The 53457-nt window shown below is 63.9% G+C and carries 56 protein-coding genes and 3 pseudogenes (2 of these 59 running past the window's edge); 24 read left to right on the forward strand and 35 right to left on the reverse strand.

The window, feature by feature from the left end:
* Positions 1-595: the beginning of an MFS transporter gene (locus tag ACLEJU_RS13720; RefSeq protein WP_435424447.1), read on the reverse strand. Its footprint begins 755 nt before the window's first position; 595 of the gene's 1350 nt are visible here — the first part of the coding sequence; it begins with the start codon at positions 593-595; its stop codon lies beyond the left edge, outside the window.
* 331 nt (positions 596-926) lie between these two features.
* Between ACLEJU_RS13720 and ACLEJU_RS13725 the strand changes: the two genes are divergently transcribed.
* Entirely contained in the window at positions 927-1910 is a 984-nt protein-coding gene (locus ACLEJU_RS13725) for a DNA-binding protein (protein WP_435424446.1), read from the forward strand.
* Between the two features lie 56 nt (positions 1911-1966).
* Entirely contained in the window at positions 1967-2137 is a 171-nt protein-coding gene (locus ACLEJU_RS13730) for a DUF6021 family protein (RefSeq protein WP_181004496.1), read from the forward strand.
* 47 nt (positions 2138-2184) lie between these two features.
* On the opposite strand, the gene ACLEJU_RS13735 is transcribed toward ACLEJU_RS13730, so the two are convergent.
* Together ACLEJU_RS13735 and ACLEJU_RS13740 are read right to left on the reverse strand one after the other, a co-directional pair.
* A complete protein-coding gene (locus ACLEJU_RS13735) occupies positions 2185-2436 on the reverse strand; it encodes a hypothetical protein (RefSeq protein WP_103447434.1) in 252 nt (83 codons plus the stop codon).
* A gap of 24 nt (positions 2437-2460) precedes the next feature.
* Positions 2461-2961 carry a DUF4142 domain-containing protein gene (locus ACLEJU_RS13740; protein WP_435424445.1) on the reverse strand — a complete coding sequence of 167 codons (501 nt, stop codon included), beginning with the start codon at positions 2959-2961 and terminating at the stop codon, positions 2461-2463.
* Positions 2962-3123: 162 nt separating this feature from the next.
* Here ACLEJU_RS13740 and ACLEJU_RS13745 point away from each other — a divergent pair, with 162 nt between their 5' ends.
* Entirely contained in the window at positions 3124-4689 is a 1566-nt protein-coding gene (locus tag ACLEJU_RS13745; RefSeq protein WP_435424444.1) for a sensor domain-containing diguanylate cyclase, read from the forward strand.
* A 4-nt stretch (positions 4690-4693) separates the two neighbouring features.
* On the opposite strand, the gene ACLEJU_RS13750 is transcribed toward ACLEJU_RS13745, so the two are convergent.
* The gene (locus tag ACLEJU_RS13750) at positions 4694-5200 is read right to left on the reverse strand and encodes a GNAT family N-acetyltransferase (protein ID WP_435424443.1); all 507 of its coding nucleotides are present in this window, start codon (positions 5198-5200) and stop codon (positions 4694-4696) included.
* Positions 5201-5310: 110 nt separating this feature from the next.
* On the opposite strand from ACLEJU_RS13750, the gene dksA reads away from it, so the two are divergent.
* Positions 5311-5718: an RNA polymerase-binding protein DksA gene (gene dksA, locus ACLEJU_RS13755; RefSeq protein ID WP_435424442.1), complete on the forward strand. Its 408-nt coding sequence runs from the start codon at positions 5311-5313 to the stop codon at positions 5716-5718.
* Here dksA and ACLEJU_RS13760 read toward each other — a convergent pair.
* On the reverse strand, positions 5715-6428 hold the full coding sequence (locus tag ACLEJU_RS13760) for an MgtC/SapB family protein (protein WP_435424441.1): 714 nt from the start codon (positions 6426-6428) through the stop codon (positions 5715-5717). The two genes, dksA and ACLEJU_RS13760, sit on opposite strands and share 4 nt — an antisense overlap.
* Positions 6429-6811: 383 nt before the next feature.
* On the opposite strand from ACLEJU_RS13760, the gene ACLEJU_RS13765 reads away from it, so the two are divergent.
* Positions 6812-7285, forward strand: coding sequence for a sterol desaturase family protein (locus ACLEJU_RS13765; protein WP_435424440.1), 474 nt, complete (start codon positions 6812-6814; stop codon positions 7283-7285).
* Here ACLEJU_RS13765 and ACLEJU_RS13770 read toward each other — a convergent pair.
* Positions 7242-8129: a bile acid:sodium symporter family protein gene (locus ACLEJU_RS13770; protein ID WP_435424439.1), complete on the reverse strand. Its 888-nt coding sequence runs from the start codon at positions 8127-8129 to the stop codon at positions 7242-7244. The genes ACLEJU_RS13765 and ACLEJU_RS13770 overlap by 44 nt on opposite strands.
* 192 nt (positions 8130-8321) lie before the next feature.
* Here ACLEJU_RS13770 and ACLEJU_RS13775 point away from each other — a divergent pair, with 192 nt between their 5' ends.
* From ACLEJU_RS13775 to ku, 11 genes and pseudogenes are all read left to right on the forward strand, one after another.
* Positions 8322-9203, forward strand: a complete 882-nt coding sequence (locus ACLEJU_RS13775; protein WP_435424438.1) for a Dyp-type peroxidase — start codon at positions 8322-8324, stop codon at positions 9201-9203.
* 89 nt (positions 9204-9292) lie between these two features.
* Positions 9293-10201, forward strand: a complete 909-nt coding sequence (locus ACLEJU_RS13780; RefSeq protein ID WP_435424437.1) for an aldo/keto reductase — start codon at positions 9293-9295, stop codon at positions 10199-10201.
* A 4-nt stretch (positions 10202-10205) separates the two neighbouring features.
* A complete protein-coding gene (locus ACLEJU_RS13785; RefSeq protein ID WP_435424436.1) occupies positions 10206-11483 on the forward strand; it encodes an NTP/NDP exchange transporter in 1278 nt (425 codons plus the stop codon).
* A 99-nt stretch (positions 11484-11582) separates the two neighbouring features.
* Entirely contained in the window at positions 11583-11774 is a 192-nt protein-coding gene (locus ACLEJU_RS13790) for a hypothetical protein (RefSeq protein ID WP_435424435.1), read from the forward strand.
* 248 nt (positions 11775-12022) lie between these two features.
* Positions 12023-12145: pseudogene (locus tag ACLEJU_RS13795) on the forward strand (general stress protein); the annotation flags it as partial.
* Positions 12146-12205: 60 nt separating this feature from the next.
* Positions 12206-12403 (forward strand): hypothetical protein, encoded by a 198-nt coding sequence (locus ACLEJU_RS13800; RefSeq protein WP_435424434.1) that lies wholly within the window; start codon positions 12206-12208, stop codon positions 12401-12403.
* Between the two features lie 18 nt (positions 12404-12421).
* Positions 12422-13750, forward strand: coding sequence for an iron-containing redox enzyme family protein (locus ACLEJU_RS13805; protein WP_435424433.1), 1329 nt, complete (start codon positions 12422-12424; stop codon positions 13748-13750).
* Positions 13750-14703 (forward strand): methyltransferase, encoded by a 954-nt coding sequence (locus ACLEJU_RS13810; RefSeq protein WP_435424432.1) that lies wholly within the window; start codon positions 13750-13752, stop codon positions 14701-14703. Before ACLEJU_RS13805 ends, ACLEJU_RS13810 begins: the two co-directional genes overlap by 1 nt.
* A gap of 6 nt (positions 14704-14709) precedes the next feature.
* Positions 14710-15867, forward strand: a complete 1158-nt coding sequence (locus ACLEJU_RS13815) for a carboxylate-amine ligase (RefSeq protein WP_435424431.1) — start codon at positions 14710-14712, stop codon at positions 15865-15867.
* 51 nt (positions 15868-15918) lie between these two features.
* Positions 15919-16509 (forward strand): phosphorylase family protein, encoded by a 591-nt coding sequence (locus ACLEJU_RS13820; protein ID WP_435424430.1) that lies wholly within the window; start codon positions 15919-15921, stop codon positions 16507-16509.
* Between the two features lie 91 nt (positions 16510-16600).
* Entirely contained in the window at positions 16601-17440 is an 840-nt protein-coding gene (ku, locus tag ACLEJU_RS13825) for a non-homologous end joining protein Ku (RefSeq protein WP_435424429.1), read from the forward strand.
* Between the two features lie 53 nt (positions 17441-17493).
* On the opposite strand, the gene ACLEJU_RS13830 is transcribed toward ku, so the two are convergent.
* The 5 genes from ACLEJU_RS13830 to ligD are packed head-to-tail and all read right to left on the reverse strand — an operon-like array spanning position 17494 to position 23038.
* A complete protein-coding gene (locus ACLEJU_RS13830; RefSeq protein ID WP_435423803.1) occupies positions 17494-18141 on the reverse strand; it encodes a glycosyltransferase in 648 nt (215 codons plus the stop codon).
* A complete protein-coding gene (locus ACLEJU_RS13835; RefSeq protein ID WP_435423802.1) occupies positions 18138-18737 on the reverse strand; it encodes a class I SAM-dependent methyltransferase in 600 nt (199 codons plus the stop codon). The genes ACLEJU_RS13830 and ACLEJU_RS13835 overlap by 4 nt, the downstream gene beginning before the upstream one ends.
* 10 nt (positions 18738-18747) lie before the next feature.
* Positions 18748-19503, reverse strand: a complete 756-nt coding sequence (locus ACLEJU_RS13840; protein WP_435423801.1) for a PIG-L deacetylase family protein — start codon at positions 19501-19503, stop codon at positions 18748-18750.
* Entirely contained in the window at positions 19500-20543 is a 1044-nt protein-coding gene (locus ACLEJU_RS13845) for an acyl-CoA dehydrogenase (RefSeq protein ID WP_435423800.1), read from the reverse strand. The genes ACLEJU_RS13840 and ACLEJU_RS13845 overlap by 4 nt, the downstream gene beginning before the upstream one ends.
* The gene (ligD, locus tag ACLEJU_RS13850; RefSeq protein WP_435423799.1) at positions 20540-23038 is read right to left on the reverse strand and encodes a DNA ligase D; all 2499 of its coding nucleotides are present in this window, start codon (positions 23036-23038) and stop codon (positions 20540-20542) included. Before ligD ends, ACLEJU_RS13845 begins: the two co-directional genes overlap by 4 nt.
* A gap of 129 nt (positions 23039-23167) precedes the next feature.
* Here ligD and ACLEJU_RS13855 point away from each other — a divergent pair, with 129 nt between their 5' ends.
* Together ACLEJU_RS13855 and ACLEJU_RS13860 are read left to right on the forward strand one after the other, a co-directional pair.
* Entirely contained in the window at positions 23168-23635 is a 468-nt protein-coding gene (locus ACLEJU_RS13855) for a phosphotransferase system, HPr-related protein (protein ID WP_435423798.1), read from the forward strand.
* Positions 23632-23862, forward strand: coding sequence for a metallothionein (locus ACLEJU_RS13860; RefSeq protein WP_435423797.1), 231 nt, complete (start codon positions 23632-23634; stop codon positions 23860-23862). The genes ACLEJU_RS13855 and ACLEJU_RS13860 overlap by 4 nt, the downstream gene beginning before the upstream one ends.
* Before the next feature lie 15 nt (positions 23863-23877).
* Here ACLEJU_RS13860 and ACLEJU_RS13865 read toward each other — a convergent pair whose 3' ends face one another.
* The 5 genes from ACLEJU_RS13865 to ACLEJU_RS13885 are packed head-to-tail and all read right to left on the reverse strand — an operon-like array spanning position 23878 to position 28168.
* Positions 23878-24306 (reverse strand): hypothetical protein, encoded by a 429-nt coding sequence (locus ACLEJU_RS13865; protein WP_435423796.1) that lies wholly within the window; start codon positions 24304-24306, stop codon positions 23878-23880.
* A 16-nt stretch (positions 24307-24322) separates the two neighbouring features.
* Entirely contained in the window at positions 24323-25270 is a 948-nt protein-coding gene (locus ACLEJU_RS13870; RefSeq protein WP_435423795.1) for a lysylphosphatidylglycerol synthase domain-containing protein, read from the reverse strand.
* Positions 25270-26472 carry a cardiolipin synthase ClsB gene (gene clsB, locus ACLEJU_RS13875; protein WP_435423794.1) on the reverse strand — a complete coding sequence of 401 codons (1203 nt, stop codon included), beginning with the start codon at positions 26470-26472 and terminating at the stop codon, positions 25270-25272. Before clsB ends, ACLEJU_RS13870 begins: the two co-directional genes overlap by 1 nt.
* Positions 26469-27254, reverse strand: coding sequence for an endonuclease/exonuclease/phosphatase family protein (locus ACLEJU_RS13880; RefSeq protein WP_435423793.1), 786 nt, complete (start codon positions 27252-27254; stop codon positions 26469-26471). The genes clsB and ACLEJU_RS13880 overlap by 4 nt, the downstream gene beginning before the upstream one ends.
* Positions 27251-28168, reverse strand: a complete 918-nt coding sequence (locus ACLEJU_RS13885) for a DUF72 domain-containing protein (RefSeq protein ID WP_435423792.1) — start codon at positions 28166-28168, stop codon at positions 27251-27253. Before ACLEJU_RS13885 ends, ACLEJU_RS13880 begins: the two co-directional genes overlap by 4 nt.
* 172 nt (positions 28169-28340) lie before the next feature.
* On the opposite strand from ACLEJU_RS13885, the gene ACLEJU_RS13890 reads away from it, so the two are divergent.
* A complete protein-coding gene (locus tag ACLEJU_RS13890; protein WP_435423791.1) occupies positions 28341-28715 on the forward strand; it encodes a low affinity iron permease family protein in 375 nt (124 codons plus the stop codon).
* A gap of 23 nt (positions 28716-28738) precedes the next feature.
* Positions 28739-29290 carry an ATP-dependent Clp protease proteolytic subunit gene (locus ACLEJU_RS13895; protein ID WP_435423790.1) on the forward strand — a complete coding sequence of 184 codons (552 nt, stop codon included), beginning with the start codon at positions 28739-28741 and terminating at the stop codon, positions 29288-29290.
* Positions 29291-29320: 30 nt separating this feature from the next.
* Here the strand turns inward: ACLEJU_RS13895 and ACLEJU_RS13900 are convergent, their stop codons facing one another.
* Entirely contained in the window at positions 29321-33094 is a 3774-nt protein-coding gene (locus ACLEJU_RS13900) for a CheR family methyltransferase (RefSeq protein WP_435423789.1), read from the reverse strand.
* A gap of 312 nt (positions 33095-33406) precedes the next feature.
* Here ACLEJU_RS13900 and ACLEJU_RS13905 point away from each other — a divergent pair, with 312 nt between their 5' ends.
* From ACLEJU_RS13905 to ACLEJU_RS13915, 3 genes and pseudogenes are all read left to right on the forward strand, one after another.
* Positions 33407-33622: a general stress protein gene (locus tag ACLEJU_RS13905; RefSeq protein ID WP_103447403.1), complete on the forward strand. Its 216-nt coding sequence runs from the start codon at positions 33407-33409 to the stop codon at positions 33620-33622.
* Between the two features lie 113 nt (positions 33623-33735).
* Positions 33736-34435 (forward strand): annotated as a pseudogene (locus ACLEJU_RS13910) (alcohol dehydrogenase catalytic domain-containing protein).
* An 83-nt stretch (positions 34436-34518) separates the two neighbouring features.
* Positions 34519-34788 (forward strand): DUF6555 family protein, encoded by a 270-nt coding sequence (locus ACLEJU_RS13915; RefSeq protein ID WP_294331442.1) that lies wholly within the window; start codon positions 34519-34521, stop codon positions 34786-34788.
* A 4-nt stretch (positions 34789-34792) separates the two neighbouring features.
* Here ACLEJU_RS13915 and ACLEJU_RS13920 read toward each other — a convergent pair whose 3' ends face one another.
* The gene (locus ACLEJU_RS13920) at positions 34793-34963 is read right to left on the reverse strand and encodes a hypothetical protein (protein ID WP_435423788.1); all 171 of its coding nucleotides are present in this window, start codon (positions 34961-34963) and stop codon (positions 34793-34795) included.
* A gap of 148 nt (positions 34964-35111) precedes the next feature.
* The gene (locus ACLEJU_RS13925; RefSeq protein ID WP_435423787.1) at positions 35112-35726 is read right to left on the reverse strand and encodes a LuxR C-terminal-related transcriptional regulator; all 615 of its coding nucleotides are present in this window, start codon (positions 35724-35726) and stop codon (positions 35112-35114) included.
* A gap of 116 nt (positions 35727-35842) precedes the next feature.
* Between ACLEJU_RS13925 and ACLEJU_RS13930 the strand changes: the two genes are divergently transcribed.
* On the forward strand, positions 35843-37504 hold the full coding sequence (locus ACLEJU_RS13930; protein ID WP_435423786.1) for an ATP-binding response regulator: 1662 nt from the start codon (positions 35843-35845) through the stop codon (positions 37502-37504).
* Here the strand turns inward: ACLEJU_RS13930 and ACLEJU_RS13935 are convergent.
* The 16 genes and pseudogenes from ACLEJU_RS13935 to paaF form a co-directional block, all read right to left on the reverse strand.
* Positions 37491-37790, reverse strand: a complete 300-nt coding sequence (locus tag ACLEJU_RS13935; protein ID WP_103447399.1) for a hypothetical protein — start codon at positions 37788-37790, stop codon at positions 37491-37493. The two genes, ACLEJU_RS13930 and ACLEJU_RS13935, sit on opposite strands and share 14 nt — an antisense overlap.
* Positions 37791-38003: 213 nt before the next feature.
* On the reverse strand, positions 38004-40052 hold the full coding sequence (gene paaZ / locus ACLEJU_RS13940) for a phenylacetic acid degradation bifunctional protein PaaZ (protein WP_435423784.1): 2049 nt from the start codon (positions 40050-40052) through the stop codon (positions 38004-38006).
* A 24-nt stretch (positions 40053-40076) separates the two neighbouring features.
* On the reverse strand, positions 40077-41309 hold the full coding sequence (locus ACLEJU_RS13945; RefSeq protein ID WP_435423783.1) for an OprD family porin: 1233 nt from the start codon (positions 41307-41309) through the stop codon (positions 40077-40079).
* Between the two features lie 27 nt (positions 41310-41336).
* A pseudogene (locus tag ACLEJU_RS13950) lies at positions 41337-42899 on the reverse strand (cation acetate symporter); the annotation flags it as partial.
* Entirely contained in the window at positions 42896-43204 is a 309-nt protein-coding gene (locus tag ACLEJU_RS13955; RefSeq protein ID WP_110637637.1) for a DUF485 domain-containing protein, read from the reverse strand. The pseudogene ACLEJU_RS13950 and the gene ACLEJU_RS13955, both read right to left, overlap by 4 nt.
* Positions 43205-43404: 200 nt before the next feature.
* Positions 43405-44481, reverse strand: a complete 1077-nt coding sequence (gene paaE, locus ACLEJU_RS13960) for a 1,2-phenylacetyl-CoA epoxidase subunit PaaE (RefSeq protein ID WP_435423782.1) — start codon at positions 44479-44481, stop codon at positions 43405-43407.
* 15 nt (positions 44482-44496) lie between these two features.
* Positions 44497-45030, reverse strand: a complete 534-nt coding sequence (gene paaD, locus ACLEJU_RS13965; RefSeq protein ID WP_435423781.1) for a 1,2-phenylacetyl-CoA epoxidase subunit PaaD — start codon at positions 45028-45030, stop codon at positions 44497-44499.
* The gene (paaC, locus tag ACLEJU_RS13970; RefSeq protein WP_435423780.1) at positions 45017-45775 is read right to left on the reverse strand and encodes a 1,2-phenylacetyl-CoA epoxidase subunit PaaC; all 759 of its coding nucleotides are present in this window, start codon (positions 45773-45775) and stop codon (positions 45017-45019) included. The genes paaD and paaC overlap by 14 nt, the downstream gene beginning before the upstream one ends.
* 8 nt (positions 45776-45783) lie before the next feature.
* On the reverse strand, positions 45784-46065 hold the full coding sequence (paaB, locus tag ACLEJU_RS13975) for a 1,2-phenylacetyl-CoA epoxidase subunit PaaB (protein ID WP_004374528.1): 282 nt from the start codon (positions 46063-46065) through the stop codon (positions 45784-45786).
* A gap of 25 nt (positions 46066-46090) precedes the next feature.
* Positions 46091-47080: a 1,2-phenylacetyl-CoA epoxidase subunit PaaA gene (gene paaA / locus ACLEJU_RS13980; RefSeq protein WP_294331692.1), complete on the reverse strand. Its 990-nt coding sequence runs from the start codon at positions 47078-47080 to the stop codon at positions 46091-46093.
* A 272-nt stretch (positions 47081-47352) separates the two neighbouring features.
* Positions 47353-48672 (reverse strand): phenylacetate--CoA ligase PaaK, encoded by a 1320-nt coding sequence (gene paaK / locus ACLEJU_RS13985; RefSeq protein WP_435423779.1) that lies wholly within the window; start codon positions 48670-48672, stop codon positions 47353-47355.
* 113 nt (positions 48673-48785) lie between these two features.
* Complete coding sequence (pcaF, locus tag ACLEJU_RS13990) at positions 48786-50006, reverse strand: 3-oxoadipyl-CoA thiolase (RefSeq protein ID WP_435423778.1); 1221 nt, start codon at positions 50004-50006, stop codon at positions 48786-48788.
* A complete protein-coding gene (gene paaI / locus ACLEJU_RS13995) occupies positions 49999-50466 on the reverse strand; it encodes a hydroxyphenylacetyl-CoA thioesterase PaaI (RefSeq protein ID WP_435423777.1) in 468 nt (155 codons plus the stop codon). The genes pcaF and paaI overlap by 8 nt, the downstream gene beginning before the upstream one ends.
* Entirely contained in the window at positions 50459-51976 is a 1518-nt protein-coding gene (gene paaH, locus ACLEJU_RS14000) for a 3-hydroxyacyl-CoA dehydrogenase PaaH (RefSeq protein WP_435423776.1), read from the reverse strand. Before paaH ends, paaI begins: the two co-directional genes overlap by 8 nt.
* A 2-nt stretch (positions 51977-51978) precedes the next feature.
* Positions 51979-52770, reverse strand: a complete 792-nt coding sequence (paaG, locus tag ACLEJU_RS14005; protein ID WP_435423775.1) for a 2-(1,2-epoxy-1,2-dihydrophenyl)acetyl-CoA isomerase PaaG — start codon at positions 52768-52770, stop codon at positions 51979-51981.
* Positions 52771-52808: 38 nt separating this feature from the next.
* A protein-coding gene (paaF, locus tag ACLEJU_RS14010) for a 2,3-dehydroadipyl-CoA hydratase PaaF (protein WP_435423774.1) crosses the window boundary here: on the reverse strand, positions 52809-53457 show its 3' portion. Its footprint extends 125 nt past the window's final position; the window shows 649 of its 774 coding nt (coding positions 126-774); its start codon lies beyond the right edge, outside the window; its stop codon occupies positions 52809-52811.

Consider the following 53457-nt stretch of genomic DNA (forward strand, 5'->3'; position numbering starts at 1 on the left):
ACAACAGGGGCAGCAGCGCGAGCGGCAGCACGCCGCCGGCCAGCAGCACCGACTGCCAACCGTGCTGGGGAATCAGCCAGGCTGCGAGAAACCCGCCCAATCCCGAGCCCATGTTGAAGCCGGTAAACATGACGGTAATCAGCAGCGAGCGGCTGCGCTCAGGCAGGTATTCGGCCAGCAGGGTGGTGCTGTTGGGCATGGCCGCGCCCAGTGCGATGCCGGTCAGCAGGCGCAGCACCGCCAGCTCATAAGGGTTGCGGGCGAAGGCGCAGGCCAGGCTGAACAGGCTGAAACCGGTGACGGCAATCAGCAGCACCTTCTTGCGCCCCAGGCGGTCGGCGTAGGGGCCGGCCGTGAGGGCGCCGAGGGCCAGGCCGACCATGCCAGCGCTCATCACCGGGCCGAACGCTGCACGCGAGAGCCCCCAGTCCTGCATCAGCGATGGGGCGATGAAGCCCATGACGGCCACGTCGAAGCCATCGAACAGCACGATCAGAAAGCACAGCGACAGGATCATCCACTGATAGGGCGAGACAGGGTGACTGTCGATCCAGTCTTTGACGTCGACGCTGGCGTCGACAGAGGGCTTGAGCATGGGGGATCACCTTTTGTTCTTGTAGTGGTGAGTAGTTCGGATGGAGAACCACCGCGCCGGATGTCGGCGGCAGTTGACTGTAAGGCGCCCCCGGCAGCGGGCGCCTCTGGGAAATGCTTAATGGGATATCGAATCTGCTTATCGGCCGGTTTTCCCGCCTGGCGTACCGACCTGATCGATCGTCATCGTCGAAACGCTGTTTTTCATCCGTCACATGCGATAAGCCGTGATTATTAAGCCTTAGATTTCACTTGAAAATTTACCTGGCAAGGAAGAAAATACCCACGTAATTACATGGTACGTATCATGTTACGAAATCGTAGGAGCAAACATGGCCCGGGGCGGTATCAACAAGGCGGTAGTGCAGCAGGCGCGGCAGGTGCTGATCGCCCGGGGTGAGTACCCCAGCATCGATGCAGTCCGTATCGAGCTGGGCAATACCGGGTCGAAGACCACCATCCATCGCTACTTGAAGGAGCTTGAGGGGCAGAAACCCGTTGCCCTGCAGGGGCAGGCTGCCCTCAGCGACGCGCTGACCAAGCTGGTATCGCAATTGGCTGCGCAGGTGCAGGAGGAGGGCGACGCCCGCATCGAGCTGGCCGAAGCCGCGTTCAACGAGGAACGCGAAAAGCTTGAGGCGCAGTTGCAGCTGGCGCAGCAGGCACTGGCGGCCGCCCACCAGCAACAGCAGATCCAGGCTGCTGCACTGGCTGCCGAGTCGGAGCGCCTGGTGACTGCACAGAACTCGCTGCAGGCCGAGCAGTTGCGTAGCGCCAGCCTCAATCAGTCACTGGGCGAATTGCAGGTGCGGTTGACCGACAAGGACGAGCAGGTGCGCTCGCTGGAAGACAAGCACCGGCATGCCCGTGATGCGCTCGAGCATTACCGCAGCGCCAGCCGCGAGCAGCGCGAACAGGAGCAGCGCCGCCACGAAGCGCAGACCCAGCAGTTGCAAGTGGAGCTGCGTCAATTGCAGCAAGGCATGATCGTCAAGCAGGACGAACTAACCCGCCTGCACCGCGATAACGAGCGGATGCTCGGCGAGCATCGCCAGGCCAACAGTGAGTGCAAGGTCAAGGATGAACTGCTCGAGCAGCGCGACTCGCAGATCCAGGGCTTGCGGACAATCCTCGCGCAGGCTCAAGGTGCCAGCGATGAAATGCGCCGGCAATTGCAGGTGCAATCGCAAAGCTTGGAAGACAAACGCGCGCAGTGTGCCGAGCAGGGCAGGCAATTGCAGCACTTGCACGATGAACTGGCTGGCCGTGACGAGGCGCTCAAGGCCTGCCGCGCGCAGCTGAAGGCGATCAATTGAATCAAACTTCCTCAGCTGCCTGTGTTCTTCCGTAAACATCACCGGGAGATCGCAACATGAACAAGCCAGAGCAGCATCGACAGGGGCCGCATTCCTCAGAGCAGGCGAGTAAAAAGCATGACCTGGGCTTCGACCCCGATTCGCCCGACCTTGAAGATCCGCAAGTCGACCCACAAGGGCCGGCCAAACCGCCCAGGGACGACGAGAAAGCCAACACCAAGCCCTGATGCAACACGCCCCATCGCCAGCAATTGGACGATGGGGCGGCTGTCATTCAGCTCTCAACTTGCTTGGCCGCTTCGACCCCTGATGAAGACAGCTTGATCGGATAGCTCATGCTGATTTGGTGATCATCACCCACCGCCACGCTACCGTCCTGGATCAATCCATGCTCCTGGAGCGTTTTGAGCATGCCGGCCACGGCTTTCTCGCCGCGGTAGTTGTCCAGTAATTCCTTGCCCAGGCCGTGCGGGTGGGCGTGCAGCAGGCGAGTGAGGATTTCGCTACGCAATGCATCATTACTCATGTGTGGCCTCGTGTGCTGGGACGGTCACTTGCCGTGGGTAACCTGGAGTGCCTTGGCCTGTTCCAGGTGGTGCTCCAGGGTCGGCAGTGTTTCGCTGGCAAAGGCCTTCAGTTCAGGCTTGTCGGAGGACGCCGCTTCCTTCTTGAACAGTTCCACGGCCTTTTCGTGGGCGTCGACCTGGTTGTTGACGTACGACTTGTCGAACGACTCGTCACGCCATTCGAGGATCATCTTCTTCACCTTGTCGGTCAGCGTGGCTTCGTCGGGAACGCTGATATCCAGTTTGCGGGCAATGTCGCCAAGTTTCTGGTTGGCCTTGGTGTGGTCGGTGACCATCTGCTGGGCGAATGTCTTGATCTCGGCGTTCTGACTTTTTTCCATGGCCAGGTTGCCAGTGACCGTTTCGGCGATCCCGGCCTCGGTGGCGGCCTCGACAAAATCATCCGACGTCGCGGCCAGTGCCTGCAGCGACGCCATGCCCAGCACCAGCGACAACCCAGCGCGTTTGATGAACAAATTGCTCATGCCTGACTCCTTGATACCGGTGGCGCGACCTCAGTGTCGCGTACGGTTGAGCCGGGCTTGTTGGCAAAGGTTTAGTTTTTCTTGGCACCGGGCGACCACCGTGAGGCACCTGAGTGCTGAACTATAGTCAGAGGTGGCATACGCTTGAGGGCAAGGACTTCCATGAGTGCAGCCAGAAAACAGGATGACGACGGGCTGTTCGCGGCCAGTGGCGAAGGGCGTGCCTTGGTACTGTTCCGCCTGGTCCTGGCATTCATGGCCATGATGATGCTGGCATTCGTGCTTGTCGAAGGCTGGCGCACCTGGCGTGATTACCGGCTCGCTTTCAGCACTGCCGAGAACATGGTCAGCAACCTGGCCAGGGCCACCAGCCAGCATGCCGAAGACGCCATACGCCAAGTGGACGCGATCACCGCAGCGCTGGCCGAGCGCCTGGAGGGTGATGGCTTCGATCATCTTGACCGCCCACGCCTGCATGCATTGCTGGCCCAGCAGATGGCGATCATGCCGCAACTGCATGGCCTGTTCATCTACGCACCGGACGGCAGCTGGATCGTGACTTATCACGACGCGATACCGCCCAATGCCAACAATGCCGACCGCGACTACTTCATCTATCACCGTAGCCATACCGACCGCAGCGTGCACATCGGCTCGGTGGTGCGCAGTCGCACCACTGGCGACCTGATCATTCCCATCTCGCGCCGGCTCAATAATCGCGATGGCAGCTTTGCCGGGGTATTGCTCGGCACCATCAAGGTGGACTGGTTCGTGCGCTATTACGGTGATTTCAAAATCGATGAAAGGGGCGCGCTGGTGCTGGCCAAGCGCGATGGCACCATCCTGGTTCGCAGGCCGTTCGTAGAGCAAGTAGTGGGACGCAGCCTGGCCGACAGCGAGGTGTTTCGCAACCACCTGCCCTATGCCAACGAAGGGCTGGCCGAGGCGGTGGCGGTGATTGACGGGACCCCGCGGCTGTATGCGTACAGGGCATTGTCGAGTTATCCGCTGGTGGTGGAGGCGGGCCTGTCGCGGGAATCGATCATCGCGCCCTGGCGGCACGATGTGATCAAGTCGGTCTCGATACTGTCGCTGTTGTTGGCCGGCCTGGCCGCGTTCGGCTGGGTGGTGCTGCGCCAGCTGCGCGAGCGTATCGCCATCGAGCGGGCGCTGCACCAGGCGCACCAGACCCTCAAGTCACTGGCCCTGACCGATAGCTTGACCGGGCTCGGCAATCGCCGGCGGCTGGATGCAGTGTTCGAGGCCGAACTCAAGCGGGCTCGGCGCCAGGGGCGTCCGGTGGCGCTGGTCATGCTCGATCTGGATTACTTCAAGCTTTATAACGACCGCTATGGCCACCCAGCCGGCGATCAATGCCTGCGGCGCTTTGCCGAGCTCTTACAGCAAGCGTTGAAGCGGCCTGCGGACCTGGCAGTGCGCTATGGCGGTGAAGAATTCACCGTGTTGCTGCCTGATACCGATGTAGCAGGCGCCGAACTGGTTGTCGTAGAGATCATGCAGTTGCTGCGGCGCCACGCGATCACCCACGCCGGTAGCCCGTTGGGAGTGGTGTCGGCCAGTGCCGGGATCGCCGTTGGCTATCCGACACGGGATGCCAGCACGCCAGAAAGCCTGATGGCGGCGGCTGACGCTGCGTTGTACCAGGCCAAGCGGCAGGGGCGTGATGGTTATACGGTGGCAGCCGCGTTGGCAGAAAGTACCGAATGACTGCTCAAGCCAGAGCCAGGCGCATTGCAAACCGCCCACTCAAACCATGCGCACGCTCTGTTGCCAGAATGCCCTGCAGTCTTGCGTCAAGCTGCTGATCATCGAGCACTTCGAACCCGTATCGGGCATAGAAGGGGCCATTCCAGGCCACTTGCGCAAAGGTAGTCAAAGTCAGCGTCAGGGCACCCCGATCTCGCGCCACGGCACATGCCTGGTCGAGCAACTGCCTGCCGATACCTTGCCCCTGCGACTGCAACCGTACCGAAAGCTCGTGAACATGCAGCGCTTGGCGTTCCAGGCTCATGCACACAAAGCCCAGGACCTGCCCATTGTCATCCTCGGCCAACCAGCTGCCATGATCGTAAATGAAGGCCTTGTGCGCCATTTCGTCCAGCCCCTGGGCACTGGCCAGCCAGGCCAGTTCGGGCAGCCGCAAGAATGCGCGTGCGGCGGATTGCTCGACTGCAATCAACTGGGCGATGTCAGCGGGCAGGGCGGGGCGTATGTGCATTAAATGTTCCTCCGTGGGCGGGCAATAGTCTGCGGTGAGCTGGGCGGGGCTTGCAATGAATGGGTTATAACGTAACATTTACAGTTTCCCAGCCATGTGAGACTGCCTTGATGACTGAAGAGGAACTGCTGCGCCAGGCTCCTGCAGCCTACATGAACGAAGTCCAACAGCAATTTTTCCGCAAGTTACTGCTTGGCCAGCGCTTCGACCTGCAAGCGCGTATCGAGGTGGAGTTCCAGGCCCTGCGCGAGCAGGAAGTGCACAGCGACCCGGCTGACATCGGCAGTGCCGAAGAGGAACGGCAGTGGCGGCTGCGCTCGCTGGAGCGGGAAAAGAAACTGCTGGACAAGATCGACCAGGCGTTGGAGCGCCTGGCCCGGGGTGAATATGGCTGGTGCCAGGAAACCGGCGAGCCGATCGGCCTGCACCGCCTGTTGCTGCGCCCCACGGCAACGCTGTGCATCGAAGCCAAGGAGCGCCAGGAGCAGAAGGAGCGGCACCTGCGCGAAGAGCGTTAGTCCGCTGCCAGTGCCTGGGCCTGCAACTGCCAGCGCACCGAGCTGACGCCTTTCTCCAGGCTCACCCGACCCACCAGCCGCTCCAGTTGCGCCGGCGCCTGCGGGTTACCGAGCAGTTCTGCGCGCACTTCCAGGCGCGCCGGGTTGGCCAGGTCTTCACTGTGCAGCGATTGCAGGCGCAGCTGTGGGTCGCCCAGGCTGTGCAGCATCAGGCTGCGCACCTGGATCTCATCTTCGGCGCGGCAGACGATGCGCACCTCGAACCGTTGTTCGACCTCGCTGGCTGGCAGCACCTCCTGGCGGTCGAGACGCTGGGCGATATCGCGCAGCAGGATGTTGGCACACAGCACCATCAGGCTGCCCAGCGTTGCCTCGAGCAACAGCCCGAGGCTGCACAACACACCAACCGCCGCAGTGCACCAGAGCGTGGCGGCGGTGTTCAGGCCACGCACGTTGAAGCCGTCGCGCATGATGACGCCGCCACCGAGAAACCCGATACCCGACACCACGTAAGCGGCCACCCGCGAGGCATCGTTGGGTGCCATGCCAGGCACCGCTTGGGTCATCAGCACGAACAGGCAGGCACCGGTGCTGACCAGCGCGTTGGTACGCAGCCCGGTCAGGCGCTGGCGCAGTTGGCGCTCGGCACCGATCAGCGCACCGAGCAGCAGGGCAATGCTGACGCGCAGCAGAAAGACTTTCCAATCCATAGCAAACCTCTTCCACGGGCTCACGCCCGCACGGTTGAATAACCAGAAAATGCGCAGGACCACGAAAGGGAAGAGGGGGAAAGCCTTCAAAGGCTGGAGAATTCCACCGCCTGGCCAATGGCGAGACAGTGGCAGGAAGCTGCCGGACTAGCTCGCCGTGTGGGCCTGTCGCAAGCGACTGGGGCTACTGTCCAAAGCAGGACTCCTGTTCAGTGATGCGAAATTGCGTCGCGGACCTTACGCCGCCCTCCACACGGGGTCAAGGGCAAAAACATGACAAGGGATTCATCAGGAAATGCCCTACAACCGGTTACGCCTGCATGGAAATAAACCTGGGTAATCGGTACCCTTGCGCCATTCTCCGCCATACCCCGGACCGTTACATGCTGTTCAATCTCGCCGTGCTGCTCGGCACCCTGGTGGCCATGGAAGGTGTCGGCACGCTGGCCCACAAGTACATCATGCATGGCTGGGGCTGGTGGCTGCACCGTTCGCACCACGAGCCGCAGCTGGGCATGCTGGAAACCAACGACCTGTACCTGGTGGCGCTGGGCCTGATCGCCACGGCGTTGATCGCCCTGGGCAAGGCCGGCCATGCGCCCTTGCAGTGGGTAGGCGCAGGCGTGGCCGGGTATGGCGTGCTGTACGTGCTGGCCCACGACGGCTTCTTTCATCGGCACTGGCCGCGCCGGCCGCAACCGGTCAACCGCTACCTCAAGCGCCTGCACCGTGCCCATCAGTTGCACCACGCCGTGAAGGGGCGCACGGGCAGCGTATCGTTCGGCTTCTTCTATGCGCCGCCGCTGAAGGTGCTCAAGCGCCAGTTACAGGCGCGGGTGCCACGCGACCACGGCTGACCCACCAGCCAAACCCCGCGGCAGTGAAGAACATGATGAGGCTGTACAGCGCGGCTGGCACGGCCATGGTGGCGTTGTTCAGCAGCGATGGGCTCAGCGCCAGGGCGATGGCCAAGGTACCGTTATGGATGCCGATTTCCATGCCGATGGCGATGGCCTGGCGCTTGGGAATGCTCAGCAGGCGCGGCACCCAGTAGCCAAGCGCCAGGCTGATCAAGTTGAACAGCAAGGCTGCCAGGCCCACCACCGGGGCATATTCGACAACGGTCTGCCAGTCCTTGGCCAGCGCCAGCAGGATGGTGAATGCCAGGAACAGCGCTGCCACCAGCTTCATCGGCTTTTCCATGCGTGCGGCAAAACGCGGTGCCCAATGGCGGATCAGCATGCCCAGGGCCACCGGCAGCAGGACGATGGCGAATACCTGCATGACCTTGGCGAATTGCAGCGGAATTGCCTGGTCCGACGTCATGAACCAGGCCAGCGAAAGGTTCACCAGCAGTGGCATGGTCAGGATCGCGATCAACGAATTGACCGCCGTCAGGGTGATGTTTAGCGCCACGTCACCATGGGCCAGGTGACTGAACAAATTGGCCGTGGTGCCGCCCGGGGACGCGGCCAGCAGCATCAGGCCGACCGCCAGCGCCGATTCCAGGCCAAAGCCATTGGCGATGAGGAAGCACACCAGCGGCAACAGCAGGATCTGGCAGCACAGGCCGACGACCACCGGTTTCGGGTATTTCACCACGCGGGCGAAGTCGGCCAGCGTCAGGGACAAGCCGAGACCGAGCATGATGATGCCCAGCGCCAGGGGGAGGAACGCAGTCAACAAGGGTGAGGCGGTCATGGGCAGGCACTCGGGCAAGGAATGCAGGCAGTCTAGGCCGGCCTTGCGGGCTGGCTAATTGCAATGCGCCAGTACTTGGTAACCGTTTGTTACCGGATTCCCTGTAAACCTTGGCCTACAGCGTCTGCATGCCGCGTTGCGATAGGCGCCCCGGCGCAGTAGCATTCCGCTTTTGCCGAGGATTAGCCTGTCATGCCGTTCCAGCAAGGTCTGCTTGCCACCCCCGTGCCGGCCCACGCCCGTCACCTGTTCTTCGCCCTGCAGTCGCCCGAGGCGCTGCCTGCCGTACTGGATGCATTGCTGCCGCAGGTGGATGGCCAGAAGCTGATCCTCGGCATCGGCGCCCCCTTGGCGAAAGCCCTCGGCCGTGACATTCCTGGCCTGCGCGCCTTCCCGCAACTCGATGCAGCAGTAGAAAACCCGAGCACCCAGCACGCCCTGTGGCTGTGGCTGCGCGGCAACGAACGCGGCGACCTTTTGCTCCAGGCCCAGGCACTGGAACAGGTGCTGGCCCCGGCGTTGCGCCTGGCTGACAGCGTCGATGGCTTCCTGCACCGCGGTGGCCACGACCTGACCGGTTACGAAGACGGTACCGAGAACCCGGTGGACCAGGATGCGGTGGATGCCGCCATTCTTGCCGGCGAGGAGCCAGGCCTGGCCGGTTCCAGCTTCGCCGCCTTCCAGCTGTGGAAGCATGACCTTGAGTACTTCAAGTCGCTGCCCCAGGCTGACCAGGACAACATCATCGGCCGCCGCCTGAGCGATAACGAAGAACTCGACGACGCGCCGGAATCGGCCCACGTCAAGCGCACCGCCCAGGAAAGCTTCGAGCCGGAAGCTTTCATGGTGCGCCGTTCGGTCGCCTGGGCCGACAGCCGCGGCGCAGGCCTGGCGTTCGTCGCCCTGGGCCGCAGCTTCGAGGCCTTCGAAGTGCAGCTGCGGCGCATGAGCGGCCTGGAAGACGGCATAATCGACGGCCTGTACCGCTTCAGTCGGCCGCTGACAGGCGGCTACTACTGGTGCCCGCCGATGACCGAGGCAGGTCTGGACCTGCGCGCTTTGCTGCAGGCCTGATTACAAAACATCCAGATACAGAATCACCTGCCAGTGCAGGGTAGAGCGGCTAGCCTTGAAAGTTTCCGACTTATGACGGGAGCTTTGCCATGTACAAGCGTCGCGACGTCCTACGCGCTGGTGCGGCTTTGGGGCTTGTGGCCGCCAGCCCCTGGCTGCATGCCGCCAGCTCCGCTGGGTTGCTGACGCGCAAGGTCCCCTCCACGGGCGAGGCCTTGCCGGTGATTGGTGCTGGCACCTCCGGCAGTTTCGAGGTCGAGGCCGGCTCCGCCGAATTCCAGCAGCTCAAGGTGGTGCTCAAGGCGTTTTTCGACGGTGGCGGCAAGGTCATCGACACCTCGCCCAACTATGGCGGCGCCGACAGCATTCTCGGGCAATTGCTGGAGGAGGGCGGCTGGCACCGGCAGTGCTTCATCGCCACCAAGATCGCCGCCGACAGCCGGGCCGATGCCGAAGCGCAATGGGCCGGCACGCTCAGGAGCCTGCGCACCGACAAGGTCGACCTGCTGCAGATTCACAACCTGCGCGACTGGCAGACGCAACTGCCCTATGCCCGCGAACTCAAGCAGCAGGGCAAGGCCCGCTACGTTGGTATTACCCATTACCTGAACAGCGGCCACGACGATGTGGCGCGCATCGTACGCAGCGAGCCGCTGGACTTCATCCAGATCAACTATTCGGTGAATGCCCCGCAAGCGGCACGCGAACTGCTGCCGTTGTGCCAGGACAAGGGGGTCGCCGTGCTGATCAACCGCGCTTTCGACGACGGCCGGCTGTTCGCCAGAGTCGAGGACCAGGCCTTGCCGGCATGGGCCGCCGAGGCCGGGGTCAGCAGCTGGGCACAGCTGTTCCTCAAGTTTGCCATCAGCCACCCGGCAGTGACCACGGTGATACCGGCGACCGGGCGACCGGAGCGTCAGGTTGACCAGCTCAAGGCTGGGCATGAGCCGCTGCTCACCCAGGCGCAACAGCAAACGCTGATCAAGCAGTTCGCCTGAGCTCATGAACAGCTGGGGCAGGCGTCTCGTCCAGCCTGGAGAGGGGCCAGCGGTGGTCGCCGGGCTATTACTGTTCTACCTGCTGTTCACCGGCTACTTCATGCTGCGGCCGGTGCGCGAAACCATGGGCGTGGCGGGCGGTGTAGACAACCTGCAATGGCTGTTCACCGGCACCTTCATCGCCACCCTGGCCAGCTTGCCGCTGTTCGGCTGGCTGGCCTCGAAGGTACGTCGCCGGCACATCCTGCCCTGGACCTACGGCTTCTTCGCCAGCAACCTGGTGCTGTTCGCGGCGCTGTTTGCGGTTAATCCAGACGACCTGTGGAACGCCCGGGCTTTCTACATCTGGTTGTCTGTGTTCAACCTGCTGAGCATTTCGCTGGCCTGGAGTGTGCTCACCGACCTGTTCTCCACCGAGCAAGGCAAGCGCCTGTTCGGCCTGCTGGCCACCGGGGCCAGCCTGGGCGGCCTGAGCGGGCCGATCCTGGGCACGCTGCTGGTGGCGCCGTTGGGGCACGCAGGGCTGGTGCTGCTGGCCGGGTTGTTGCTGATGGGCAGCGTGCTTGCTTGCGTCTGGCTGCAGCATTGGCGCGATCGCAACCCATTGCCCGCTGCGAATGAACAGCCCACGTCGCGCCCCCTGGGCGGCAATCCCTTCGCCGGCGCGACGGCCGTTTTGCGCTCACCTTATCTGCTGGCGATTGCCTTGTTCGTGATGCTGCTCGCCAGTGTCAGTACCTTCCTGTATTTCGAGCAGGCCCGCATCGTCAGCGAAACTTTCACCGATCGTACGCGCCAGACCCAGGTTTTCGGCCTGATCGACACCGTGGTACAGGCGCTCGCCATCCTGACGCAAGTGTTCCTCACCGGCCGCCTGGCCAGGCGCATGGGCGTCGGCGTGTTGCTGGTGGCGGTGCCGCTGGTGATGGCGGCGGGTTTCCTCTGGCTGGCCCTTGCACCGGTGTTCGCCGTATTCGTGGTGGTCATGGTGGTGCGCCGGGCGGGTGAATATGCGCTGGTAAGGCCGGGTCGCGAGATGCTGTTCACCGTATTGCCGGCCGAAGACAAGTACAAAGCGAAGAATTTCATCGACACGGTGGTCTATCGCGGCGGTGACGCACTCAGCGGCTGGCTCAAGCGCGGCCTGGATGCCATGGCCGAGCACCCGCAGCTGGCAATGACGATCGGCATCATCCTCGCGCTCGGCTGGAGTGCGACGGGCCTATGGCTCGGCAGGCGACATCAGCTCAGGGCAATGGAGCCTGGTCCCGCCCGCACCTGATATTTTTGCCAGTTGTGGCTGCGGCCTTGATGGGTACTAATCAGCGAGCCGGTCGCACTTGGGATCGGCCATGTCATTCAGATCATGGAGAGTATGGATATGACCATTCAAAAGATGCTGTGCCTGCTCGGCTGCCTGCTGCTGAGCAGTTTCACCTTTGCCCACGTATCCCAGTCACACGCAGTGATCGGGGCAGGTAACGCCGTAGCTGCTCTGGAAAAAACGACTGCGCCGCAGGTACCTGGCTCGCCGCAGGCAGATGATGAAGAAGATAGCGATGACGAGGGTTGATCGCTCACTCGTGACCATGGCTGGCGAGGTTTACCTCGTCAGCTTTCACCTTTCCACTGGCGCACCAAATACATCCCTGCCGCTTATTTAACGCCGCCGGTCCGAACCCTTCGCAATAAAACGAATCCCCCGATATCGCCGAACTCCGACCTTATGTACGGCGCAGCGCCGTGCACTTCGAAAGCCACAAGAGGTTAGAGACCATGGCCAATAAAGAAAACAGCCGCACCGGTAGCCAAGGTGGTAGCAAGAACCCTGGCAACTTCGCCAATGATCGCGAGAAGGCCTCCGAGGCCGGTCGCAAAGGCGGCCAGCAATCCGGCAGCGGCCGTACCAGCAGCGAGTCGGGCCGCAAGGGCGGCCGTTCGTAAGTGAGGCAACGCAGTGCCGGGGCGACCTGGCGCTGCGCTCTACTGGAACGGGAGGTCTCTATGCGACTTTCACCCCTTGTCGCCTTGCTGGGCAGCCTGACGCTGCTTGGCGGTTGTTTTGACCGGGACAACAATCACCCGGGCAAGGACAGCGATCCGAGCAAGCCCTCGGTGCAAATGCAGCAACCCGATGAAAAGCCTGCGCCGCAGCCTGCGCCGGACCCTGAGCCCATGCCGCGGGAAAACCAACGCCAGTAAGCGCATCAGGAGCAAGGCATGACGGTCATGACCCGCAATACCACAGCACCGAGAGAGGCCCTGGCCACTGACAGCAGCCTTGCCAGCCGGTATCAGGCGCTATTGTCAGGCCAAGACCACGGCACTCGCCAATGGCTGGTGGCCAAGCTGGCCGAAGCCAGCCTCCTGAGCGACGATCTGCCGGACACCCCTGGACAGCTTGACGCCTGGAGCGCCCGCCATACCGCGCAGGTCGCCCATGAACATGCTCTCTATCTGGAGCAGCGTCGCCAGGGTGCTCCCCGGCGCTATTTTGCCAATCGCTCCCAGGCCCTTTGGTTTTTGCAGCAAGTGGCACCGACCAAGGCCGTCGACGGTGCCTGGTTGCACGCCACCCTGAGCCATTGGCACGATCCGCGATTCCACGGCCTGATTCGCACGTATCTCGAAGAATTGGGCGACGGGGACCCGCGCAGCAATCACGTACTGATCTACCAGCGCCTGTTGAGTCGACTGGGTTGCCTTGAGCCACTGGCGCTCGACGATGAACGCTACCTCCAGGGGACCTTGCAGCTGGCCCTGGGCAGGTATGGTGACAGCTTCCTGCCGGAGGTTATCGGCTACAACCTGGGCTATGAACAGCCGCCACTGCATTTGTTGATCACCACACATGAACTGGCCGAACTGGGCATCGACGGTCAGTATTTTCAGCTGCATGTGACCATCGACAATGCTGCCAGTGGCCATGCGCGCAACGCCATTCGAGCCGTCCAGCAACTGTGCCCGGAGCAGGACATCGAGAAGTTCTACCGCCGGGTTCGCCACGGCTACCGCCTCAACGACTTTGGCATCGCTGCACCGACCTTGATCAGCCGCTTCGACCTTGAGGCTGAATTACTGGCCGCCCTCGAGCGTAAACGCGCTTTTGGTCAGTTCATGCATGCCGACCGTTGCCGCTTGCAGCAACGTACGGTGAATCAATGGCTGGCTGAGCCGGGTTTGCTACCGGGATTCCTGCAGGCCTTGCAGAGCCATGGCTGGATCAAGCGCGGGCAGAACCCATCCGACAGCCGCTGGTGGTCGTTGATCGAAGGCCCGAGTGCGCCCATGTTCGGTGTGTTCAACGCCTATGAAAAGCAGCTGTGGCACGACTGGATTGCCGCTGACTGGCAGCCGTCCCTGCGCCGCGTGGCGCCCGGCAGCTGGTTGCCAGACATGCCCGTGCCAACCGAACGCATCGCCCAGGAACAGGACATCGACAGCCTCATTGCCGACATGGCCGGTAATCGTCACGCCCAGCCTCAAGGCCTGTCCGCCACCCGTGCCTACCTGCGCGTTACCGGCCTTGCCCAGGAGGGCCCACACTGATGATGCTCGACCCACAACAGGTGCTGGCCGACGAGGCGCTGCTCCACCTCGGCCGCAGGCTGCGCGCCGATGGTTACCGTTTCACCTGTGTGACACCGGCCACCCAGGCACGCAACAACGCCCGGCATGGTGCAGAGCATGCCAGCAACCTGCGCGATGTATTTGGCTGGAGCAGGCCGTTCTCGCCTGCCCTGATCTCCAGTGACGAACTCGAACAGCTGCGCGCTGCGCAGGTGGTGAGCGAGGAGGGCGAATGGCTGCGCAGCCGGGTACGCTGGTCCAGCCTGGACGACCTGTTGCTGGTGCATTCGGCCTATCCGACCGAAGCCAGTGACGCGGTGTTTTTCGGCCCCGACAGCTACCGTTTCGCCCAGGTCATCCATGACCACTTGCAGCGCAGCCCGATGCCTGTCCAGCACGCCGTCGACATCGGCTGCGGCAGCGGCGTGGGTGCGTTGGTGATCGCCCGTGCGGCCCACCATGCTCAGGTCAGCGCCGTTGATATCAACCCTTTGGCCCTGCGTTACACGGCCATCAATGCGGCGTTGGCCGGTGTCAGCAATGTGTCGGTCGAACTGAGCGATCTGCTCGACGGCATCAGTGGCAATTTCGACCTGATCGTGGCCAACCCGCCATACATGCTCGATGCAGGCCAACGTACCTATCGCCATGGCGGCGGAGCACTGGGCGCGGAACTGTCGCTGCGTATCGTCGAACAAGCGCAGGAGCGTCTGACCCCAGGTGGCTCGTTGCTGTTGTACACCGGGGTCGCCATCGTCGAAGGCCGCGACCCCTTGCTCGAAGCCATTCGACTGCGCCTGGGCGGACCGGAATGGACCTGGGTGTACCGCGAAATCGACCCGGACGTGTTTGGCGAACAACTGCTGGAGCCGGGCTATGAGCGGGTTGAACGCATCGCCGCCGTGGCGCTGACCGTCAACCGCTGCGCCTGATCCCGCATGTACCGGCCCTGCACGTTTGGCATCGAAGAAGAGTACCTGCTGGCGGATCTGGCCAGTGGCCGAGTGTTGAGCACACCTTCGCTGACGGTGGCTCGGCGTTGCCGTGAAGCGGTAGGCGGTTTCTACGCGGAAGAGATGTTTCGTAGCCAGATCGAGATCGCCTCGCCGATTTTCGGCAACCTGCATGAAGCCCGGCAGTTCTTTCTCGAATACCGGCATCGCCTCAATACGCGGCTGGCAGAGGAGGGCGTCGGGCTGTATTGCGCTGCCAGTCATCCCACTGCGCCGTGGCTGCGCCAAAAGGCCAGGCCTTCGCCGCACTACCGCCAGGTTTTCGACGACTACCAGCATGTGGCCCGCCGTAGCCTGCTCAATGGCCTGCACATCCATGTAGGCGTACCGCCAGGCTGTGACCGCATGCAGTTGATCAACCGCTTGTTGTACTGGCTGCCCCTGCTGTTGGTGCTCAGCACCTCGTCGCCCCTGTGGAGCGGGCAAGATACCGGCTACATGAGCTACCGGCGGGTGATCTGTGGTGAATGGCCGCATATGGGGCTGCCGGAGGCATTGCCAGACTGGGCTGCCTACGAGCGCTACCGGGCGTTGCTGCAACGTACCGGCGCGCTGGCGAGCGACGGCGATTTCTGGTGGGCGATCAGGCCGTCGCGGCGCTTCCCCACTGTGGAATTGCGCATCTGTGATGCTTGCCCTGATCTGGAAGACGCCCTGTGCGTGGCCGGTCTGTTCCGCCATCTGGTGGAACATAACCTGCAGCCCCAAAACGCCCCCATGCCAATTAGCCGGGAGCTGCGCTGGATTACCCAGGAGAATTACTGGCGGGCCATGCGCCATGGTCGCTTCGCCGAGTTTATCGGGCTGCATGACCAGCAGCCGGTCACTGCAGAGGGCTGGCTGAGCCAGTTGCAGGCGCGCCATGCCATCGACACGGTGGACGCTGAACGGGCCTGCCGGCACGCCCAGTACATCCTGCAGGCTGGCACCAGTGCCGATCTTCAGCGGGAGGTGAGAGCACGGGCGCTTGCCGATGGCGCCAGCGCTGCTCGAGCATTGCAAGCGGTTACCCTGCAGGTGCTGGCGCAAGGACGTGGCGAGCCGGTAACGCCGCTGTCGGCACAAGGGCTTGCAATCAGGTAGCGATCACCGACAATGGCGGCGCCCATCGCAAGCCATTCGGACCCCTGCGCCATGATGCTGATCAAGCAATTCCCCGACATTTCCCTCGCCGATACCTTGTTCGTCTTCGCCCTGGAGGCAGAGGCCGGCGATGTTTTCACCAAGGTGAAGACCGTGTTCACCGGTATCGGCAAGGTCAACGCCGCCATCGCCCTGACCCGGGCGATCCAGCAACAGCGCCCCAAGCTGATCGTCAACCTCGGCTCGGCCGGCAGCCAGCGTCACGGCAAGGGAGAGGTGGTGTGCTGCACGCGCTTCGTGCAACGCGACATGGACGTGACCCCACTGGGCTTCGCCCGCTATGAAACGCCGCTGTCGAGCATCCCGGTACTGCTGGAGCATGGCCAGGTAATCCCCGGCTTGCCGGTGGAAACCTGCGGCAGCGGTGACAGCTTCGAGGTCAACCATGGCGATGCACCTTACGATGTGGTCGACATGGAGGCCTACGTGTTCGCGCTGATTGCCCGCGAAGAGGGCATTCCGTTCGTGTGCCTGAAGTACATCTCCGATGATGCCGGCAGCGATGCGGCGGGTGACTGGGCAGTGCAGGTGCACCTGGCAGCCGAGGCGTTCAAGCGGGTGCTGTTCACCCAGGTGGGCTGAACCACCCGCAGGGCTAATCGAGTAAACCTTCCCGTCGCCACGCAGTCACTTCTGGTAGGAGGCCCATCGTCGGGCCTGGGAGGTGCAGGTCATGGCCAGGGCTATCTGGAAAGGCGCGATCAGTTTCGGTCTGGTCCATATCCCGGTGTCGCTCAATACCGCAGTGCGCACCGAGCGGGTCGATTTCGACTGGCTCGACAAGCGCAGCATGGAGCCGGTGGGCTACAAGCGGGTGAACAAGGTCACCGGCAAGGACATCGACAAGGACAACATCGTCAAGGGCGTGGAATACGAGAAGGGCCGCTACGTGGTGATCAGCGAGGAAGAGATCCGCAAGGCCCGCCCCGAAGCCACGCAGACCATCGATATCTTCTCGTTCGTCGAAGCGCAGGACATCCCCCTGCAGCAGTTCGATACCCCGTATTACCTGAGCCCCGACAAGCGCGGTGGCAAGGTCTATGCCTTGCTGCGCGAAACCCTGGAAGCGACCGGCAAGGTGGCGCTGGCCACCGTGGTACTGCATACCCGCCAACACCTGGCGCTGCTGCGTCCTCTCGACGAGGCGCTGGTGATGATCACCTTGCGCTGGCCAGACGAAGTACGGGGCCTGGAAACGCTGGAGCTGGACAAGAGCGTGACCGACAGCAAGCCCGACAAGCGCGAGCTGGAGATGGCCAAGCGGCTGGTCGAAGACATGAGCGGGCCATGGGCGCCCGATGAGTACCATGACGCGTTCCGCCAGACCATCATGGACCTGGTGGAGGAGAAGGCCAGCAAGGGCAAGATCGCGGTGGTGGAAAAAGGCGAGGCGGGCGGCAGCGAGAAGGGCGCCGATATCATCGACCTTACCGAGCTGCTCAAGCGCAGCCTCGGTGGCAAGAAGCCCGCCGCCGAGAAAAAACCGGCCAAGCGCAGCCGCAAGGCCTCCTGAGTCCTGTTCTGGCCTCTTCGCGGGCATGCCTGCGAAGAGGCCAGAACAGGTAACTACAGACTCGCCAGATAATCCCCGAACCCTTCGCGGGCCCGGCTGTCGATCCGGCTGCTGGTTGCCACGCTGTGCCTGGCCGTCCACACGATCTGCGCACCATCGGCCTCAAGGTCCCGCACCAGTTGCACATCTTCATGGGCCGCCAGCGGCTGAAACCCGCCCACCCGCTCATAGGCCCGGGCACACACGCCAAGGTTCGCCCCATGGATATGCCGATGGCCCTCCCGCGCTTCATAGCGGCTGAGGTAGAGCTTGCGTAGTGCCGCCCTTTGCCAAGGCTGCCAATGGGCGATATGGACCGTGCCGCACACCACCTCTGCGGTGCAGGCCAGCTGTGACAGCAGCCAGTGCGCTGGCACCTGGCTATCGGCATCGGTACAGGCCAGCCAGTTGGCGCCGCGCTCAAGCATCCATTCGGCCCCCAGGCGGCGTGCCATGCCGACACTGCCGGCGTCGACCGCAAGCACATCAACGGCATACCGGGCGGCTACCTGGGCACTGCCATCGACGCAGCGATCAAGTACCACCAGCACACGCACTAGGTGCCCTGCCTGTTGAGCGCCGACAACGGCGCCAGCCATAGCCTTCAGGCAGCGTCCCAGACGCCTTGCTTCGTTGTGCGCAGGAATCACCACGCCAATCATGGGCAGGTCTCGTCCAGGTCGACCACGCTGGGCTGGCACGACCAATACTCGAGCAGGAAGTCGGCCTCTTCGTGGCGGTAAACCGGATATAACGGCAGGTGTTTGGCCAGCAATTGGTGCACCTCACGGCCATCTTGCGGGCAGCCGGCGATGGGATGCTTCCAGTGGCACGCGAGCAAGCCTCCGTCGTAAGTCAAGCTGGCGACCGATTGCTCGATGACCTGCAGCCAATCGGTGGGGTCGAGGTAGTACCCGATTTCGCTGAGCACGATCAGGTCGAAGCGCCCTCCCGGCCAGTCACCGGGCAACCTGGCCTGCTCGATCGAAGCATTCGGCACATCGGTCAGGCGCTCTCGGGCCAGGCCCACCGCCGTGGGGTCGAGATCCTGGCACAGCAGCTCGGCGCAGCGCTCTGCCAGCAGCACGCTCAGTTCACCATTGGCACAGGCCGGCTCGAAAATGCGCTGGTAGCACTGGCGTGGCAGGCTGGCCGCGACGAGTTCACGTTTACGTTTCTCATACCAGCGGGTGCGGAAGGCCCACGGGTCTTCGTTGCGGGCATACAGCTCGGCGAAATACTGCGCATCAAGGCTCATGATCACTCCGTTACAGAAACACCAGTTCGAAAGGTTGCAGCAGGCAATCCAGCAACCGGGCCGGCAGCACCGGCGGGCGTGGGCCATCCGGCTCCAGCTGGCTGACATGCGCGGCCAAGGCTTGGCGCTTGCGCGCCAGGGCGGTGTCGTCAAGCTGAATGCGGTGAGCGCGTGGCCAGGGCAGACGCGGGTCGTCCGGCTGTGCCCAGTGCCACGCCCACACCGGCACCTCGATCAGTTGCGTCTTGCGCGCCTGGGCTGCCTGGGCAGCGGCTCTGCCGACCGCCTCGTGGTCGCCATGACCGTCGTTGCGCCAAGTCGCCATCAGCAGGTCATCGGGCCGCAGCGCCTGGGTCAGGTGGTTGACCAGAAATGCCTCTTCGCGGGGCAAGGCGCCATCCTTGAGGTTCAGCCGGCGCCAGTCCAGGCGGTTGAGGTCCAGATCGAGCTGCTGCAAGGCTTGCCGGCTCTCAAGCGGGCGCTGCCTGCGCAGGCGATGCTCGGTCCAGTGTTCGGAGCCACAGTGGCTAGCCTCACCGTCGGTGGCGGAAATCAGCAGCAGTTCGTCTTCGCGACCGCGAAAATACGTCAGCAAGCCGCCGGCCATCAGGACCTCGTCATCCGGGTGCGGTGCAATCAACACCAGGCGACGCCCGGGCGGGCACAGTTGCTGCGGCGTTACCCAGGTGGCACGCGCCAGGTGGGCGGCCTGCTGCCACTCGGCCCAGGGTGTACCGTCGCTGGACTGGATCAGGTTGGTGTTCATAGCTTCCACGCTCCGGCAGGTACTTGTGTCAGTTGCGCCCCCAATGCCGCCAGGTCGTGTTCAGCGTGGCTCTGGCGCAGGTACACCGGTAGGTCGGCGCTGAGCCTGGCGAAGTGGCTGTTGCGGCAAAAGGGCGTAGCCCCCAGCGCCCGGCCGACGTGGTGAATCACCTGCTCGACCGCCTGCTCGACCTGAGCGCGGGTACGTCGCACTTCGAAACTGGCGTCGGCCTCGGGCTGCCGGTCAATCCATGCCGCGCATTCGCGCAGTGCAGCGCGTGCGCCAAACAATGCGGCATCCACCGCACCCAGATGGGCATCGGCGTGGGCATCGGGCCGTGGTTTGCGGCAATGCGCCCGCAGGTAGTCGGCCAAGGCTTCGGCGGCGCCATACCAGCACGCGGCAATGCCGGCGCCGCCGTGCCAGAAGCCGGGGCGCGACAGGTATTGCCCTGGTCCGCCAATGGCGATGCCGGGCGTATGGTCGAATTCCACTTCGATGCTCGCGGTGGTCGCCATGCCAACGGCCTGCCAGCTGTCGATACTCAAGCCCTGGCTTGGGTGCGCCAGTTCGATCGCCACCAGCTGCGGCTGGTCGCCTTCGGCCCAGGCGGTAATCAGCGCGCGGTCGATCTGCAGGGCGCCGGAGCACCAGGCCTTGCGCCCGGCCAAGCGCACCTGGTCACCGTCACGGGCGACGATGCGTGCGCGGGCATCAGGCGGCTCTGCGGCCCAGACGCCCCAGGTGCCTTCGTCGACGTGGTGCGCTGCGCCACATTCAGCGAGGATAGCCAAGGCATCGGTATGCCCCTCGTAAAGCTTGGCCAGTGCCAGGTCGCAACCGGCCACTCGCGCCAGGGTCTGCCAGCGCCGCAAGGTGTTGCCTTGCCCAGGCAGCGGCAGCAGGTCGAGGTGGTCGGCCTGCAGGGCCTGGATCAGTTGCGGTAGCTGGGTGTCGAGGTTCAGCGGCTGTGGCCGTTCGCCAAAATTGCGCAACAGCCGGTCGAGGTTGTTGAGGTCGAAATCCTGGACAATGCTCATGCCACCCCCATTTGCTTGCGCATGCGCGCGGTAATCGATTGGCGGGTCTTGGCCATGTCGGCCCACGGATCGTCGATTTCGGCCAAGCGCTCGCGCAGGTTGCCGATATGCCACTGGTTGGCGCCCTTGAGCTGGGCCAGTTCTTCGCGCCAGATCGGCACCGATACCGGCAGGCCCTCGCGAGCGCGCAGGGAATAGGCGCACACCGTGGTGGCGCCTTTGCCGTTGCGCAGGTAGTCGATGAAGATCTTGCCCACTCGGTTTTTCGGCCCTGAAACGGCGCTGAGCCGGTCTGGGAAAAGCTTGGCGAGGTAGTCAACGATGGCGTGGCTGAAATCCTTTACCTCGTCCCAGCCGGCACGGCGGGTGAGGGGGACCACAAGGTGCATGCCCTTGCCGCCGCTGGTCTTGAGAAACACCATTAGCCCCAGCTCGTCTAGCAGGGTGAGGGCCAGTTGCGTGGCTTCGAGCATGGCCTTCCACGGCAGCGCCGGGTCCGGGTCGAGGTCGAGGACGAAACGGTCGGGCTTGTCGAAGTCCTTGTCGGTGGCGTTCCAGGTGTGTAGTTCGAGCATGTTCATCTGCACCGCGCCCAGCAGGGTATCGACGCGGTTGATGACCATGGCTGCCTGGCCGGCTTCGGCCTTGTCGTAGGTGAGCACATGGGGAATGTGCAACTGGCCGGCGTTCTTCTGGAAGAACAGCTCCCCAGCCAGGCCGTCCGGGGCCCTCACTAGTGCCACGGGACGATCCTTCAGTTGCGGCAATAGCCACTGGCTGACTTCAGCGTAGTACTCGGCAATTTGCCGTTTGGTCGCACCGATCGTTGCGTCGATCACCCGGTCGGGATGGGTCAGGCGCAGCTCGCCCAAGTCATCCGAGAGGTCGGCTTGCTTGCGTTTGCGCAGGGTCTTGCCGGGCATGGCGCGCTCCAGGTCGATGGCGGTGGCGGGCTTGTCGTCGCGCAGCCCATGGAATACGGCGTGGCGCACCACGCCGTCGCGGGTCATCTGGGCATAGGCAACCTCGGCCAGCAGCTGCGGCTTGAGCCAGTGCACGCCACGCGCTTCAACGCCGGTCGGCGGCTTGGGCAATGCGGGCCTGGCGACTTCCAACGGCTTGAGGCGGGCATGGATACTGTCCAGCGTGGTGGCGTTGAAGCCGGTGCCGACCTTGCCGGCGTAGCGCAGTTCGCCGCTGTCGTTGTCGTGCAGGGCCAGCAGCAGGGCACCAAAGCTGCTGCGGCTGCCTTTGGGGTCGGTGAAACCGACGATCACGAACTCCTGGCGCTGTTTGCACTTGAGCTTGACCCAGTCGGCGCTGCGCCGGCCGACATAGGGGCTGTCTGCGCGCTTACCGATCAGGCCTTCGAGTTCAAGACGGCAGGCGCTGTCCAGCAGCGAGTCGACGGGCTGGTCGAAGTCTTCGGAATACCTGAGCCTGTCCGACTGGCTGTGTTCGAGCAGCTGACGTAAGGCTTCGCGACGTTCCTGCAGCGGCAGTTGCCGCAGGTCGCGGCCGCCCAGATACGGCAGGTCGAAGAGGTAGTAGCTGATTTGTTCATCGTGATCGGTGTCGAAGGCATTCTGCAGGGCCTGGAAGTCAGCCTTGCCGTGATCGTCATTGACCACCATTTCACCATCGAGCCACGCCGAATCGATACCCAGCGCCCGCAGTGCGGCAACCTGGCCAGGCATCCTGGCGCTCCAGTCATGGCCATTGCGGGTGAAGAGACGGATGTCGTCGCCATCAATCCGGGCGAGCATGCGATAGCCGTCGAATTTAACCTCGTAGCGCCAGTCGCCGTCGGGCGGGGAATCGACCAGGGTGGCGAGCTGCGGTTGCAGGTGCTCGGGCAGTGCAGCCTTGGCCGCGCTGCCGGTTCGCTTGCGGTCGGTCCGGGTTGGCGAGGGCTTGGCTTTGGCCGTACGCCGGAGCAGCAGGGTGCGGTCACTGAGCACACTGTCCGGCTGGGCCTCGACGATGCTGTATTCGTCTTCGCTACGCGCCTGTTCGTCGCGCGACTTTACCAGCATCCATTGCTCTTTCTTGCCGGCCAGGTGGGTGCGGAACAGATTCCACACACCATTGAGCTTTTCACCCTGCAGACGAAAGCGCAATTTGCCCTTGGCATAAGCCTGGTGGACATCGCCTTCGGGCTCCCAGACACCCCGGTCCCAGACGATCACATCGCCGGCCCCGTAATGGCCCTCGGGGATATGGCCCTCGAAGTCCGCATAGTCCAGCGGATGGTCTTCGACATGCACCGCCAGGCGCCGCACTTTCGGGTCGAGTGACGGGCCTTTGGGGATGGCCCAGCTTTTCAACGTACCATCCAGTTCCAGGCGGAAGTCGTAGTGAAGGTGACTGGCGTCGTGTTTCTGGATGCAGAACTGCAGGGCGTGAGCGTGCTTGCCCCGGCCACGCTTGCCGCTGGGCTCGGGCGTGGCGTTGAAATCGCGCTTGCGTTCGTACTCTGCAAGGGGCTTGGCCATGGCGGGCTCCGGGGTGATTCCCTGTCTGTAGATTGGGAGGCGGCCGCCTGCGTGCTAGTTCAAAAAAACTCTGAATCATCCACGGCTTGGGGGAGTCGACCGTGTGTACCGCACTGATGGAGAACCCAGATGAACCGACCCGATGATCCCAAGCCTTACACACCCACCGAAATCGATGACACCGAGGACCGCATGGGCAGTGTCCGTGAACTGGATTTCAGCGACCGAAACGACGAGCGCGAAGGCCGTGTCGGCGATGAGCGGCCAGCCGCCGAAGTGGCCCAGGAGTTCCCACCGCGGCGCGTCGCCGAAAGCGGCATGACCGGCGGCGAAGCCCTGAGCGACAGCCTGCATGAGGACAACGTGACCTACGACGACCTCAGCCCCGACACGCTGCTGGACGAAACCGGCGCGCGCGACCCGCATGAGCCGGGAGGCAGCGGCGGGCCGGCGGACAAGACCCTGCGCCGCGTGGGTGCCAACGAGATTGGCGGCGGCATCGGTCTGGACGAGGCAGAGTTGGCGCGCTCTGCGCCACTGGACGGCGAGCCGTGGACAGATGACGTGATCGAAGACGACGAGGGGACCACACCATGAACGAGCAACGTTGTGCCTGTATCCACTGCAGCTGTACCGTCGATGCCAATGCCGTGCAGCAGGGTGGCAAGGCTTACTGCTGCGAGGCCTGCGCCAGTGGGCACCGCAATGGCGAACCGTGCCGCATGGCCGACTGCAAGTGTGCAGCGACCGCGCAGCCCAAGGAAAGTAACGTGGACAATGCGCTGGACGAGACCTTCCCGGCCAGTGACCCTATCTCGCCCTGATGCGCATTTTCTGGATCAATGGGTCTGCCAGATGCCCTCGTTGCGCTCGCAGTCTGCGCGGGCCTGGCCGAGGCTTGGCGTGTCGTAGTAGTAAGTGATGACCCTGGCATCCTTGGGCAGGGCCGGCTTCGTCGAAGGCTGGTCCCGCCCGCCGGCGTTGGGATTGGCGAGGGTTTCCTGGGTCAGCGGTGCGATGCAGCTGCCCACACTGCCATCGGCACAACGCGCCACCTTGTGTTTTTCAGTGCTGAGCATGTCCTTGCTCTCGTTGCTGCACGACCAGTTGATCGACTCGGCGGGCATGTTGCTGAAGCTGTAGCAGGTATGATGCTCGACCGGCTTTACCGCTTCGCTGGAGGAACGCGTCTGCACATCGCAGGCTTCGGCCAACACTTCGCCGCTGGCCAGACTGGCGAGTACTATCATCATCAGGTGTATGCGCATGTTACCTCCCGGGCCATCAGGCCGGTGTGTCGCGCTGGCGCATGGCCTTGGCGCGCTTTTCCAGGATCAGGTAGGTGAGTAGGGCGACCAGCAGCGGAATCAGGTAATACAACGTACGGTAACCGAGCAGTGCCGCCACCAGCGTGCCTTGGCCGATCTGCCCGTGGAGCAGGGAGAGGAATACAGTTTCGAGCACGCCAAGGCCGGCAGGTATATGGGCGACCACCCCCGCGACACAGCTGATCAGCAGGATGCCAAGCACCGAGGGGTAGAACGCTTCGCCAGGCAACAGCCAGAAGATCAGCAAGGCCATCATCGCCCAGTTGCTCGCGCCCAGTGCCACCTGGCACTGGGCCAGGCGCAGCGAGGGCAGGGTGACTTCGTGTTCACGCCAGCGCCACGTCCGCTTCTTGGCCAACGCGCAAGCCAGCAGGTAGCCCACCGCGATGGCCAGCAACAGCACACCGATCAATCGCAAGCCACTCGCGCCTACCGCCCAGTTCGACGGCAATTCGACAAGGCCCAGGGCGAACACGCTGCCGGCCAGCAACATGTAGCCCATCCAGTTTGTCAACAGGCCAAGGGTGAGAATGCGGGTAATGGTCGGTGTGTCCAGGCCCAGGCGACTGTAAAGGCGGTAGCGCAAGGCAACGCCACCCACCCACGTGGTGAAGTTGAGGTTGAAGGCGTAGCACACGAACGCTACTGGCAGCACCTGCCTGGCCGGCAGGTTGTGTCCGGTGTAAGCCCTTGCCAGCAGATCGTAGCTGGCGAAGATCAGGTAGCTGCACAGCGCCAGTAACAAGCCGATGGCCAGCGTGCCCGGCTTGTAGGCCAGCAGCGACTGGCGTACCTCGTTCCAGTCCAGGTTGCGGGCCAGCACATAGAGCAACACCGGGATCAGGATAAGGAACGCCACAGTGAACAATCGCTTGCCCCAGATTTGCCAGGTTTTCTGTGCCATCAGGTATTGCCCTCATGCAGGTCGCCCTGGGCCTCGACCTCCGGTTGCACCGAACGCAGGCGCTGGCGGTGCGCGGGGAACCAACCGGCGATTCGTGGAAAATGCCGGATGACGTGGAAGCACACGAAAATCAGCGGTGCTCGCCACCAGTAGCCGCGAACCATCCGCTCCAGGGTCACAGGTTTGCACTGTTCGTCTGCCAGTTGCTGCAGGTGTTCGAACAGTTGCTGATTGAAGGCCGGGTCACGGATGAACAGGTTGGCTTCCAGGTTGAACGACAGGCTCAGCGGGTCGAGGTTGCTGGAACCGACCGTGGCCCACTGGTCGTCAACCAGCGCCACCTTGCCGTGCAATGGCCGCTGGCAATACTCGTGGATGCGTACGCCGTCGCGCAGCAAGTAGTTGTAGAGCAGACGTGACAGGGCCCGTACCCAGCGCATGTCTGGCTGGCCCTGGAGAATCAGCGTGACCTCGACGCCGCGCCGCGCCGCATTGCGCAACTCGCGCAGCAGGCGGTAACCGGGGAAGAAATAGGCATTGGCCACCACCACTCGCCGCCGCGCCCCACGCAGGGCCTGCAGGTAGTGGGCCTCGATGTCGGTGCTGCGCAGCCGGTTGTCGCGCTCGACCAGCACCGCCGTGCTGCGGCCGGTCGGCTGTGTCACCGGGCGTACCTCGCTGGGCGGCTCCAGCACCGGGGCCATCAGCCTGCGGCTGGCGGCATGCACCTGCGCCACCACCGGCCCGGTCACCTCCACGGCATAATCCTGCTTGGCCATCGGACCGAAATCGCCCAGGTGGTCGGCACTGTAGTTGATCCCGCCGATGAAAGCCTGCTCGCCATCGATCACCACGATCTTGCGGTGCAGGCGCCGGAACAGGTTGGTGCGCATGCCGGCCAGCCGGGGTTGCGGGTCGAAGGCATGAAAGCTGACGCCGGCATCGGTCAACGCTGCAACGAAGCTGTCGGGGAGGTCGGCGGTGCCATAACCATCCACCGCGACTTCCACCCGCACCCCGCGACTGGCCGCATCGATCAGCACCTGCTGCAATTGTTGGCCGACCTTGTCGTCGTAGATGATGAAGGTTTCGAGCAGAATCTCTTCCCGTGCCTGAGCCATTGCCTCGAATACCCGCGGATAATAGGCCTCGCCGTTGATCAGCAGCTGGACGTTATTGCCCTCTACCCAAGGTCTGTTCACAGATTGATCTCCGCAGCCAGTGGCGCATGGTCAGACAGATGCGACCAGGGGTACATGGAAAGCACCTGGGCCTTGGTCGGCATGGCATTGCGCAGGTAGATGCGATCCAGGCGCAGCAGCGGCAGGCGTGCCGGAAAGCTGCGCGCCGGGCTGCCAAAATGCTCGCCAAAGGCTTCGACCAGGCGTTGGGAGAGCACCGCATCGGCCTTGAGACGCCAGTCATTGAAGTCGCCCGCGATGATCACCGGGGCCTGCGCCGGCAGGCTGTCGAGCAGCTTCAGCAGCAGCTGTACCTGGCTTTGCCGGTGCGCCTCGCGCAGCCCCAGGTGCACGCAGATGGCATGCACCTGCGCATGGCCAGGCACCTCCAGGCGGCAATGCAGCAGGCCGCGCTGTTCGTTGCCCTGGATCGACACGTCGAGATTCTCGTACTGCACGATCGGGAATTTCGACAGCAGGGCGTTGCCGTGGTCACCGTCGGGATACACCGCGTTGCGGCCATAGGCGAACTGCGGCCACATGCTGTCGGCAAGGAATTCGTACTGCGGTGCTTCAGGCCAGGCGGGGTGGCGCACGGCATGCTGCTGGTGGCTGCCGTGCACTTCCTGGAGAAACACCAGGTCGGCATTGGTGGCGCGCACCGCGTCGCGCAGCTCGGGCAGGATGAAGCGCCGGTTGAACAGGGTGAAGCCCTTGTGCACGTTGATCGTCAGCACATTCAGGCGGTGCACCGCCGTCACTTTGTCGATGATGCAGCGGGGGGCGAGCAAGGTCTTGTTCATAGCTGCACCTGCGGTATCACGCCCGGTTCGGTGAGCAGGTGGTAATCCAGCTTGAGCTTTTCCAGCAGGCGCCGCGCATCATAGGGGGCATGCACCTTCTGATCGTTGTCGAAGTAGCAGTAGATATCCCGTGACGCCCGTCGCGGCGGCGCCCCGGTCACGATCAGCTGCGCGTCATCGGCCTGGCCCCCTTCGGCCCAGGCCTGAATGCGCTGCTTCCAGCGGCGCAAGGCACGCGCCGTGTAGCCGCTGCTGTAGAGCTCGACGTCACCGTGCAGGCGCATGTAGACAAAATCGGCGGTCACATCCTCGACATAGGGCCACTTGCCCGCGCTGTCTGCCACGACCAGGGCCACACGGTACTTGCGCAGCAGTTTGACGAAGGATTCGCAGAGAAAACTCTCGTTGCGGATCTCTACGGCGTGGCGCAGCCGCGCGTTGCCTTTGATGGCGGTGCCGCCTTTATCCTTGAACTTTTGCGCGCAACCTTGTGCACAGGCACGCGCAGCCTTGCGGTCTTTGGGTAGCAACTGGAAAAAGTGGCTGAATCGCGCTTCGTCGAACTTCATGTTCGGCGGAAATTGCCACAGGAACGGTCCCAGCTTGTCGCCGAGCAGCAATGGCCCGGAGGCGAAGAAGTTGGCGATTGGCTCTTCGATTTCCTTCAGCCGGCGCACATGGGTGATGTAGCGCGGGCCCTTGACCGCGAAAATGAAGTCGTCCGGCGTTTCGTCGCGCCATTTCACATAGCGTTCGGGCGTCTGCAGGCTATAGAACGAGCCGTTGATCTCGATGCTGTTCACCGCCCGCGAGGCAAACGCCAGCTCGCTGTCCTGGCGCAGGCCCTTGGGGTAGAAGTCCTTGCGCCAGGGGCCATAGCGCCATCCGGAAATGCCGATGCGGATATCGCTCACGCTGCTGTCCTCATAACCTGCTCCGTTGAACGTCACTCTGAAGGTGCGACCGGGGCGGGGTGTCGAGGGTTCAGCGCAGTTGATCGAAGGCCATGTTGCAGGCCGGAGTTGAACTTTGTCGGCGCCAGCGATTCCACCGCATAGCGGATATGCAGCGCAGGAGATCGTCGGGATGAAATTCGATCGTTTCTGTCAGTGGCTGGCGAACTGGGCCGGTCGGCCGCTGACGTTTGGCCTCGCATTCCTGTTGATTGTGGTTTGGGGCATTACCGGGCCGCTGTTCGATTTCAACGACACCTGGCAACTGGTGATCAACACCTCGACCACCATCATCACCTTCCTGATGGTATTCCTGATCCAGAATACCCAGAACCGCGACAACGATGAGCTGCATATCAAGATCGACGAATTGCTGCGCACCACCTACAAGGCGCACAAGGCACTGCTCGATCTGGAGGACATGGACCCGGCCGAGCTGCATGCCTTGCGCAAGCACTACCAGCAGATGGCCGAGCGCGGCGACGATGGGCAGACACCGAAGGAATGACCTGCCAGAGACTGGAGGCAAGCATGGCCAGACATATCATCCACTTCACCGGGCCGATCAATTCATCCACCTGCGGCAACCTGATCAACACGTGCTCGCGCGCCATGCAGCAAGGCGCCGACGTGCTGCAGGTGAACATCGCCACCATGGGCGGCGAGTGCAGCTATGGCTTTACCTTGTACAACTTCCTGCGGGCGCTGCCGATCAGCGTGCACACCCATAACCTCGGCACCGTCGAGTCCATGGGCAATATTTTGTTTCTGGCGGGCGAGCACCGAACGGCATGCAGCTACAGCAAGTTCCTGTTCCACCCGTTCCACTGGACGCTGCACGGCTCGGTGGACCATGCGCGCATGGCGGAATACGCCATGAGCCTGGACTATGACTTGCGCCTGTATGCGCAGATCGTCGCCGAACGTACTGAAGGCAGCCGCGAAGTGCTGGATGTGCCGCGTTACCTGATGGCCTATCCGCGCATCCTTGGCCCCAGCGAGGCGCTGGAGAGCGGAATGATCCATGCCATCGATGAGCTGCCGATCGAGGCCGACAGCACCCAGTGGAGCGTGCATGCCTGAATTACCGGGCCGCTTTGCGGCCCCGGCAATTCAGTAGGGCACCGAACCGCTCAGTGACTCGATTGCCTCGACCAATTCGTCATAGCCCACCGGCTTGTTCAGGTGACGATCGAAGCCGTACTGGCGCGACTTGTACTGGTCGGCGCTGGCACCGTAACCGGTGAGGGCGATCGCCGGGGTGTTGCGCAGATGGGCATGGCCGCGCAAGGCCCTGATCAGCGCGTGACCGTCCATGCCCGGCATGCCGATGTCCGAAATGATCACGTCATAAAGGCCCTCGGCAGCCGCCTCCAGGGCCTTCAGCGGGTCGCTGTAGGCCATGACTTCGGCGCTCTCCATCTCCAGCAGTTCCTGCATGACCTCGAGGACTTCGGGTGAATCGTCGACCAGCAAGATGGTGGTGCCTTGCAGCCGCCCTTCGCTGAACGATTCGTGGCTATCGGCACGCGGTTGCAAACCGGGGTCGCACAGCGGCAGGCGCACAGTGAAGGTGCAGCCCTTGCCCAGCCCTCCCGAGCGGGCCTCGACACTGCCACCATGGGCTTCGGTGAGCTGGCGTACCAGTGACAGGCCGATGCCCAGACCCTCCCGGCCATGGTTGGTCAACTGCGGCCCCGCCTGGCTGAACAGATCAAAGATATGTTCAAGGCTGTCGGGGTTCAGCCCCACGCCCTGGTCGATCACCTGCAGCCGCGCCTGCACCTCGTCGTGGCCCAGCACCAGGCGAATCTCGCTGCCAGACGGGCTGAACTTCAGCGCATTGTTCAGCAGGTTCCAGATTATCTGCTCCAGGCGTGTGACGTCGCCTTCGATCATCAACGGCAGGTCATCGGCAGGCAGCTCCAGGCGCACCGGGCAAGGGTGCTGCTCGCTCAGTACCACGGCGTGGATGCCCTGGACAATGCTGCCGAGGTCGACCGGCTCGGTCTTGAGCTTGAGCTTGCCGGTGCGGATGCGTGCCACATCCAGCAGGTCATCGATGATCCGCGCCTGGCTGGACACCGCTTCGCAAATGGTCGTCACGGCCTTGCTGGCAGCGCCGATGCCCTTGATCGTGGGCAGCCGGCGGAGGATCTCGGCGTTAAGCTGAATCAGGTTGAGCGGGTGCTTCAGCTCATGGGACATCACCGCGAAGAACTCGTCCTTCATGTGGCTGGAACTCCGCGATTCGGCCAGCTGTTTGCTCAGCCGCTCCTCACCCAGGCGCACCCGCTCTTCGGCGGCGTGGTTCTTGCTGATGTCGATGAACGTCAGCACCGTGCCGTCGATCTTCTGCTCGCTGGAGCGGTAGGGCAGCAGGCGTGCCAGGTACCAGTGATCGCCGTGACCGCCGATTTCGCGTTCGATGATGGTCTCGCCCTTGGCCACGGCGCGGGCGTCATCGGCCAGGGCCGGATAGTCGAGGCGGTGGGTGATGTCCAGCAGCGAGCGGCCGGTGTCCATTGGCAGCATGTTGAACAGATCGGTGGCGCGCGGGGTGAACCAGCGAATGTGCAGGTTGCGGTCGACGAACACCGTGGCAATGTCGGTCGAGGCGATGAGGTTGCTCAGGTAATCGTTGACCTTATCGGTTTCTTCGACCTTGTTCTTGAGCTCGTAGTTGACGGTGAGCAGCTCCTCGTTGATCGACTGCAGCTCTTCCTTGCTGGTTTCCAGCTCTTCGCTGGCCGAACGCAGTTCTTCGTTGATCGCCTGCATTTCTTCGTTGGAGGCGGTCAGTTCTTCGCTGGAAATCTCCGATTGCTCGATGGTTTCCTGCAGTTGCAGGCGTGTTCGTTGCAGCTCACGTTCCAGATTGTGCAGCACCATGCTGTCGGTCTGGCGGATCACGCCGGGCAGTGGCAACGATGGGTCGGGCGCGCGTTCTTCGAACACCACCAGCAGGCATTCGTTGTCACTGGGCTCGTCCTTGTAGGGTTGCACGGTGATTTCCACTTGCGGCCTGTGCTCACCTTCCCCGAGGTCGACCGGGCGTGAGGTCACGGCCTCAGTGCCCTGACGGGCCTGGAACAGCGTGCTGCGCAGGGTCAGGCGCAAGCCTGGCAGCACAAGGTTGAGCAGATTGCGGCTCGGCTCGCCGCCGGCCAGTTGCAGGTAACGCCCGACCCCCTCGCTCATGTGCAGGATGTTGCCTTCGCTGTCGACGATCAGGCTAGGCGGCGTACGCCGGGCCAGGGCGCGGTGGTGCACTTCGGCATAGGACGGCTTGCGACCCGGCTTGGCCTTGGCCTGGGCGCTCTGGGCGAGGTTGGCCATGCCAGCGGCGGGCAGTTGCCGGCCTGAACTGCGGCCAGCCGGGCTGACGTCGCGGGCGCGGAAAATCCGGTTGCGCTTGTCCACGGGGGTGAACAGCTCATTGGCCACATCGGCAGATTCCGAGGTGCCAAGGAACAGATAACCGCCGCTGCGCAGGGCGAAATGGAACATCCGCAGGATATCTTCCTGCACCTCGCGGTCCAGGTAGATCAGCAGGTTGCGGCAGACAATCAGGTCGATCTGCGAGAACGGTGGGTCGGACAGCAGGTTGTGACGGGCGAACAGGACCTTTTCCCGGACTTCCTTGCGCACCCGGTAATGCTGATCTTCCTTGATGAAGAACTGGCGCAGGCGGGTGGGCGGTACGTCGGTGACGATTGCTTCCGGATAGGAACCGGTGCGGGCAACGCCGATGGCGCGCTCGTCCAGGTCGGTGGCGAACACCTGTACCTTGCTCGCACGTTGTTCCAGCGCCAGTTGCTCGCTGACCAGCATGGCCAGGCTGTAGGCCTCTTCGCCCGTGGAGCAGCCGGCCGACCAGACGCGGACCTCGCGATTGTCCTCGCCTTCGCTGACCAGTTGCGGCAGTACATGACGCTCGAGCGATTCGAACGCCTCACGGTCGCGGAAGAAGTTGGTGACGCCGATCAGCATGTCGCCCAGCAAGGCCGTGGCTTCGCTGGCGTGCTGCTCCAGGTACCGCAGGTAACCGCCCAGGTCGGTCTGCCCGGTCACGTGCAGGCGGCGCTCGATCCGCCGCAGCACGGTGGCGCGCTTGTAATGCTGGAAGTCGTGGCCGGTGGCGCTGCGCAGTTGCAGCAAGATCTCTTCGAGCAAGGGCTCTGCGGCCTGGGCATCGCCGGCCCGGGCGCCCAGCGGCGGCGGTAGGGTATCGTCATCGATTTCCGGCAGCTTCACCTGGCGTGCGGTACGCCACAGCTCCATGAGTTTTTGCGGCATTTCTGCAGCCGGCAGCACCAGGTCGACCATGCCGGTTTCGATGGCGGCGCGCGGCATGCTGTCGTACTGCGCATCGTCCGGGGTCTGCACCAGGGTTACGCCACCTTGCTCCTTGATCCGCGACAGGCCCACCGCGCCATCGGCACCGGTACCCGACAACACCACGCAGAAGGCGTGGTCCTTGTGCACGTTGGCGAGGTCGCGGAAGAACAGGTCGATGGCCACGTGGTCGCCGCGCCGGCGATTGGCCGGGGTGACCCGCAGGTAGCCGTCGTTGGTGGAGAGGCGGTTGGCCGGGGATATCACGTAGACGTGGTTGCGTTCGATCGGCACGGGCTCGGTGACCTGGCGCACCGGCATCGACGTGGCCTCCTGGATGATCCGGTCGGCCACGCTCTGGTGATCGGGCGACAGGTGCAGCACCACCACGAAGGCCATGCCGCAATCACCAGGCATCTGCTGGAAGAAGGTGCGAATGGCTTCCAGCCCGCCAGCCGAGGCGCCGATGCCGACCACCGGGAAATCCAGATGGCTCGGGCTCAGCGCTGGGTTTTGCGGCGATGCGGGTTGCTCAGGGGACGACGTCATGGAGTTGCCTTGTGCAGACCTGGATGTTGGCCCTTCGACGCATCGCCGGGCAGCTGAACGAGCATTATAGGCCGCTCGTCGGCTCTGCTGCGAGGCATTGCAAGGGTGGGGGCCGCTTGAAGTTGTGACCGTCGCCCAGCAGAAAAATTGCCTTGCCAATACCTGCCGCACAAGCATTTGTAGCCAGGACCTTTCGTGCCACCGGTCAGCCCCACGCAATCGGATTGAGCAGACCCGCCCATCGCCGGTTCGGAACTAAGGCATGGCACCGTTTCATGCGCCAAACCTATCCGTATTGCAAGGAGACACGACATGGCTGGTGATCAACAACGGACCGGACAACGTGGCGGCACCAAGGAAACCAACCCAGGCAATTTCGCCAATGATCGCGAACGTGCCTCACGTGCTGGCCACAAAGGCGGCCAGGCATCTGGCGGCAACTTTGCCAACGATCGGCAACGGGCATCGGAGGCCGGCCGCAAGGGCGGGCAGAACAGCCACGGCGGGGGTCGCCCGCATCAGCAATAGTAGCGTTCGCTGAGGCCCGCTGGCGCGGCTGGCGGGCTGCCTACCTGGTCGTCATGGAGACCGAAGCATGCGTGTTGACCTAGCACGGCGCGGGCGACGTTCGCGTCGACACCGTGCCAGACCCGGACCTGCGGGACGATGACGATATCCTCCTGCGAGTGACCGCCACCGCCATCTGCGTCTCGGACCTGCACCTGTACCGGGGCAAGATCCCCATGGTCGATGCCGGTGACATCCTTGGCCACGAGTTCATGGGCATCGTCGAGGAAGTGGGCAGCGCGGTCTCGGCGGTACGCCCGGGTGACCGGGTGGTTGTGCCATTCGTGATCGCCTGCGGTGATTGCTTCTTCTGCCAGCATCAACTGTTCGCCGCCTGTGAAACGACCAACACCGGCCCAGGCGCGATTCTCAACAGGAAAGTGATCCCACCCGGGGCGGCATTGTTCGGCTACAGCCATTTGTATGGCGGCATTGCCGGGGGCAGGCCGATCATGTGCGGGTGCCCAAGGGCAATGTCGGGGCGCCATTGCATCGCAGCGGTACGGCGTATATGCAGGCTTCGTGCATGGCTTCCTGTTCGGTGATGCCGTCGACAAGGGCCTGACTTTCCGTATGGGGCAAACCCATGTACAGCGTTACCTGCCGGAGTTGCTGGAGCATATCGAAGCCGGCCGGCTGAGCCCGGAAGCCATCGTCACCCACCGTCTTGCGCTGGAGGATGCCGTGCGCGGCTACGAGCTGTTCGACGAGCAGCAGGAACGCTGTCGCAAGGTCATTCTGGTCCCGGGCGCTGCGCCTGATTCATTTCCTTGAAGGGTTCGACAATCTTTTTGAATCTTTCCCGGGCGGCATCACTCAATGAAGAAGTCATCCATGGAGAAAAGGAGGGCGGCGTGATGCCGAGTCCGCAGCTTTACATTATCGATTACCTACTGCACGGCGAGCCGCGCAGCTTCATCATCCGGCTCGAGAAAATCGATAACGCCGAGGCTTGGCACTGGGCAAGTTGTGATGCAGGGATCGGCATCATCCCCAAATTCGGGCGCGAGAAGATCCGGAAGGTGAGCCGGCCGATGGCTGAGCGCTACGGTATAACCGCAGTGAGTTGGCGCGAATCAGGTGGCAAGCCCAGCCAGGCGGTCAGCGACTCCAGTGTGACCAGCTAGTGCCTCATGCACCGGACTCGGGGTCGCTGGCAGGCACCCTTGGGCGGTCCTGATCGTCATCGGTCAGGTTCGGGTCGGCATCCGGGTCATCCGCCCGGTCATCACGTTGGTCAGGGTCCAGCTCTGGCCAGTCGTCCTGGGCGCTGCCTCCGCCCATGTGCAGCCGCATGTTCATTTTACTGCCCTCGTTCATGGAAAAGGGCCCGCCGGGGTGGGCCTGGCACAGGAGTGAGAGGCAAAGCCATTGACCACCCCTCATTGATTGAGAGTGGCTGCCACACGAGCCTGATCAGTCCACACGCAGGCGACCCCGACCAACGGTATCAGGTACCGCTATACTTGACCGCCGCAGCGGTGCGCGTGGTGACATTGAGCGCCTTGAGCAACGAGGACACGTGAATGCGCACGGTAAACGGCGAGATGTCCAGGGCGCGGGCGATTTCCTTGTTGGTCTTGCCCTGGGCAATCAGGCGCAGTACCTCGTGCTGGCGGTGGGTAAGCTGTTCCAGCTCACTGGCGCTGCCCAGGCTCGGCAACAACCCGGAAGGGCTGTACCTGACCAGCACTTCCCCATCACGGATGGCCAGGATCGCCGCGCCGAGCTCGTCAGGGGCGACGCTCTTGCCGATGAAACCATCGACTCCACTGGCCATGACATGTTCGATCAGCGCCGGGTCATCGACCATCGAAACGATGATCAGGGTGGTACGGCGCAACAGCTGGCGCAGTTCGGCCAGCCGCTCGATGCAGTCGAGCCCCGGGAAGCGCAGGTCGAGAATCAGCGTGTCCGGTGCTTCGCCCTGGCGGGCGAGCGCCAACACCTGCTGCAGGTCGCCAGCCTCTTCGAGCTGAGCCTGTGGTAATACCCTCTGCACGGTGCGAACCATCGCTTCTCTGAACAATGGATGGTCGTCCGCCACGATGATGCGGCACGTCACGTCCTGGCACTCCCTGTGAACGGCGGTTCTTCCGACCATGCTAAGTTAGCACCCGACAACGGCAAGCGCTGCGCCGAGCGGGCGTTTATGCGACCCCGTGCACAAGGACGTCGACCATGGACTACAACAAGAACAACGAACTTGACCAGGCCAACCTGCGCGTAATCGTCGCCAGTTGCGCGCTGGTCTACATCACCGTATTGGGTTTCCTGCCGGGTGAATCGATCGACAGCTACCTGCCGGTGATCTACTACATCATCAGCTTCATCGCGCTGTCGATCGGCCTGCGCCAGGCCATCGCCCGCTGGCCGGGACATTACCCGTGGCGGCGGGTGCTGGGCATCGTGCACGACTACACCGGCACCTGCTTCGGCCTGGTGCTTGGCGGCGAAGCGGCGCTGCCGCTGTATGCGGTGATGGTCTGGGTCAACCTGGGCAACGGCATGCGCTTCGGCACCCGTTACCTGGCCATCGCCACAGTGCTGGCGCTGACCGCCCTCGTGGCGGTGTACCAGCTCAACCCTTACTGGCAGGCCAACCCGTTCATGGTGCTGATGCTGCTTACCACCAGTACGGTCATCCCGCTCTACGCCCATATGCTGCTGGAGCGCACGCGCAAGGCCTCGGAGCTGGCGATGGCCGCCACCCGGGAGAAATCGCGCTTCCTGGCCCAGGCCAGCCACGACCTGCGCCAACCGATCCACTCCATCGGCCTGTTCACCGCCTGCCTGCGCGAAGCGCCGCTGGCCGAGCAGGAACGGCGCCTGGTGGACAGTATTGACCGCTCGCTGCTCAACGTGTCGCAGCTGTTCCGCTCGATACTCGACCTGTACACGCTGGACAATGGCCGGCTGCAACCGAAATACGAGGCATTTGCGTTGCATGAGTTTCTCACCGAACTGCTGCGCCAGAACGCCGAGGCGGCGCGCTGGGCGGGCGTCGAGATGCGCTTGCGCCCTTGCGCGTACTGGACCCACGCCGACCGCGGCATGCTCGCCACCATGGTGCAGAACGTGCTGTCCAACAGCTTCAAGTACGCCGCCCAGCGGCCGCTGCTGATCGGCGTACGGCGTCAGGGCCAGGCGCTGGCCATCGTGGTCTATGACCAGGGGCGCGGAATCGAGGAGGTGCATCAGGGCTTGGTCTTCGAAGAGTTTTACCGGGTGCGCCAGGTGCGTGACAAGGACGTCGAAGGGGTTGGCCTGGGCCTGTCGATCGTCAAGCGCCTGGGGCATTTGATGGGTTTGCAGGTGCAGCTGCGTTCTCGTGTCGGCCATGGTACGGCCGTCAGCCTGCAGGGCTTGCCGCGGATGGCCGCACAGCCTTTGCCACAAAGTAGCGAACAGCACGTGTTGCAGGATGCCATGCTCGGCGGCCTGAAGGTGTGTCTGGTGGAGGATGATCACAACGTGTTGCGTGCGACCTCGGCGCTGCTGCAGCGTTGGGGCTGCGATGTTGAAGCGCATGGTTCACCCATGGGACTGGTCAGCCAGTGTGACGTGATCGTCGCCGACTACGACCTGGGCCAGGAGGCCACCGGGGTCGATTGCATCGACAGCTTGCGGGCGCAGCGGGGCTGGGAAGTACCGGCCTTGATCATGACCGGGCATGACCTGGAGAAGATCCAGGCGATCGTGCAGGGGCGCAATATCGCAATCCTGTCCAAGCCGGTGCGCCCGGCAGAATTGCGCGCGGCTCTGCGCGCCTTGCGCGAGGTGCCGGCGGCGCCGGAGCTGGAGCGCGGCGCCGGGGGCAGCGGCAGCATCACTGCAGGATGATTGCCTGGCCTTCCTTCAGGCAGGACGGGGTGGGCTCATACAGGCCCATGCTGCCGACCGCAACGATGGCACCGCTGGGCATCTGGCAGTTGTACTCGCCCTTGGCGGTGGTGACGGTGTAGTAGGTGAGGGTGCTGTCGTTGCGCACGTTGGCGACCTTGGTAACCGGGGTGTTGAGCGCGAACTCGGCGCGTTCCTTGAGGGTCTGGTCGGAAGGTTTGATGGTCTGGCAGCCGGCGACGGTGAACAGGACGGCAGCGCTCAGCAAGAGCTTGGCGGATTTCATGGTGGAGGCTTCCTTGGCGTGGGGTGTGGCGGATGGCCGGACTATAGCGCCGAGGAGCGGGCAGGGCATTAGGGCGGATGTACGAGGTGGCTATGTGCCTTTATGTGGTGCCTGTGCCGGCCTGTTCGCGGCTAAAGCCGCTCCCACAGGGGCCGCGCATACCCTGTGGGAGCGGCTTTAGCCGCGAACAGGCCGGCACAGCCAACCCATTTGTTACTTCTTCAGTACCAGGGTCAGAATGTCATAGCTGGCCACCAGCTCACCCTGTTGATTGGTGACTTCCACATCCCAGGCCACTACCCCTTGCGGCTGCCCCAGCGGGCTGGTCTTGCCCTGGTCGATCTTGCGCTTGCAAGTCAGCCGCGCCTGGATCGTGTCGCCAATCCCGACCGGGTTGATGAAGCGCAGGGTGTCCAGCCCGTAGTTGGCCAGCACCGGCCCGGCGCCTGGCGAGACGAACAGCCCGGCCGCAGCGGACAGCACGAAGTAGCCATGGGCGATGCGCTTGCCGAACTGCGATTCCTTGGCCGCGATCTCGTCGAAGTGCATGTAGAAATGGTCGCCCGACAGGCAACCGAAGTTGACCAGGTCAGCCTCGGTCACGGTGCGACGGTGGGTCAGCAGCGATTCACCGATACGCAGGTCGTCAAAGTAACGGCGGAACGGGTGCACCTCGGTCTCTATCACTTCGGCGCCGCGCACATACTCGCCGGTAACGGCGGTCAGCATGCTGGGCGAACCCTGCACTGCGGCGCGCTGCAGGTAGTGCTTGACTGCCCGCAGGCCGCCCAGCTCCTCGCCACCTCCGGCACGACCGGGGCCGCCGTGCTTGAGCTGCGGCAGCGGCGAGCCGTGGCCTGTGGATTCCTTGGCCGCTTCGCTGTCGAGCACCAGCAGGCGCCCGTGCCAGGCGGCGGCAACCGGGATGGTCTTGGCGGCAACGGCGCGGTCGGCGGTGACCAGGGTCGCCACCAGGCTGCCTTTGCCGCGTGCAGCCAGGGCCAACGCTTCATCCAGGTCGTCGTAGGCCATCAGCGTGCTGACCGGGCCGAATGCCTCGATGTCGTGGGCGCCGCCCTCGGCATGCGGGTCGCGGGCCTGGAGCAGGGTCGGGGCGAAGAACGCACCTTCGGCAACGCCTTCACCACGCGGGGCAAAGCCATCGCAGGCACCGAACAGCTGGTCACAGCTCTGCAGCAGGCTGCGCACGCGCTCGCCGACGTCGCGTTGCTGGTCATGGGAGGCTAAAGCCCCCATGCGCACGCCTTCCACCGATGGATCACCGACCACGACCTTGCTCAGGCGCTCGCGCAGGCGGCTAGCCACCGCATCGATGTGCCTGGCCGGGACGATAGCGCGGCGAATGGCGGTGCATTTCTGACCGGCCTTGGTGGTCATTTCCCGCACCACTTCCTTGATGTACAGCTCGAACTCTTCGCTGCCAGGGCTGACATCCGGGCCGAGGATGGCGCAGTTGAGCGAATCGGCCTCGGCGGTGAACGGCACCGAGTTGCGGACGAGGTTGGGCGTGACGCGCAGCTTCGCGGCAGTGTCGGCGGAGCCGGTGAAGGTCACCACGTCCTGGCCCTGCAGGCGGTCGAGCAGGTCGCCGGTGCTGCCGATCACCAGTTGCAGGCTACCCGCCGGCAGCAGGCCGGAGTCGTTCATCAGGCGCACCACGGCTTCGGTCAGGTAGCTGGTCGAGGTGGCCGGCTTGACGATGCACGGCATGCCGGCCAGGAAGGTCGGCGCGAATTTCTCCAGCATGCCCCAGATCGGAAAGTTGAAGGCGTTGATATGCACGGCCACGCCGGCGCGCGGCACCAGGATATGGCTACCGGCGAAGTGGCCCTGCTTGCCCAGTGGGATCGCCGGCCCTTCGTGCACCAGGTTGCCCGACGGCAGTTCGCGGCTGCCGATGCCGGCGTAGCTGAACAACGTGGCGTTGCCGCCCTCGATGTCGATCCAGCTGTCGGCACGGGTGGCGCCGCTGTGGTGCGACAGGGCGTAGAGCTGTTCCTTGCGCTCGGCCAGGTACAGGGCCAGGGCCTTGAGGCGCTGGGCGCGTTGCTGGAAGTCCATGGCCATCAGCTCGGCCAGGCCGCGCGCGCGGGCAAAGTCCACGGCTTCGGCGAAATCCGGGCGTTCTTCGTGGCTGTAGGCCAGGACGTGGCCGTCCAGGGCGCTGCGCAGGGCCTGGGCGCCGCGCTGGCCGATCCAGCGGCCAGCAATGAAGCTCTGCAGGGTTGGGGCGTCAGACATGCTGTTTTCCTCTTGTGGGCGCTGTTACCACAGCGCCAGGGTGTAGCCGATGATCAGGCGGTTTTCGTCCACGGCATTGGTCAGGCCATTGCCGGAACGGAAGGTGACGTTGCGCCAGCGCAGGCTGACGTCCTTGAACGGGCCGCTCTGGATGACGTAGGTGAGGTCGGTGTCGCGTTCGCGCTCACGGCCATTGCTGACCGTGGCCGTTTCGGCATGGCGGCCGTCGGTGTAGCGGGTCATGAAGCTCAGGCCGGGGATGCCCATGGCGACGAAGTCGTAGTCGTAGCGCAGCTGCCACGAGTCCAGCCCGGCGCGGGTGAAGGTGTTGTAGGTCACCAGGTTGACGGTGAACGGGTCGCCGCCGTTGACGAACGGGAACGCACTGTCACCGGACATCTGCTGCCAGGTGGCGGTGAACTTGTGGGCGCGTACGCCAAGGGTGAACATGGCGTTGAAGTTGCGGTTGTCGATGTTGCCGGCGCGCTCGGCGCCGTCGTTGCGGCTGTCGAAGTAGCGCAGGTCGCTGCGCAGGCTCAGGCCTTCACCCAGCGGGCGGGTGGCGATCAGGCCGACGAACTGCTGGCGGTAGATGTCTTCAAGCTTGGCGTAGTAATAGCTGACGCTGGTCTGCGGGGTGAGCGCGTAGCTGCCACCGCCGAAGTCGAGGTGGTCGCTGGTGGCGGCGCCATAGCCCATGTCGTCGCGGCCGGACGAATCGCGCAGGTTGACCTTGCTCAGGCGCCCGGCGTTGACGGTCAGACCGTCGATGTCCTGGCTGGTCAGCTGGCCGCCCTGGAACGTCGAGGCCAGCAGGCGGGTGTCGTTGTACACCACCACCGGCAGGATCGGCTGCAGGGTGCCCAGGCGCAGGGTGCTCTTGGACACCCGCACCTTGCCGGTCAGGCCCAGCTCGCTGTAGTCGTCGACCGGTTCATGGCTGTTAGGGCCGAACGGCAGCAGGCCGGTGTTGCGCCGGTCAGGGCTGGAGTCGAGCTTGACGCCCAGCTGGCCCATGGCATCGAGGCCGAAGCCGACCATGCCCTCGGTGAAGCCCGATTCTACTTTCGCGGTAAAGCCCTGGGCCCATTCCTCGGCCTTGGCCTGGGGCGCGTTGCTCTGGCGGAAGTCGCGGTTGATGTAGTGGTTGCGCAGCTCCAGCCGCGCGTGGCTGTCGTCGATGAAGTCCGCCAGGGCCGGGAGCGGCAGGGCGAAGGTGGCCAACCAGGCGGCCGATTTCAGGTGCGTGCGGTTCATTGTTGTTATACCCGACTAAGTCAAAGATCAGTGCTTGCTGGCGCCGGCGGCGCCGATACCGGTCATGGAGCGGATGAACTGAGCGAGGTAGCGGCCGCGTTCTTCCTTGGCCCGCTCCGAGCCGTCAGTGACCGACAACGCCCAGGCGCTGAGGAATGCCAGGCTCATCGAGAACAGCGCCGGGTTGCTGTAGGGGAACAGCGCCGTTTGGTTATGCAGCACGTTGACCCACACCGCAGGGCCGAGCACCACCAGCAGCACGGCCGACACCAACCCGGCCATGCTGCCGCACACCGCGCCACGGGTGGTCAGGCCCTTCCAGAACATCGAAAGCAGCAGCACCGGGAAGTTGACCGAGGCCGCCACCGCCAGCACCAGGCCGGACAGGAAGGCGATGTTCTGCGACTCGAATACCAGGCCCAACACCACCGCGAGCAGGCCGATCACCAAGGTGGCGATCCGCGACACGCGCATTTCTTCCTGCTCGGTAGCCTGGCCCTTGCGTACCACGCAGGCATACAGGTCGTGTGACACCGCAGAAGCAGCGGACAGCGCCAGGCCAGCGACCACCGCCAGGATGGTGGCGAAGGCCACGGCGGAGATGAAACCGAGGAACAGGTTGCCGCCCACGGCCTGGGCCAGGTGCACGGCGACCATGTTGCCGCCACCGATGATCGCGCCCGCCGCGTCGCGGTAAGCAGGCTCGGTACCGACCATGACGATCGCGCCGAAGCCGATGACGATCAGCAGCAGGTAGAAGTAGCCGATGAAGCCGGTAGCGTAGAACACGCTCTTGCGCGCTTCCTTGGCGTCGCTGACGGTGAAGAAGCGCATCAGGATATGCGGCAGGCCGGCGGTGCCGAACATCATGCCCAGGCCCAGTGAAATCGCATCCACCGGGTTCGACAACAGGCCGCCCGGGGCCATGATCGCCTGGCCCTTGGCATGCACCGCCACGGCGCTGGCGAACATCGCTTCAGTACTGAAGCCGAAGTGCTTGAGCACCATGAAAGCCATGAAGGTGGTACCGGACAATAGCATCACGGCTTTGATGATCTGTACCCAGGTGGTGGCCAGCATGCCGCCGAAGGTGACGTACGCGACCATCAACACGCCGACCAGCATCACCGCATACAGATAGCTGATGCCGAACAGCAGTTCGATCAGCTTGCCGGCGCCAACCATCTGCGCCACCAAGTACATCAGTGCCACTACCAAGGTGCCGAAGGCTGAGCTGAGGCGTACCGGGGTCTGTGCCAGGCGGTACGAAACCACGTCGGCGAAGGTGTACTTGCCCAGGTTGCGCAGGCGCTCGGCGATCAGGAACAGGATGATCGGCCAGCCGGCCAGTACGCCCAGGGCATACAGCAGGCCGTCGTAGCCGTTCATGAACATCATTGCGGAAATGCCGAGGAACGACGCCGCGCTGATCATGTCCCCGGCAATCGCCAGGCCGTTCTGCATGCCGGTCAGGCCGCCGCCGGCGGTGTAGAAGTCACTGGCCGAACGGGTGCGCAGGGCTGCCCAGCGAGTCACCAGCAAGGTGAAACAGACGAACACCATGAACATCGAAATGGCAGTCCAGTTCATTGCGCACACTCCTGCTTGAGCTTGTCGTTGAGCGGGTCAAGCACGTTGTTGGCGCGGTGCACATAGATGCCGGTGAGGGCGAAGGACAGCAGCACCATCAGCACGCCGACCAGCATGCCGACGGTGGTCACGCCGCCGCTCAGGGACTGGCCGAGGGTGCTGGGGGAGAACGCCACCAGCAGGACGAAGCCGTAGTAGATCACCAGCATGGCCAGGGTCAGGCTGCCGTTGAGGCGGCGCTTGCGCCGCACCAGGTGCTGGAAGTCGGGGTGGTTGCTGATGCTTTCGATGTGTTCCGGGGTCATGGCAAGCGATCTCTTTTGTCTTGTAATTGTTTTCTTGAGGTCACGCGGTACTGCGAATGCGGCTTTTGTAGGAGCGGCCTCGTGTCGCGAAAGGGCTGCGCGGCAGCCCCGGCCATTTGTGATCAGGGCCTAGATCCTGGGGCCGCGTTGCGACCCTTTCGCGACACGAGGCCGCCCCTACAGGGACCGCGTCGGGTTTTTCAGAGCTGATCGAAGTCGAGCACCACCTTGTCGCTCACCGGGTAGGTCTGGCACGACAGCACATAGCCGGCCGCCACTTCGTAGTCTTCCAGGGCATGGTTGCTGTCCATCTCCACCTCGCCCTCGATCACCCGGCACTTGCAGGTCGAGCACACGCCGGCCTTGCACGAGTAAGGCAGTTCGGCGCCGATGGCATTGCCGGCATCCAGCACGTTCTGGGTATTGCGCGGCAGGTCGAAGCTCAGAGCCCGGCCGTCGCTGATCACGGTAATATGGCTAAGCGCGGAGTCCACCTGGCGTGCCGCCTCGCGGGCTTCACGGCGGGTTTCGTTGCCGGCTGCGGCGAACAGTTCGAAGTGGATGCGCTCCTTGGCCAGGCCGTTGGCCTGCAGGCTGGCGCGCACGGTCTCGGTCATCGCCTGCGGGCCGCAAATGAACGCGGCATCGAGGCTGGAAACGTCCATCCAGCGCGAAAACAGATGGCCGCACTTGTCGGCGTCGATGCGGCCGTTGTACAGGTCGACATCTTGCTGCTCGCGGCTGAACACGAAAATCAGGTTGAGGCGGTCGAGGTAACGGTTCTTCAGGTCTTCGAGCTTGTCGCGAAACAGCGCCCCGGAACTGGAGCGGTTGCCGTACAGCAGGGTGAAACGGCTGCGTGGCTCGCTGGCCAGGGTGGTGGCGATGATCGACAGGATCGGCGTGATGCCACTGCCGGCGGCCACGCCCAGGTAGTTGCCCTGGCGCGACGGGTCCAGCGGCACGAAGAAGCTGCCCGAGGGCGGCATCACTTCCAGCTGCTGGCCGGCCTTGAGCACTTCGTTGGCAAAGGCCGAAAAGCGCCCGCCGGGCACGCGCTTTACGGCCACCCGCAGCTCGCCGTCCTGCACGGCGCTGCAGATGGAGTAGGAGCGGCGGACTTCTTCGTTGTCCAGCTGGGTGCGCATCACCAGGTACTGGCCCTGGATGAAGCGGAAGGCCGCTTGCAGGTGCGCCGGTACGTCGAAAGCGATCGACACCGCATCACGGGTTTCGTTACGCACTTGCTTGATGGTCAGGCTGTGAAACTGGCTCATGGTGGTCTCCACGGCTCAAATGCATTTGAAATAGTCGAACGGCTCCAGGCACTCGCGGCAGCGGTACAGCGCCTTGCAGGCCGTGGAGCCGAACTGGCTGAGCAATTCGGTGTGGTGACTGCCGCATTGCGGGCAGCACACTTCGGCGGCCTCGCCGAGCAGGCTGCGCTTGCTGGCGCTGCCGTGGGGCGGGGCGATGCCATAGGCACGCAGGCGTTCGCGGCCCAGTTCGCTGATCCAGTCGGTGCTCCAGGCCGGGGTCAGCCTGCGCTCCAGGTCTGGCGCTGCGAACCCGGCCTGCTCCAGCGCCTGACGAATATCACCTTCGATCACCTCGGTAGCGGGGCAACCGGAGTAGGTCGGCGTGACCACAAGGTGCAAGTGGCCGGCACGCCAGTCCAGGTCGCGCACGATCCCCAGGTCGACCACGCTGACCACGGGCACTTCCGGGTCCATCACCTGGCCCAGTACCTCCCAGGCCCGCGCCAGGTCGTCGCCGCGTGGCGAACGGGCGCCGCGGTCACCGGCAATCAGTTCACCAGGTTGCATCGGGGTAGGCCCTTGGCAGGAACTGCATCTCGGCCAACAGCAGGCCCAGGTGCTCGGTGTGCAAGCCCTGGCGACCGTTCAGGTAGAAGTGGCTGGCAGCCTTGGGCAGCGGCAGCTCGACCGATTCGAAGGTCGCGCTCACCTGCTTCAGCCAGGCCGCACCGACCGCCACTGGGTCTGCGGCAATGCCGGCCTGTGCCAGTTGCACCTCGTTGTCGCTGCCGGCGCTTAGCTCGACGGTGAAGCGCCACACGGCGGGGATCGCTTCCAGCATGCGCCGGCGGCTTTCGTCGGTGCCGCCACCCAGGCGCTGCACCCATTCGGCGGAGCGGCGCAGGTGATAGGTGACTTCCTTCAAAGCCTTGGCGGCAATGCCGGCGATGCGTTCGTCGTTCGACTCGACCAGACCCTGCAGCACGGCAAGGTGCCAGGCGTCGTAAAGGAACTGCTTGGTCATGGTCACGGCGAAGTCGCCATTGGGCTGTTCGACCAGCAACAGGTTGCGGAATGCGCGCTCGTCGCGGCGGAACGCCAGGGCATCGGCGTCGCGGCCGTCATCCAGCAGCTCGGCGGCGTACTCCAGCCAGTTGCGCGCCTGGCCCACCAGGTCGAGGCCGACGTTCATCAGCGCCAGTTCTTCTTCCAGTGCCGGTGCGTGGCCGCACCATTCGCACAGGCGCTGGCCCTGGATCAGGGCGCTGTCGCCGAGCAACAGCAAATACGGGATCAGATCGTGCTTGTGCATGGCCAACCTCACATGTGCCCGACTTCGTCGGGCAGTTCGTAGAAGCTGGCGTGGCGGTAGACCTTGTCGTCCGAAGGGGCGAACAGCGGGTCTTTCTCGTCGGGCGAGGAGGCGGTGATCAGTGCCGACGGCACCACCCACAAGCTCACGCCTTCGCTGCGGCGGGTGTAAAGCTCGCGGGCGTTCTCGATGGCCATGGCGGCGTCGGCGGCATGCACGCTGCCGACATGCTTGTGGTTAAGGCCGTGCTTGCTGCGCACGAACACTTCGTAGAGGGTCCAGACAGACATTTTCGATCTCCGCATCAATCGCCGCTCAGGCGGCGTTCTTGTTCTGTTGCTTGCGTGCATAGGCCACGGCCGCTTCGCGTACCCAGGCGCCATCCTCGATGGCCTTGCGCCGGGTGGCGACGCGTTCCTGGTTGCACGGGCCGTTGCCCTTGATGACTTCGTAGAATTCGTCCCACTGGATTTCGCCGAAGTCGTAGTGACCGCGCTCGGCGTTCCACTTAAGGTCGGGGTCGGGGGCGGTGCAGCCAAGCAATTCGAGCTGGGGCACGGTCTGGTCGATGAAACGCTGGCGCAGCTCGTCGTTGGTCTGGCGCTTGATCTTCCAGGCCATCGACTGCGCGCTGTTGGGGGAGTGCTCGTCGCTCGGGCCGAACATCATCAGCGCCGGCCACCAGAGGCGGTTAATGGCGTCCTGGACCATGTCTTTCTGCGCCTGGGTACCCTCGCGCATCATGGTCAGCAGCAGCTCGTAGCCCTGGCGCTGGTGAAAGCTCTCTTCCTTGCAGATGCGGATCATGGCGCGGGAGTAGGGGCCGTAGGAGGTGCGCTGCAGCACCACCTGGTTGACGATGGCGGCGCCATCGACCAGCCAGCCCACGGCGCCCATGTCGGCCCAGCTCAGGGTCGGGTAATTGAAGATGCTCGAATACTTGGCCTTGCCGCTGTGTAGCTTGGCGACTTCCTCGTCGCGGTCGGCGCCGAGGGTCTCCATGGCGCTGTACAGGTACAGGCCGTGGCCGGCTTCGTCCTGGATCTTGGCCATCAGCTGCAGCTTGCGCTTGAGGCTGGGGGCACGGGTGACCCAGTTGCCTTCAGGCAGCATGCCGACGATTTCGGAGTGGGCATGCTGGGATATCTGCCGGATCAGGGTCTGGCGGTAGGCCTCGGGCATCCAGTTCTTGGCTTCGATCTTGATTTCAGCGTCGATCTTTTCCTGGAAGTTGCGCTCTTCGGGCGACATCTCTTCCAGCGACTTGACGCGCTTGACTCCGGTTTCCACTAGCTGTGCGTACATGTTCCGACTCCTGCTAAGGCATGAGTCATTTGTAAGCGATACAAAACACAACGTCAAACAGTTTTATGTGTATCAAATAAGATTTATGTATCGCTTTGCAGGCCAAGGGGGCTGCTGCGCAGCCCTCTCGCGACACAAGGCCGCTCTCACAGCGATCGCAATCCCTTGTGGGAGCGGCCTTGTGTCGCGAAAGGGGCGCAAAGCGCCCCCAGCAAGCCAACAGGCAAAAAAAAGCCCCGGACAATGCCGGGGCCGAAAAGGCAGCCGATGACTCAGCTGGCCAACCGTTTGTCGAACACATGGCATGCCTTGCCTTCGGAACGCTTGAGCGTGCCGCAAGGCTGCAAGAGCACCTGTGTGCTGATGCCGATATAGGTCTTGATCTGCTTGCTCAGCTCCCCGATCACCAGCTTGCGCTGCGACTCATCGAGGTGTTGGCATTCCGCACGCAACTCCACATGCACCTCGACACTGTCCAGGTTGCCATTGCGATACAGATGAATCTCATAAAGCTCTGAAAGCTGTTTTATTTTCAGCACCTGCTCTTCGATCTGCGTCGGGAACACGTTCACCCCGCGGATGATCAGCATGTCGTCACTGCGCCCGGTGATCTTGCCAATGCGCCGCATTGGCCGTGCGGTTCCTGGTAGCAGGCGGGTGAGGTCGCGGGTGCGGTAGCGCACCATCGGCAGCGCCTCCTTGCTCAGCGAAGTGAACACCAGCTCGCCCAGTTGCCCATCCGGTAGCACCGCGCCGGTCACCGGGTCGATGATCTCGGGGTAGAAGTGGTCTTCCCAGATGGTCGGGCCATCCTTGGTCTCGATGCACTCCATGGCCACGCCTGGGCCCATGATTTCCGACAGACCATAGATGTCGAGGGCATCGATGCCAAGGCGCTGCTCGATCGAGCGGCGCAGCTCGTCGGTCCACGGTTCGGCGCCAAAGATGCCCAGGCGCAGCTTCAGGTCCTGCGGCTCGATGCCCTGGCGCTCGATCTCGTCGGCGAGGTTGAGCATGTAGGACGGCGTGACCATGATGATGTCGGGCTGGAAGTCGCGGATCAGCTGCACCTGCTTCTCGGTCTGGCCGCCGGACATGGGGATCACTGTGCAGCCCAGGCGCTCGGCGCCGTAATGGGCACCCAGGCCCCCGGTGAACAGGCCATAGCCGTAGGACACATGCACCTTGTCGCCCTTGCGCCCGCCCGCGGCGCGGATCGAACGGGCGACCACGTTGGCCCACGTGTCGATGTCGTTCTGGGTGTAACCGACCACGGTCGGCTTGCCGGTGGTGCCGCTGGAGGCGTGCAGGCGCACCACCTCTTCCTGGGGCACGGCGAACATGCCGTAAGGGTAGTTGTCGCGCAGGTCGTTCTTGCCGGTGAAGGGGAACTTTGCCAGGTCGTCGAGGGATTTCAGGTCATCGGGGTGGGCGCCGGACTCGTCGAAGCGCTTGCGGTACAGCGGCACGTTGTCATAGGCGTGCTTCAGGCTCCAGCGCAGCCGCTCCAGCTGGTGCTGGCGCAGGGCGTCGATACTGGCGGTTTCCATCGGGTCCAGCAGGGCACGATCGGCATCATGGTACATGTTCATGGCTTCACTCGAATTGTTCTTGTACGTCGGCCGCCTGCCAGGGCAAGCGGCTTACCGTGAGTGTCATGGACGCAGCATAACTGGCGGCGTCGCGTTCGGTAACAAGCCTTTGGTCAGAGACGCTCGATGACCATGGCAATGCCTTGGCCAACGCCGATGCACATGGCGCACAGGGCATAGCGGCCGCTGGTTTGTTCAAGCTGGTGCAAGGCCGTGGTGACCAGCCGCGCACCGCTCATGCCCAGCGGGTGGCCCAGGGCGATGGCGCCGCCATTGGGGTTGACCCGCGGGTCGTCGTCGGCCAGGCCCAGTTCGCGCAGCACGGCCAGGCCTTGGGCGGCGAAGGCTTCATTGAGCTCGATGACGTCCATGTCGACCAGCGCCAGGCCGGTCAGCTCCAGCACCTTGCGGGTTGCCGGTACCGGGCCGATGCCCATGATGCGTGGCGCGACACCGGCAACGGCCATGCCGACGATACGCCCGCGGGCCTTGAGGCCGTGGCGTTGGGCAGCCGCGCTGCTGGCCAGCAGCAGGGCGCAGGCACCGTCGTTGACGCCGGAAGCGTTACCCGCTGTGACGCTGCCGCCCTGGCGGAACGGTGTGCCCAGCTTCGCCAGCTGTTCCAGGGTGGTATCGGCACGCGGGTGCTCGTCCTGCTCGACACGGATGGCCGGGCCTTTGCGCTGGGCGATCTCGACCGCCACGATCTCCTGTGCCAGGCGGCCATTGGCCTGAGCGGCTGCCGCCTTGTGCTGGCTGCGCAAGGCAAAGGCGTCCTGGTCGGCACGGGAGATGCCAAACTGCTCAGCGACGTTCTCTGCGGTTTCCGGCATCGAGTCGATGCCGTATTCGGCCTTCATCAGTTTATTGACGAAACGCCAGCCGATGGTGGTGTCGAACAGCTCGGCGTTGCGGCCGAACGCTTGCTCCGACTTGCCCATGACGAACGGTGCGCGCGACATCGACTCGACGCCACCGGCCAGCATCAGCCCGGCCTCGCCACAGCGCAGGGCGCGGGCGGCATTGCCGATGGCGTCCAGGCCCGAGCCGCACAGGCGGTTGATGGTGGTGCCCGGCACACTGATCGGCAGCCCGGCCAGCAACCCGGCCATGCGCGCAACGTTGCGGTTGTCTTCACCGGCCTGGTTGGCGCAGCCGAGGATCACGTCGTCGATGGCCTGCCAGTCCAGTTCCGGGTGACGCTCGATCAGCGCCTTGATCGGGATGGCGGCCAGGTCGTCGGCACGCACGCTGCTCAACGCGTCGCCGTAACGGCCGATGGGGGTGCGCACGGCATCGATGATCAGGGCATCGAGGGGCTTGGCTTCAATCATCTGGGGTCTCCTGCGCGAGCACGGTGCCGCGCACTTGGTAGGATTTGCCGCGGAACAGGGCGATCAGCTCGCCGCGCTGGTTTTCGATGCGCACGTCATACACGCCGGTACGGCCTTTACGGCTGAGCTCGATGGCTGAAGCGACGAGCAGGTCACCCGGCAGCGCTGCGGCGATGTAGTCGATGCTGCAGCCCTGGGCGACCGTGGCCTTGTCCTGGCTGTTGCAGGCAAAGGCGAAAGCAGAGTCGGCCAGGGCGAACAGGAAGCCGCCGTGGCAGGTGCCATGGCCCTGCAGCATGTCGGCGCGCACCGTCATGCTCAGGCGCGCCCGGCCGGGGGCTACGTCGAGCAAGGCGATGCCCAGGCCTTGTGTGGCCTGGTCACGGGAATACAGGGCGTCGGCACAGGTTTGGGCCAGCTCAACGGGGCTAACTTCGGGACCATGCTGCAGGTCAGTCATGCAGGTTCGCTCCTTGTTCGGCGCTGCGGCGCAGCAGCAGGGAAGGCCGGTAGCGGCTTTCGCCGTAACTGGCTTGCAGGTTTTCCAGCGCGCGCAGCGTGTAATCGACGCCAAGCTGCTCGGCCCAGGCCAACGGGCCACGGGGGTAATTGACCCCGGCACACATGGCCAGGTCGATGTCGGCGGCGCTGCCAACGCCCTGCAGCACTGCATCGGCCGCTTCGTTGGCGAGCATGGCCACTGTGCGCAGCACCACCAGGCCGGGCAGGTCGGCGATGCCGGTCACCTTGAGGCCGGCGCGCTGCAGCAGGGCCACCGCGTGGTCGCGCGCCTCGGCCGAGGTCTCGGCCGACCAGCTGATGGCAATGCGTGTGGCAGCCTGGTAATCCAGCGCGAGATCGACCAGCACCAGGTTGCGCAGGCCGTCTTCACGGGCACGCTGGCTGGCCAGGCGGCCGTCGGACAAGGCCAAGGTGGCGTCACCGACGCGCAGCAGGCCTGTGCCCGCCCGCTCGGTGATGGCCAGGCCGCTGTCACGCAGGCGCGCGACCAGCGGGTGGAGGGCACCCAGGTGGCCCTCGACCACGCAGCTCTCGATGCTTGCCGGGCTGTGCAATTCAGCGGCCGGCGGGCGTTCGGCGCCTTCGGCGTAGCTATAGAAACCTTGGCCACTCTTGCGGCCCAGGCGCCCGGCGTCCACCAATTCTTTCTGCACCAGCGAGGGCTGGAAGCGGAAGTCACCATAAAAGGCCTCGAATACCGAGCAGGTAACGGCGTAGTTGACGTCGTGACCGATCAGGTCGGTCAGCTCGAACGCGCCCATGCGAAAACCGCCAGCATCACGCAGCAGGGCATCCAGCGTCGCGCAATCGGCGGCGCCTTCCTGCAGCAGCCGCAGGCTTTCGGCATAGAACGGCCGGGCCACGCGGTTGACGATGAAACCAGGAGTCGAGCGCGTGTGCACGGGCTTCTTGCCCCAGGCCTTGGCGGTGTCATAGAGCGTGCTGGCGATGCCGGGCGCGGTCGCAAGGCCCGACACGATTTCCACCAGCACCATTAGCGGCGCCGGGTTGAAGAAGTGCATGCCGACCACCTGTTGCGGGCGCTGCAACCCGGCCGCAAGGCTGGTGATCGACAGCGAAGAGGTGTTGCTGGCGAGGATGCAGTTCTCGGCGCACAGACCTTCCAGTTGCTGCAGCAGTTGCTGCTTGACCTGCAGGTTCTCGACGATGGCCTCGATCACCAGGCGGGCGTCGGCCAGGGTTTCGATCGCCTCGACTGGCTGAAGGCGTGCACTGATGGCTTCGCGTTCCTGCGGTTGCAGTTTCCCTTTCTCCACCAGGCGCCCGAGCTGGCGATCGATGCCGGCGACTGCCTGGGCTGCAGCACCCGGGCGGTTGTCATAGAGTTTTACCGGGTGACCGGCCTGGGCGGCGACCTGGGCGATACCCGCCCCCATCGCGCCTGCGCCGATGACTGCCACCTGGGCGTTGCTGCTTAGTGCGCTCATGGTCAGAGGCCCTTGAATGCAGGTGTGCGCTTGTTCATGAAGGCGCTCACGCCTTCGCGGTAATCATCGCTGCGCCCGGCCAGCCTTTGCAGGTCGCGCTCAAGCTCCAGCTGCTGGTCGAATCCGTTGTCGAAGCTGGCGTTGAGGCTGCGCTTGATCAGGGCCAGCCCGTAGGTCGGCTGGCCGGCCAGGTGGCGGGCGAGGGCAAGGGCCTCGTCGCGCAGTTCGGCATCGTCCACCACGCGGTGGATCAAGCCCCATCGCTCGGCCTGCTCCGCGCTCAGGCGCTCGCCAAGCATGGCCAGTGCCTTGGCCCGCGCCATGCCGACCAGCCGTGGCAGCAGCCAGGTACCGCCGGAATCCGGCACCAGGCCGATCTTGCAGAAGGCCTGGATGAAGCTGGCCGAACGGGCAGCCAGCACCAGGTCGCAGGCCAGCGGGATGTTGGCACCAGCACCGGCAGCCACACCATTGACGGCGCAGATGACCGGCAGCGGCAAGTCGCGCAGGGTGCGAACCAGTGGGTTGTAGAACTTGTCGATGGACTCGCCCAGGTCGGGCATGGCCGCGCCCGGCGCGACGTTGCGGTCGGACAGGTCCTGGCCGGCGCAGAAGCCGCGGCCTTCGCCGGTCAGCAGCAGGACCCGGGCCTCGCTGCTCTGGCGCACCTGCTTGAGGGCTTCGCGCACTTCCAGGTGCATCTGCGTGTTGAAGCTGTTCAGCTGCTCGGGGCGGTTCAGCGCGAGGAAGGCCACGCCGTCCTCGATGGAAAACACAATGTGCTCGAAAGTCATGACGGACTCGCTCGATCAGTCGATGGGAAGTGGGCGGCTCAACAGCCTTTGAACTGCGCCGGACGTTTTTCCTGGAAGGCGCGGATGCCTTCGTCACGGTCGGCGGTGCCGGCCAGCACGGTGAAGGCATGGCGCTCGAAACGCAGGCCGCTGGCCAGGTCGCTGTCGCCGGCTTTGAGCAGTGCCTCCTTGGCCAGGCGCACGGCCAGCGGTGCCTTGGCGGCGATACTGCGGGCGACCTGCAACGCACGCTCGACGGCCAGTTCAGGCTGGGTGACTTCGCTGATCAGGCCGGCCTGCAAGGCATGCCGGGCGGTGATGGCCTCACCGGTCAGGACCATCTGCATGGCCAGCGGCTTGCCCACCGCTCGCAGCAGGCGCTGGGTGCCACCCGCGCCGGGCATGATGCCGAGGTTGATCTCGGGCTGGCCGAAACGGGCGTCGTCGCCGGCAATCACGATATCGGCGCACATCACCAACTCGCAGCCGCCACCCAGGGCATAGCCGTTTACTGCAGCGATCAAAGGTTTGGAAAACGCCGCGATGCGTTGCCAGTGGGCGACACGGGGATCATTGAGAATGCCGACCAGATCGCGCTCGGCCATTTCGCGGATGTCGGCGCCAGCGGCAAAGGCCTTGCGGCTGCCGGTGATGACCACGGCGCGGGTAGCGGGGTCGGCCTCTGCA

The sequence above is a fragment of the Pseudomonas sp. SMN11 genome (assembly GCF_052041945.1).
Classification (GTDB): domain Bacteria; phylum Pseudomonadota; class Gammaproteobacteria; order Pseudomonadales; family Pseudomonadaceae; genus Aquipseudomonas.

What these genes read in the sequence shown, in the direction of transcription:
- ACLEJU_RS13725 (WP_435424446.1), top strand. Translation starts at nt 927, where the DNA reads ATGGCCCGGGGCGGTATCAACAAGGCGGTAGTGCAGCAGGCGCGGCAG.
- ACLEJU_RS13730 (WP_181004496.1), top strand. Translation starts at nt 1,967, where the DNA reads ATGAACAAGCCAGAGCAGCATCGACAGGGGCCGCATTCCTCAGAGCAG.
- ACLEJU_RS13735 (WP_103447434.1), bottom strand. Translation starts at nt 2,436, where the DNA reads ATGAGTAATGATGCATTGCGTAGCGAAATCCTCACTCGCCTGCTGCAC.
- ACLEJU_RS13740 (WP_435424445.1), bottom strand. Translation starts at nt 2,961, where the DNA reads ATGAGCAATTTGTTCATCAAACGCGCTGGGTTGTCGCTGGTGCTGGGC.
- ACLEJU_RS13745 (WP_435424444.1), top strand. Translation starts at nt 3,124, where the DNA reads ATGAGTGCAGCCAGAAAACAGGATGACGACGGGCTGTTCGCGGCCAGT.
- ACLEJU_RS13750 (WP_435424443.1), bottom strand. Translation starts at nt 5,200, where the DNA reads ATGCACATACGCCCCGCCCTGCCCGCTGACATCGCCCAGTTGATTGCA.
- dksA (WP_435424442.1), top strand. Translation starts at nt 5,311, where the DNA reads ATGACTGAAGAGGAACTGCTGCGCCAGGCTCCTGCAGCCTACATGAAC.
- ACLEJU_RS13760 (WP_435424441.1), bottom strand. Translation starts at nt 6,428, where the DNA reads ATGGATTGGAAAGTCTTTCTGCTGCGCGTCAGCATTGCCCTGCTGCTC.
- ACLEJU_RS13765 (WP_435424440.1), top strand. Translation starts at nt 6,812, where the DNA reads ATGCTGTTCAATCTCGCCGTGCTGCTCGGCACCCTGGTGGCCATGGAA.
- ACLEJU_RS13770 (WP_435424439.1), bottom strand. Translation starts at nt 8,129, where the DNA reads ATGACCGCCTCACCCTTGTTGACTGCGTTCCTCCCCCTGGCGCTGGGC.
- ACLEJU_RS13775 (WP_435424438.1), top strand. Translation starts at nt 8,322, where the DNA reads ATGCCGTTCCAGCAAGGTCTGCTTGCCACCCCCGTGCCGGCCCACGCC.
- ACLEJU_RS13780 (WP_435424437.1), top strand. Translation starts at nt 9,293, where the DNA reads ATGTACAAGCGTCGCGACGTCCTACGCGCTGGTGCGGCTTTGGGGCTT.
- ACLEJU_RS13785 (WP_435424436.1), top strand. Translation starts at nt 10,206, where the DNA reads ATGAACAGCTGGGGCAGGCGTCTCGTCCAGCCTGGAGAGGGGCCAGCG.
- ACLEJU_RS13790 (WP_435424435.1), top strand. Translation starts at nt 11,583, where the DNA reads ATGACCATTCAAAAGATGCTGTGCCTGCTCGGCTGCCTGCTGCTGAGC.
- ACLEJU_RS13800 (WP_435424434.1), top strand. Translation starts at nt 12,206, where the DNA reads ATGCGACTTTCACCCCTTGTCGCCTTGCTGGGCAGCCTGACGCTGCTT.
- ACLEJU_RS13805 (WP_435424433.1), top strand. Translation starts at nt 12,422, where the DNA reads ATGACGGTCATGACCCGCAATACCACAGCACCGAGAGAGGCCCTGGCC.
- ACLEJU_RS13810 (WP_435424432.1), top strand. Translation starts at nt 13,750, where the DNA reads ATGATGCTCGACCCACAACAGGTGCTGGCCGACGAGGCGCTGCTCCAC.
- ACLEJU_RS13815 (WP_435424431.1), top strand. Translation starts at nt 14,710, where the DNA reads ATGTACCGGCCCTGCACGTTTGGCATCGAAGAAGAGTACCTGCTGGCG.
- ACLEJU_RS13820 (WP_435424430.1), top strand. Translation starts at nt 15,919, where the DNA reads ATGATGCTGATCAAGCAATTCCCCGACATTTCCCTCGCCGATACCTTG.
- ku (WP_435424429.1), top strand. Translation starts at nt 16,601, where the DNA reads ATGGCCAGGGCTATCTGGAAAGGCGCGATCAGTTTCGGTCTGGTCCAT.
- ACLEJU_RS13830 (WP_435423803.1), bottom strand. Translation starts at nt 18,141, where the DNA reads ATGATTGGCGTGGTGATTCCTGCGCACAACGAAGCAAGGCGTCTGGGA.
- ACLEJU_RS13835 (WP_435423802.1), bottom strand. Translation starts at nt 18,737, where the DNA reads ATGAGCCTTGATGCGCAGTATTTCGCCGAGCTGTATGCCCGCAACGAA.
- ACLEJU_RS13840 (WP_435423801.1), bottom strand. Translation starts at nt 19,503, where the DNA reads ATGAACACCAACCTGATCCAGTCCAGCGACGGTACACCCTGGGCCGAG.
- ACLEJU_RS13845 (WP_435423800.1), bottom strand. Translation starts at nt 20,543, where the DNA reads ATGAGCATTGTCCAGGATTTCGACCTCAACAACCTCGACCGGCTGTTG.
- ligD (WP_435423799.1), bottom strand. Translation starts at nt 23,038, where the DNA reads ATGGCCAAGCCCCTTGCAGAGTACGAACGCAAGCGCGATTTCAACGCC.
- ACLEJU_RS13855 (WP_435423798.1), top strand. Translation starts at nt 23,168, where the DNA reads ATGAACCGACCCGATGATCCCAAGCCTTACACACCCACCGAAATCGAT.
- ACLEJU_RS13860 (WP_435423797.1), top strand. Translation starts at nt 23,632, where the DNA reads ATGAACGAGCAACGTTGTGCCTGTATCCACTGCAGCTGTACCGTCGAT.
- ACLEJU_RS13865 (WP_435423796.1), bottom strand. Translation starts at nt 24,306, where the DNA reads ATGCGCATACACCTGATGATGATAGTACTCGCCAGTCTGGCCAGCGGC.
- ACLEJU_RS13870 (WP_435423795.1), bottom strand. Translation starts at nt 25,270, where the DNA reads ATGGCACAGAAAACCTGGCAAATCTGGGGCAAGCGATTGTTCACTGTG.
- ACLEJU_RS13880 (WP_435423793.1), bottom strand. Translation starts at nt 27,254, where the DNA reads ATGAACAAGACCTTGCTCGCCCCCCGCTGCATCATCGACAAAGTGACG.
- ACLEJU_RS13890 (WP_435423791.1), top strand. Translation starts at nt 28,341, where the DNA reads ATGAAATTCGATCGTTTCTGTCAGTGGCTGGCGAACTGGGCCGGTCGG.
- ACLEJU_RS13895 (WP_435423790.1), top strand. Translation starts at nt 28,739, where the DNA reads ATGGCCAGACATATCATCCACTTCACCGGGCCGATCAATTCATCCACC.
- ACLEJU_RS13900 (WP_435423789.1), bottom strand. Translation starts at nt 33,094, where the DNA reads ATGACGTCGTCCCCTGAGCAACCCGCATCGCCGCAAAACCCAGCGCTG.
- ACLEJU_RS13905 (WP_103447403.1), top strand. Translation starts at nt 33,407, where the DNA reads ATGGCTGGTGATCAACAACGGACCGGACAACGTGGCGGCACCAAGGAA.
- ACLEJU_RS13915 (WP_294331442.1), top strand. Translation starts at nt 34,519, where the DNA reads ATGCCGAGTCCGCAGCTTTACATTATCGATTACCTACTGCACGGCGAG.
- ACLEJU_RS13920 (WP_435423788.1), bottom strand. Translation starts at nt 34,963, where the DNA reads ATGAACATGCGGCTGCACATGGGCGGAGGCAGCGCCCAGGACGACTGG.
- ACLEJU_RS13930 (WP_435423786.1), top strand. Translation starts at nt 35,843, where the DNA reads ATGGACTACAACAAGAACAACGAACTTGACCAGGCCAACCTGCGCGTA.
- ACLEJU_RS13935 (WP_103447399.1), bottom strand. Translation starts at nt 37,790, where the DNA reads ATGAAATCCGCCAAGCTCTTGCTGAGCGCTGCCGTCCTGTTCACCGTC.
- paaZ (WP_435423784.1), bottom strand. Translation starts at nt 40,052, where the DNA reads ATGTCTGACGCCCCAACCCTGCAGAGCTTCATTGCTGGCCGCTGGATC.
- ACLEJU_RS13945 (WP_435423783.1), bottom strand. Translation starts at nt 41,309, where the DNA reads ATGAACCGCACGCACCTGAAATCGGCCGCCTGGTTGGCCACCTTCGCC.
- ACLEJU_RS13955 (WP_110637637.1), bottom strand. Translation starts at nt 43,204, where the DNA reads ATGACCCCGGAACACATCGAAAGCATCAGCAACCACCCCGACTTCCAG.
- paaE (WP_435423782.1), bottom strand. Translation starts at nt 44,481, where the DNA reads ATGAGCCAGTTTCACAGCCTGACCATCAAGCAAGTGCGTAACGAAACC.
- paaD (WP_435423781.1), bottom strand. Translation starts at nt 45,030, where the DNA reads ATGCAACCTGGTGAACTGATTGCCGGTGACCGCGGCGCCCGTTCGCCA.
- paaC (WP_435423780.1), bottom strand. Translation starts at nt 45,775, where the DNA reads ATGCACAAGCACGATCTGATCCCGTATTTGCTGTTGCTCGGCGACAGC.
- paaB (WP_004374528.1), bottom strand. Translation starts at nt 46,065, where the DNA reads ATGTCTGTCTGGACCCTCTACGAAGTGTTCGTGCGCAGCAAGCACGGC.
- paaA (WP_294331692.1), bottom strand. Translation starts at nt 47,080, where the DNA reads ATGTACGCACAGCTAGTGGAAACCGGAGTCAAGCGCGTCAAGTCGCTG.
- paaK (WP_435423779.1), bottom strand. Translation starts at nt 48,672, where the DNA reads ATGAACATGTACCATGATGCCGATCGTGCCCTGCTGGACCCGATGGAA.
- pcaF (WP_435423778.1), bottom strand. Translation starts at nt 50,006, where the DNA reads ATGATTGAAGCCAAGCCCCTCGATGCCCTGATCATCGATGCCGTGCGC.
- paaI (WP_435423777.1), bottom strand. Translation starts at nt 50,466, where the DNA reads ATGACTGACCTGCAGCATGGTCCCGAAGTTAGCCCCGTTGAGCTGGCC.
- paaH (WP_435423776.1), bottom strand. Translation starts at nt 51,976, where the DNA reads ATGAGCGCACTAAGCAGCAACGCCCAGGTGGCAGTCATCGGCGCAGGC.
- paaG (WP_435423775.1), bottom strand. Translation starts at nt 52,770, where the DNA reads ATGACTTTCGAGCACATTGTGTTTTCCATCGAGGACGGCGTGGCCTTC.